The 48,033-nt window shown below is 44.0% G+C and carries 35 protein-coding genes; 16 read left to right on the top strand and 19 right to left on the bottom strand.

The genetic code is table 11. The annotated features are described in order from the left end of the window. From I3255_RS12635 to I3255_RS12625, 3 genes are all read right to left on the bottom strand, one after another. Positions 1-3,136, bottom strand: a 3,136-nt coding sequence (locus I3255_RS12635) for an ESPR-type extended signal peptide-containing protein (protein ID WP_269117325.1), incomplete at its 3' end; no start/stop codon positions are given. Positions 3,137-3,589: 453 nt separating this feature from the next. Continuing rightward, on the bottom strand, positions 3,590-5,188 hold the full coding sequence (locus I3255_RS12630; RefSeq protein ID WP_238039135.1) for an ATP-binding protein: 1,599 nt from the start codon (positions 5,186-5,188) through the stop codon (positions 3,590-3,592). Continuing rightward, the gene (locus I3255_RS12625) at positions 5,188-5,874 is read right to left on the bottom strand and encodes a response regulator transcription factor (RefSeq protein ID WP_238039134.1); all 687 of its coding nucleotides are present in this window, start codon (positions 5,872-5,874) and stop codon (positions 5,188-5,190) included. Before I3255_RS12625 ends, I3255_RS12630 begins: the two co-directional genes overlap by 1 nt. A gap of 274 nt (positions 5,875-6,148) precedes the next feature. Here I3255_RS12625 and I3255_RS12620 point away from each other — a divergent pair, with 274 nt between their 5' ends. Beyond that, on the top strand, positions 6,149-6,664 hold the full coding sequence (locus I3255_RS12620; protein ID WP_238039133.1) for a Spy/CpxP family protein refolding chaperone: 516 nt from the start codon (positions 6,149-6,151) through the stop codon (positions 6,662-6,664). Between the two features lie 110 nt (positions 6,665-6,774). Here the strand turns inward: I3255_RS12620 and I3255_RS12615 are convergent, their stop codons facing one another. Continuing rightward, positions 6,775-8,424: a hypothetical protein gene (locus I3255_RS12615; protein ID WP_238039132.1), complete on the bottom strand. Its 1,650-nt coding sequence runs from the start codon at positions 8,422-8,424 to the stop codon at positions 6,775-6,777. A gap of 70 nt (positions 8,425-8,494) precedes the next feature. Then, positions 8,495-10,522 carry a hypothetical protein gene (locus I3255_RS12610; RefSeq protein ID WP_238039131.1) on the bottom strand — a complete coding sequence of 676 codons (2,028 nt, stop codon included), beginning with the start codon at positions 10,520-10,522 and terminating at the stop codon, positions 8,495-8,497. 403 nt (positions 10,523-10,925) lie between these two features. Here I3255_RS12610 and ggt point away from each other — a divergent pair, with 403 nt between their 5' ends. The 5 genes from ggt (at position 10,926) to cysE (ending at position 19,284) form a co-directional block, all read left to right on the top strand. Beyond that, complete coding sequence (ggt, locus tag I3255_RS12605) at positions 10,926-12,833, top strand: gamma-glutamyltransferase (RefSeq protein ID WP_238039130.1); 1,908 nt, start codon at positions 10,926-10,928, stop codon at positions 12,831-12,833. 297 nt (positions 12,834-13,130) lie between these two features. Further along, positions 13,131-16,850 (top strand): DNA polymerase III subunit alpha, encoded by a 3,720-nt coding sequence (dnaE, locus tag I3255_RS12600; RefSeq protein WP_238039129.1) that lies wholly within the window; start codon positions 13,131-13,133, stop codon positions 16,848-16,850. 71 nt (positions 16,851-16,921) lie between these two features. Then, positions 16,922-17,302: an Hpt domain-containing protein gene (locus I3255_RS12595; RefSeq protein WP_238039128.1), complete on the top strand. Its 381-nt coding sequence runs from the start codon at positions 16,922-16,924 to the stop codon at positions 17,300-17,302. Continuing rightward, a complete protein-coding gene (locus I3255_RS12590) occupies positions 17,302-18,180 on the top strand; it encodes a TrmH family RNA methyltransferase (protein WP_238039127.1) in 879 nt (292 codons plus the stop codon). The genes I3255_RS12595 and I3255_RS12590 overlap by 1 nt, the downstream gene beginning before the upstream one ends. A gap of 189 nt (positions 18,181-18,369) precedes the next feature. Then, positions 18,370-19,284: a serine O-acetyltransferase gene (cysE, locus tag I3255_RS12585; RefSeq protein ID WP_238039126.1), complete on the top strand. Its 915-nt coding sequence runs from the start codon at positions 18,370-18,372 to the stop codon at positions 19,282-19,284. A gap of 282 nt (positions 19,285-19,566) precedes the next feature. On the opposite strand, the gene I3255_RS12580 is transcribed toward cysE, so the two are convergent. From I3255_RS12580 to pheA, 8 genes are all read right to left on the bottom strand, one after another. Further along, complete coding sequence (locus I3255_RS12580; protein WP_238039125.1) at positions 19,567-20,844, bottom strand: hypothetical protein; 1,278 nt, start codon at positions 20,842-20,844, stop codon at positions 19,567-19,569. A gap of 148 nt (positions 20,845-20,992) precedes the next feature. After that, positions 20,993-22,273 carry a hypothetical protein gene (locus I3255_RS12575; protein ID WP_238039124.1) on the bottom strand — a complete coding sequence of 427 codons (1,281 nt, stop codon included), beginning with the start codon at positions 22,271-22,273 and terminating at the stop codon, positions 20,993-20,995. A gap of 182 nt (positions 22,274-22,455) precedes the next feature. Beyond that, positions 22,456-22,959, bottom strand: a complete 504-nt coding sequence (locus tag I3255_RS12570; RefSeq protein ID WP_238039123.1) for a 2-amino-4-hydroxy-6-hydroxymethyldihydropteridine diphosphokinase — start codon at positions 22,957-22,959, stop codon at positions 22,456-22,458. A gap of 19 nt (positions 22,960-22,978) precedes the next feature. Further along, on the bottom strand, positions 22,979-23,416 hold the full coding sequence (gene folB, locus I3255_RS12565; protein ID WP_238039122.1) for a dihydroneopterin aldolase: 438 nt from the start codon (positions 23,414-23,416) through the stop codon (positions 22,979-22,981). 57 nt (positions 23,417-23,473) lie between these two features. Beyond that, on the bottom strand, positions 23,474-24,424 hold the full coding sequence (gene rarD / locus I3255_RS12560; RefSeq protein ID WP_238039121.1) for an EamA family transporter RarD: 951 nt from the start codon (positions 24,422-24,424) through the stop codon (positions 23,474-23,476). A 226-nt stretch (positions 24,425-24,650) separates the two neighbouring features. Then, on the bottom strand, positions 24,651-26,996 hold the full coding sequence (locus I3255_RS12555; protein ID WP_238039120.1) for a bifunctional prephenate dehydrogenase/3-phosphoshikimate 1-carboxyvinyltransferase: 2,346 nt from the start codon (positions 26,994-26,996) through the stop codon (positions 24,651-24,653). A gap of 97 nt (positions 26,997-27,093) precedes the next feature. Then, a complete protein-coding gene (gene hisC / locus I3255_RS12550) occupies positions 27,094-28,236 on the bottom strand; it encodes a histidinol-phosphate transaminase (RefSeq protein WP_238039119.1) in 1,143 nt (380 codons plus the stop codon). A gap of 95 nt (positions 28,237-28,331) precedes the next feature. Continuing rightward, a complete protein-coding gene (gene pheA / locus I3255_RS12545) occupies positions 28,332-29,504 on the bottom strand; it encodes a prephenate dehydratase (RefSeq protein WP_238039118.1) in 1,173 nt (390 codons plus the stop codon). Between the two features lie 499 nt (positions 29,505-30,003). On the opposite strand from pheA, the gene I3255_RS12540 reads away from it, so the two are divergent. Together I3255_RS12540 and I3255_RS12535 are read left to right on the top strand one after the other, a co-directional pair. Then, positions 30,004-30,948 (top strand): transaldolase, encoded by a 945-nt coding sequence (locus I3255_RS12540; protein WP_238039117.1) that lies wholly within the window; start codon positions 30,004-30,006, stop codon positions 30,946-30,948. A gap of 102 nt (positions 30,949-31,050) precedes the next feature. Then, on the top strand, positions 31,051-31,503 hold the full coding sequence (locus I3255_RS12535; RefSeq protein ID WP_238039116.1) for a hypothetical protein: 453 nt from the start codon (positions 31,051-31,053) through the stop codon (positions 31,501-31,503). Between the two features lie 86 nt (positions 31,504-31,589). Here I3255_RS12535 and I3255_RS12530 read toward each other — a convergent pair whose 3' ends face one another. Next, complete coding sequence (locus tag I3255_RS12530) at positions 31,590-32,105, bottom strand: adenine phosphoribosyltransferase (RefSeq protein ID WP_201601684.1); 516 nt, start codon at positions 32,103-32,105, stop codon at positions 31,590-31,592. 398 nt (positions 32,106-32,503) lie between these two features. On the opposite strand from I3255_RS12530, the gene I3255_RS12525 reads away from it, so the two are divergent. Both I3255_RS12525 and I3255_RS12520 read left to right on the top strand, forming a co-directional pair. Continuing rightward, positions 32,504-32,668, top strand: coding sequence for a rubredoxin (locus I3255_RS12525; RefSeq protein ID WP_057759803.1), 165 nt, complete (start codon positions 32,504-32,506; stop codon positions 32,666-32,668). Between the two features lie 27 nt (positions 32,669-32,695). Next, a complete protein-coding gene (locus I3255_RS12520; RefSeq protein WP_238039115.1) occupies positions 32,696-33,745 on the top strand; it encodes an alpha/beta hydrolase in 1,050 nt (349 codons plus the stop codon). A gap of 104 nt (positions 33,746-33,849) precedes the next feature. Here I3255_RS12520 and I3255_RS12515 read toward each other — a convergent pair whose 3' ends face one another. Continuing rightward, positions 33,850-34,860, bottom strand: coding sequence for a WG repeat-containing protein (locus I3255_RS12515; RefSeq protein WP_238039114.1), 1,011 nt, complete (start codon positions 34,858-34,860; stop codon positions 33,850-33,852). Between the two features lie 370 nt (positions 34,861-35,230). Between I3255_RS12515 and I3255_RS12510 the strand changes: the two genes are divergently transcribed. Next, the gene (locus tag I3255_RS12510; protein WP_238039113.1) at positions 35,231-36,163 is read left to right on the top strand and encodes a DMT family transporter; all 933 of its coding nucleotides are present in this window, start codon (positions 35,231-35,233) and stop codon (positions 36,161-36,163) included. Between the two features lie 145 nt (positions 36,164-36,308). Here I3255_RS12510 and I3255_RS12505 read toward each other — a convergent pair whose 3' ends face one another. Beyond that, positions 36,309-37,733 carry a solute carrier family 23 protein gene (locus I3255_RS12505; protein ID WP_238039112.1) on the bottom strand — a complete coding sequence of 475 codons (1,425 nt, stop codon included), beginning with the start codon at positions 37,731-37,733 and terminating at the stop codon, positions 36,309-36,311. A 535-nt stretch (positions 37,734-38,268) separates the two neighbouring features. On the opposite strand from I3255_RS12505, the gene I3255_RS12500 reads away from it, so the two are divergent. Continuing rightward, complete coding sequence (locus tag I3255_RS12500; protein WP_238039111.1) at positions 38,269-39,702, top strand: L-serine ammonia-lyase; 1,434 nt, start codon at positions 38,269-38,271, stop codon at positions 39,700-39,702. A 120-nt stretch (positions 39,703-39,822) separates the two neighbouring features. On the opposite strand, the gene I3255_RS12495 is transcribed toward I3255_RS12500, so the two are convergent. The 3 genes from I3255_RS12495 to xthA all read right to left on the bottom strand — a co-directional run bounded on the left by I3255_RS12495 (position 39,823) and on the right by xthA (position 42,837). Beyond that, a complete protein-coding gene (locus I3255_RS12495) occupies positions 39,823-40,221 on the bottom strand; it encodes a DUF4377 domain-containing protein (protein WP_058024290.1) in 399 nt (132 codons plus the stop codon). A gap of 396 nt (positions 40,222-40,617) precedes the next feature. After that, positions 40,618-41,841, bottom strand: coding sequence for a bifunctional glutamate N-acetyltransferase/amino-acid acetyltransferase ArgJ (argJ, locus tag I3255_RS12490; RefSeq protein WP_238039110.1), 1,224 nt, complete (start codon positions 41,839-41,841; stop codon positions 40,618-40,620). Between the two features lie 171 nt (positions 41,842-42,012). Beyond that, positions 42,013-42,837 carry an exodeoxyribonuclease III gene (gene xthA, locus I3255_RS12485; RefSeq protein WP_238039109.1) on the bottom strand — a complete coding sequence of 275 codons (825 nt, stop codon included), beginning with the start codon at positions 42,835-42,837 and terminating at the stop codon, positions 42,013-42,015. 232 nt (positions 42,838-43,069) lie between these two features. Between xthA and I3255_RS12480 the strand changes: the two genes are divergently transcribed. The 4 genes from I3255_RS12480 (at position 43,070) to I3255_RS12465 (ending at position 47,640) form a co-directional block, all read left to right on the top strand. Next, positions 43,070-43,657, top strand: a complete 588-nt coding sequence (locus I3255_RS12480) for a thioesterase family protein (RefSeq protein ID WP_238039108.1) — start codon at positions 43,070-43,072, stop codon at positions 43,655-43,657. A gap of 6 nt (positions 43,658-43,663) precedes the next feature. Then, positions 43,664-44,500, top strand: a complete 837-nt coding sequence (locus I3255_RS12475; protein WP_238039107.1) for an ATP-binding cassette domain-containing protein — start codon at positions 43,664-43,666, stop codon at positions 44,498-44,500. A gap of 94 nt (positions 44,501-44,594) precedes the next feature. Beyond that, positions 44,595-45,371 (top strand): iron export ABC transporter permease subunit FetB, encoded by a 777-nt coding sequence (gene fetB, locus I3255_RS12470; RefSeq protein ID WP_238039106.1) that lies wholly within the window; start codon positions 44,595-44,597, stop codon positions 45,369-45,371. Positions 45,372-45,942: 571 nt separating this feature from the next. Further along, positions 45,943-47,640 carry an AMP-binding protein gene (locus I3255_RS12465; protein ID WP_238039105.1) on the top strand — a complete coding sequence of 566 codons (1,698 nt, stop codon included), beginning with the start codon at positions 45,943-45,945 and terminating at the stop codon, positions 47,638-47,640. Positions 47,641-48,033: the final 393 nt, after the last annotated feature.

The raw sequence follows: 48,033 nt of genomic DNA, 5'->3' as shown, positions 1-48,033 counted from the left end.
TGCCAAAGCGATTAACCTGAGTTCCGCCAAAGATATTACCTGTGCTGACGCTACCATTACTACCTAGATCGAGGTCGTTATTAAGCTTGACTTCGATTTTACCATTTCTCACTCTTGTGTCGATATTTTCATTAGAGCCGACGACTTCTACTGCTTGACCCAATGACTTTTGTACGGTATTACCATCAGCAGCTTTCAGAGCGAAGCCTTTATCGACCTTAGTATTAGTTTCAAATAGCTGGCTTCCATTCACTGCATCGGAGCTATCTTCGCTTATTTCGCCTGCAGCGACGTTAGTCAGTGTAACGGGGGTAGTTGAACCTATGTTACCTAGTGTCACACTAGTTTTGGCTAAGTTATCATACTGCACTGAATTATCTGCTTTTATTAGACTGTCTTTAGTGCCTTGGCTTAGGTCAACTGTGTAATCAGTCAAATTACTGGCATCCGTCGTAGCACTTACGTCTATAGCTGTAGAACCTGCTGAGGTTTTAGAAGCATTAGCATTAACGGTATACACATCTTGCCCTGTAATACTGTCAGTTGAAAAGTCAACGCTGGCGACATTGGTGCCTTTGACTACTTTTGTTCTAGCAGCGGCAGATGCGCTATTAAGCTGACTGACATTGACGGCATCTTTAGCTGAGACACCATCTGCGACGTTGACTACTTTTTTATTACCGGCATTGATACCATTAGATTTAGTAATACTTGGACCATTGATCAAGCTTAGACCATCACTGGTCAATGTTGCATTAGATAATGGGTTTGTACCCGTTACCGTCACACCAACTCCGCTAACCGTCGTTACGCCACCCATTGCTAGACCGCCTGTGGCCATGCCAAAGCGATTAACCTGAGTTCCGCCAAAGATATTACCTGTGCTGACGCTACCGTTATTTCCTAGATCAAGATCGTTGTTGAGTTCAAATGAGACATCATTACTGTTTGCTGTTTTGGAGACAGTAATGTTGCTGTTTTTGCTATTGAAGTCAACTGAGTCGCTAGGTTCTACCGTACTTGCGGTAGCACTGTCACCTTGTGCACTGATATCCCAGCCTCTATTAGCTGTTTCTGTGACCACTTTTAGCTGAGATACGTTTACTGCATCAGTATCTGCTGAACCACCTGCAACGTTAACGATACGACGTTCGCTTCCAACAGCTCCTACCGAGACTGTGCCATTATCAGCATCAGCAGCAACGTTGGTTAAGAATGAAGCGCCACTTTGTACAACTGCAATAGAGTTTTGACCTAAAGCCACGCTATTTAGAGCATTTGCTCTAGAGCCTTTACCGAGTGCAACGCCGCCTACAGCCGGCGCTTGCGCATCAAGACCAAGTGCAACGGTGTCATTGGCAGTTGCTTTAGCTTCGTAGCCGATAGCAACCGCACGACTTGCGGTTCCGTTTGTGGCTCGTTGCCCTATCGCAACTGAATTAACACCTGCTTTTGCATCTTGACCACCAGCAAATCCGTTGAATGAAGATCGTGCACCTTCACCGATGACGGTTGCATTGGCATTTCCAAATGCATTCTCTCCAACCACGGTTGAGTTACTACCGTTTGCATTGGCATTGGAGCCTACGGCAAGCGCGTCAGCACCTGTTACTGATGTGGTGTATGGCTGTGCATTGCTAGAGCGGATAGGGAAATCAATACCAGCAACGACAGTATCTAACGCTTTTAGCTGAGATACGTTCACTGCATCGCTGTCATTTGTACCAGCAGCGACATTGACAATCTGACGAGTACCGCCCTCAATACTGCTTCCTATTGATACAGCACCAGAATTTGCACCACTTTGAGTGTTTGTGATTACCATCGCACCTGCTGTACTCACGCCTGTTGGGACGTAACCCGCCACACCGCCTGCAACATTAGCCACTGAACCTGCACCAAGTGCGACTGATCCTTTTTCACTTGCTGATGCACCTATACCGAAGGCAGAAGACGCAACACCAGATGAAGAGGACTGCACGCCAATTGCGGTAGATAATGCACCTTCAGATAGCGCTTTTGCCCCAATAGCTATGGAAGCGGCACCACCTGACTCAGTGTTTATCTTGTAGCGCGGCGTTTCAACCAGATCACGACCTGTATAGGAAAAGAAAGTAGTATTGACATCGCCGCCATTGAGTGTGGATACTGAGGTCCCATCGATATTGGCTTTTGAGGCATCATCTAGATCATCGCCACCAACGGCAATAGAAGAATGCCCTTTTGACACGACGTTTGCACCGATGGCAATAGACTGCTGTCCACTAGCTACGGTGTTCTGTCCACTTTGACCACTACCAATGGCAATGGCTTGCCCGCCAGTAGCACTAGCATTGCCACCCATCGCCATAGCATTGGGTCCGGTTGCGCCATCATTATTAGCATTGCCAACAGCAGTTGAGTTGACGCTATAGTACTTGGTTTTGTTAGCGGCGACTGCATTGTTCAGATCACCGATGTTTGCAGCATTGGAGTCATTACCTACACCACTTGCGACGTTTGTAATTTGATTGCCGCCATTATTTAGACCACTACTACTAAGCGTCACATTATTAGCTGCACTGCTAGCCGTGATCTTGATACCTGAATTATCAACCAAAGTATCACCCATTTTGAGGCTACCATCAGTACCCAGATCGATTTTTTGAGCGAGTTTGACGGTTAAAGTATCGCCTATGCCAAACACACCGATGTTACCATTCGTTAGCGTTCCAGTTGCCCCGCCCAAGATATTAAGTGTCTCGCCATTAGTACGTGTAATGGTCGTAGCATTATCCCCTTCAAATTTTAGTGCGATTGAACTACTGGGGTTACCCTGACCAGAACTATTGTGGCTATTGTTACCAGAGGTGTGGGTATGGACGCCATGACTACCATGGCTGTGACTATAGTCACCATCATGGTGATTCTCTGAACCTGTTGCATTTGCCTGCATACCAAAGCCAGCAGCCAATAGCCCAAGCCCCATGGCACTTAAGCGTAATGTCTTGATAGCAGATACATTGGATGTGGTATTGATAGTAGCGTTAGAGCTAACACTAGATTTGGAAGATTTGCCACGCCCTTTTGCGTATTCACCGACTGCGGTAAAACAATTTAAGGCTTCATTCCAGATGACTTTATAGATGCGGTTCATGATGTGTACTCCCTTACAGATTTGTCAGATTTAAAAAATCAGAGATAAAATCCATCTTGCAAGAGAGTCGATATGACCAAATAAAACGAGTTATGAATCTATAATAATGAAACCTTGTTAAATGTTACTGGTGTTAATGTTCGATAAATTAGACGTTTTGTTTTGTAAGTTCTGTATCACACTCTCTATATATTAGTATTACCGAATATATAGAGAGTAACAATGCCGTTCATCTGGGATTTAATACCGTTCATCTATTATATTCGCATAAACAAATATATTTATGTTAATAAATGAATATTAATATTTCTATATTGATTTACGATCAATATTCTAATAATTTCTTTTGATGTTTCTTTTAATATCGCTGTCTTAATGTTTATAAAATATGGAACATCAATCCATGAGAAGTATCTACTGATACGTTGAGCTTTTTCCTCATGATAAATTTCACTATTTAATCGGTAATACTATCTGCACCACCAATCCTAGTACACTATCTCGTCGATTATGGGCGTTAATATATCCCTTATGCGCCATCACTACAGCATGAACAATGGCCAGCCCCAACCCATAACCGCCCGTATCACGATGACGAGCCGTATCGAGACGGACAAATGGTTGAAAAATACGTTCTAGATCTTCATCCGCGACACCGCCACCCTCATCCGTGATGGTGATCTGAATCGCAGGCATTTTATTATCTATCTGCACTGCTTTCATGTCAGCAATGACTGTCGAGCCCGCTGCCGTGTGCATAAAAGCATTGCGAACGACATTCTCAAGTGCACTATGCAGCTGCTCTTGATTGCCTTGTACTGTCCAAGCGCTTTTTAAGTCATTGGCAAATAAATATTCAGGTGGTTGCCACTGCCATCTAACCTCTTTATGCTGAAACTCAAAACACACATCCTGCCCGATGTCACTGATGATCTCGGACAAATCGACAGCTTCGCTCTCCAAATTATCAATCGTATATTGCTGCATTTGTAGGGACTGAATATGGATGATTTGCTCAATTAACTCATTCATCCGCGCAGACTCTTTGTCAATACGGTCTAAATAACGATGGGCATTGGGTGCAAAATCACGAGTCAGCTCAGTTGCAACATCGAGACGCGCGAGCGGTGAGCGCAACTCATGCGAGATATCACTGAGCATCTGCTTACGCGCCAGCTCACTATCAGCCAGTCTCGTTGACAAATGAGCCACGTCTTTGGCCAGTAGCCCCAGCTCATCATCACCCATTTTTGACAGCGCTGGATTGGCTTGATAATCCCCATCAATCATACGATGAACGGTACTCTGCACACGTCCAATACGCTGAGTCAACGTACGGCTGAGCCAGACACAAACCAACACACTAAAGGCTATAATCAATAGTAAACGTATGGGAAAATTACCATGCTGTAGCTCCACCACATCTGCAAAACGTAGATGCGGGCGCAACTGTATGATGACTGACTGTCCATCAGGCAGTTCAACCGAGATGTCTGCCAGTTCAGGGCGAGTATCGATGTCCGCTATCGCAGCACTGCTCGACATTATTGGTTTTAGGATTTCGTGCAAAACAGAAGGCTGTTTTGTGGGCATCTCATCATTCGGATTGCTTGGTTTATTGTTATCGTAAGCTCTAGGTAGTGACGGCAGTGGTTGCTGCATAGCACGTTCCATCGACTGCTGCCCGCTCTGCCCACGTCCTTGCGTGCGCTCGTCTCTGTCCCGATAACGCGGAAATATAATAGCGCCTTGCTCATCGTAGACTCTTATTTGACTCATGAGGCGTCGATCTTGACGATACATCTGCCTGACAGCTATCAAATCACCCACTCGCAGCGCATCGACCATCTCTTGACGCTGAATTAATAGACTCTCAATTTGTATGTCCATACGAGCCGTCAGCTCTTTTTCAGCCAGCCAGCGCTCCACCATAATGGATAATAGTGAGGTAATTAGTATCGTCAGTAATAGACTCAGGAATAAACGCCAAAACAGCGTGATTCGCACTTTGAATTTCGGTGATTTGACGGGGTTACTGGAAGTTTTTATCATTAGAGCACCAGTTGATAGCCTTTACCGCGTACCGCTTTTATTGGTTCGTCATGAAAAGGCTGAAGTTTTTTGCGCAGGCGAGACACGTGCACATCAAGGCTACGATCAAAAGGCTGCAACTCACGCTGCAAGACATTCTCTGACAGCCATGCTTTGCTAACCACCTCTCCTTTTTGCTTGAGCAGCGCCACGAGTAAGTCAAACTCTGTTCCCGTCACTTGTAGTGCTACACCATCTATTTCACAAATACGCTGGTTTTGATCAAGATGCAAGCGGCTCTCTGGTAGCGGCGTATGCTCAGACGTGGTCGTATTGGTACGCTTAATCACAGCATTGATACGTGCCAGTAGCTCGCGGGGGTTACAGGGCTTGGTGATATAATCGTCAGCGCCCAGCTCTAAACCAATAATACGATCAATCTCCTCACCCTTTGCCGTCAGCATAATCACAGGGATATCACTGATATTTGGCAGTTGCCGCAGCACACTTAGCCCATCTATTTTTGGCATCATGATATCGAGAACGAGCAAATCATAAGCAGAATCATCATGCGCCACCGCCTTCAATCGTTGTATAACCGCCGCCCCATCGTGGACACAGTCGCAATGAATACCATGGTTGTGCAAATACTCTTGTAGTAACTGAGTCAATTCTTCATCATCATCGCCTATCAATATATTTGGCACACTTACCTCCTTTCCATGATTTTGATTGGCTTTCATTCGTTTACTTGCCCATATTATCAGGCAAGCGCGTATCAATTCGCCATAAACGTTACCTTTCTTAATACTTCATAAATGTTCGTAACCTTTAACTGCCGTAAGATAGCTTCTATCAACCGCAAGACCTGCACTTTTAAGACGATTCATCACAACGATCAATAGCGCTTAAAACGCGATGCTTGCAAGATAAGACTTTAGTGTTTACTTAACCAAACTCTACTTCGTAAAGGATGTCATCATGAAAAAATTATTATTGGGCTCAGTATTAGCAGCTTCTAGCGTATTTACTGTGACAGCATGTTCTAGTGTCAATGCAGCTTCTGATACCGCGCCAACAACCCAAATGCAAAAAAACCATAAAGATGGCGCGATGAGAGGTCCTATGTCAAAGCTGGATCTAACAGCGACGCAGCAAGCGCAAATCAAAGCCATCATGCAAGAAAAGCATGGCAATCGTACTGCTGACCGTGCAAAAAACCAAGCAGAACGTGCACAAATGGAACAACAAATACAAGCATTGACCAATGCGAGTACATTGAACAACGCGGCGGTAAATCGTTTGGCCGATCAGCAAGCGGCAAAAGCAAAACAGCGCTTTATTGAGCGCGTCCAAACGCAGCATGCCATCTCTCAGGTGTTGACCGCTGAGCAGCGTGCAAAAATGGAACAGCTCAAATCAGAAAGACAAGAAAAAGGTCGTAAGCACTCAAAAGATCGTAAAGGCCATGGCAAACCACATCATCAAGGTATGTAAAAAGTCTGTCACAACATAAATGATGGCCATATTAAAAAAAGCGCACCGTTTATACGATGCGCTTTTTTACGACAGTATCCTACTTAACACTCAATGATGCTATCTTCCAGTTAGTCTGTCGCCCCAAAACGCGCTTTCGCCATTGGCAGCATGTTAAATATCATTTTACCCACTGCTGTGCCATGACCGTCGCGGTAATATTCCGTCAGCACTTGGCTATAGTCTTTGAGATCGACACTGTTTTGGGCAGACGGTATCTGCATGTTACTTGGTAGGTTTGGAAACACACTATCTTGCTCGCGTATCGGTGCATATTGGTTCAAGACATCAATCACCACTTGTTCCGTTGATGCTTGCTTGCTACTAGCGATGGATGATAACGGCAGGCGCTGATGCTGCCATAACAGCTTTCCTTGACTGTCAAGCCCGCTTAGATCCTGCACAAATACTTTTACTTGAGCATTGCTACTATCTGTAGCGTCGGCATCGTCTGGCTCCTCAAACATGTTTTTCATCATCGCCAAACCTTGCTGCACGATAACTTTACTGGTCAGTGCTTTTTTATCATCATCCGCTACGGTGTTGTCTGCTTCTTTGATCAGCTCAGGGTACTGCTGACCAATCAATGAGTATAGCGTACTATAATACTGGCGCTGCGCTTGCTCATAGCTGATCTCATCTTGCAGGCGGCGAATGATTTGGCTGCTTTTTTGCATTGCTTGTAGTTGGTGCGCAGGCAGCTTGGGTGACATGTTATTCAGACTTTGTGCGGTGACAAACTCAAACTGACGCGTGTCTGCTTGCGCGTAGACGTCATCCATGGCCTTAAAGTGACTTTTGACCAGCGCCATACCAAACCCTTTGGGTAAGCTACCATCATTCATCGCAATCTTTAGCCATTTATTTTTCCATGTCGTGCCCAATTTATCGTCCAAATATGAGGCGTTAAACATGGCAAAATTGTCCGCCCACAAGTAGATATTACCTGATTTTGCATCCACATAAATGGGCTGACTAATACTGCTGTGATGATTGCGCGCGCTGTACTGTGCGCTTGGTAACATGGTGAATCTACCTGCTAATGGCTGGTATACGCCTTGTACATCAATGGACAGCGGCTTTAATAAATAGGCATCAAGCAGCTGTTGTTTTTTGACCGATAGCTTGGTTGGCTGAGTGTCATACTCGCTAAATAGCTTTTCATAATAAGGTGAAACAGATGCTGTTTCGGTGTTCTCGTCGCTACTGGTGTTATCATACGCTTCTGAATAACGCTCTAAATAGTCGTCAGCATAGTCGTTTTGATTCTCACGCCAAGCGCGATAGTTACTCGTGCAGGCAAGATACGTATTCTTTAGAGCGTTGCGCTTTTCATCATAAATGGCATCTGATAGGTCTTTATCTTGTGCCGCCGCCTCAGTGGTTAGTGCAATATAATCTTGGTCGTGCTTGTCTTCACAGTAGCTGTCCACATCATCGCCTGTTGCCATCAGCTTATCTGTATTAATACCCATGAATTTCTTATCGTTGTTGATTTCAATATTGCTGTGATAAGCCAATGACTGACGGCGCTGCTGTTGCTGTGCATTTATGATCATGGTTTTGGCGGCAGCTGGTGTCTGCGCGGTACTAAGCGCAGTTGGGCTAGACGGTTGAACAGACGGCATGGACTGACAGCCCACCAATAGTAAGGTGCTGAGTAGGCAGGTGCTGATGGCTAGAGGTTTGACAGAGAACGGCGACTTCGTGCTGAATTTCATATTATTTATCCTAAAAAACGTGATGGTCTATTCGATACTGGCGCGATTTTTGGCAGGCATACTTATTGACTCAAGGAGTCATGCCAGTGCTGTCATCCATTTCGTATGCCTCATTATCGTAGCTATCATTATCATAGTCATCACTGCTGTATTCATCGGTATCGGTGCGGCTAGTATCTTCATAGCCATAACGGGCGTAGCGTGCCTCATCAAGCTGCGATTTTTTCTGACGCATCTGCATGATCCGCTCACTGCCATCGATAGCGGGCGGCGCATCCGATGCAAAAGTCTGTTGCAATAGCGGAGTCAGTCGGCTTTGCTGGACACTTGCAGCATCATAGCGAGTTTGATTGACCACACTGGTCGTTGAGCCGAGTAAATCACTGCCTAGGTTCACGCGCTGCTGCTTGGCAAGTAGCTGATTTGAGCGATCAAGATAATAGTAGTTGGTATAATGAAAGGAGAATGGGCTGACCGCTTCTACCAGTTGCAATAATGCACCGACATCCGCACTTTGATAGCCTTTGTTATATTGCTGGATTTTATCAATAGCCAGTTTGAGTGCTGCGCCATCAGGGTATTGATCAGGATTGCTATCGACATGACGTTGGAGTGATTGACTCATATATTTGATCATTTTACCCACCATCTCGCCACTTTGCTGACTACCAAAGTAGACCTTGATGGCTTTGTCCGCGCCAACTTGCTGGGCAAATGAATCGTCGGCTATCGTGACGCTACTAAAGTAATCTGGCGCAAGCTCTGAGATACTGTCTTGTAGCGCCGCCATGAAGGCATCGTATAAAACCGCTGATGATATTTGTGAAGTGACACTTTCAGGCAGACCAAAGTCTACCGTGTGCGTGGCCATTGTATCTGGTAGCGCCGTGTCTTCAGGATCTGCTAGTGCCATTAGCGGCATAAAGGCAGAGGGATCAATGGTCAAGCGGCTGTTTTTAAAATCTAGTCCCAGCGGTATCTGTACCGATGCCTGTATGGTTGGCGCGATATAGTCGTAGCTGTACACGCTCTGTAATTGTTTTTGCGTAGGCTGATAGTGACTGACGCTGTTGATGGTCAGATACTGATATTGATAAGCATTGAGCGCTTCTGTCTGTTCAGGGGTTTTGTGTATACCACCAAGCAACATGCCGATTATGCCAGTATTATCACCCGATAATGATGAGGTGTACTCGCCTGCTGCTTTGGCAACTTGCATGGCTTCGTAGCTGCTTAATAACTCCTTTGGTTGTACCTTTGAGAGAAAAGAGAACCGGCTATCATTGGCGGATTCATTGTCACTATTGTAGTTATTGTCATAGTCATTATCTTCATCATCATAGTTGTCGTCATCATCATGATTATAATCATCACGGTGGTAGCCATCCTTATCATAGCCGTATCCATTAAATCCATCTTCGCCAAACGCTAAATCTTCATCCGCTTCCATATTATCTATTAATTCTGTAGAAGACTGCTTCACCATCTCCGCAACCGCTCTTCTTTGTTCTTCAGAAAGGTCATATTCTGAAGCATCTTCATCACTATCCAAATCATAGCCATCTAGGTCATAGTCAGCGCTGCCATCATCTATTTGCGATTGCTGATACAGATAGGTTTCGATAGCGGTTCTCAGTAGACCACTTGCGCCTGTATCTATGCTGCTGGCGTCTGTGTAGGGTTTGACATGATAACTGGCTTTAGAAACGGCTAAGTGCTCCGTTGCCAAATGCTGGCGGATAGCCGTGAGCAACTGATTTTTGGCTTGCTGCTCTGCACTAGAGTGGCCATCTTGATCAAAAATCTGCGCATACTGACCACCATCTGCCTGCATGCGTTTGATAAATGCTTGGCTTTGTGCCGCGCGCTGGGTGGCATCTACCGTATTAAAATCAATCAATGCCCCTGATGCAGGCGTTGCTTTTTTGGCCATCGGCGCAGACTGGCAACCTACCAATGTCAGACTGACGCCGCTGAGCAGTAAGGCACTGCTCGCTAATGATAGCCACTTATGCTTATTGTCTCTTGATGTAGGCAGGCTGACAACAGGCTTCGCTCCATCTTGAGTCTGACATTGGTCGGCGCTTGGCATGGACATAAAAACCTCACAGAGTATAAACAAATAGTAGAAATGATAGCGTATGAAAAGAAATTACTTATAACACAAAAAGTTACAAATTAGTAGATATAAGCAATCATTTGTTTGGGATAAATCAAATATCTCGCGTATATCAATGATTTTAAAGCCGCTTCATTAGATTGACTGGATCAAATCTAAATTTAACGACCTATAATTAGGCGCAATAATAATCTGGCTTTGCTAATAACAGCCGTATTAAGAGATCGCTTTTTTATTTTGCAATGTGCTACCTTAGTGTTTTTGGCAAACAAACTATTAGTATTATCTATTGGTACTATTAATTATGCGGAATCTTTATCACGCGCTTAAATGATTTTGCTTGCTTTAATATTGACAGTTACTCATAAAAAAGGATTTTTTGATGCTTGATTTTTCTGCGAAACCTCGGCGCTCACCTATACTCATATTCGGTAGTACGCTTCTACTGTCTGTCTCAGCCCATGCGCTAGAGCCAACCGTTTCAGCCAACAGCCCCACAGTCAATAACACATCCATTGATACCAATGCGCTAAATTTAGCCATTATGACGGACAATCCAACTGTCCTATCTGAAACCAAACGCATCACACGGGCAAAAACCAGTACTCTAAAAACCACATCAAACAATGCCAATAGCGACCAAGCTATCTACTCTGAAGATGCAATTCATCATCCAGTATGGGCAAAAAATGGCATGGTCGCCACCCAAGAAGCGCTTGCTTCTGACATCGGTTTGCAGATTTTGAAAGACGGTGGTAATGCGGTAGATGCTGGGGTTGCGGTTGGCTTTGCCCTTGCTGTGACCTTGCCACGTGCTGGTAATATCGGTGGTGGCGGTTTTATGATGATTTATGATGCCAAGCAAGGCAAAACTGTAGCACTCGATTATCGCGAAAAAGCACCAAGTAGCGCCTCTCGTGATATGTATCTCGACGATGAGGGCAACGCAGTCAGTGACTTATCTCGTTATCATGGCTTAGCCGTTGGTGTGCCAGGGACAGTCGCAGGACTACTAAAAGCACTAGAAGAGCATGGCACCATGAGCCGCGAGCAAGTCATGGCACCAGCGATCGCATTGGCAGAAGACGGCATAACAGTCACCGCAGGCTTGTCCGAGTCGCTTACTGCTTTGAGTGATCGCTTACAAAAGTGGCCAAGCACCAAAAAGGTATTTTTTAAAGCGGACGGTAGCGCTTATCAGCCGGGTGAGCGGTTAAAGCAGCCTGAGCTTGCCCGCTCGCTAAAGCGCATTGCAACACAAGGTGCAGACGGGTTTTATAAAGGGGAAACCGCGCGTGACATCGTAAAAGCCGTCAATGCTGCGGGCGGTAGCATGAGCTTACAGGATTTAGCCGATTACGAAGCCATCGCCCGCGTGCCTGTCAAAGGCGATTACCGTGGCTATGAGATTGTCTCAATGCCGCCACCCTCCTCTGGTGGTATTCATATTATTGAAATATTAAATATCTTAGAAGGCTATCCCCTCAAGGACTATGGTCAAAATAGCGCACAGACCATTCATTTGATGGCGGAGGCTATGCAACTAGCGTATGCAGATCGTGCTGAGTATCTCGGTGATTCGGATTTTATTGACGTACCTGCTAGCGGCCTAACGTCACAAGCCTATGCGGATAAACTGCGCACCTTGATTGATCCAAATAAAGCCACGCCAGCCTCGACCATCAAAGCAAACAATCCGCTCCCTTATGAAAGCGACCAAACCACGCATTTCTCTATCGTTGATAAAGACGGCAATGCCATCGCCAACACCTATACGTTGAATTTCTCTTATGGCACTGGTCTCGTGGCTGATGGCACAGGTATCTTGTTAAACAACGAAATGGATGATTTTTCTGCCAAGCCAGGTGTACCCAATGGCTATGGACTGATTGGTGGTGACGCCAATGCTGTTGAAGCCAATAAGCGTCCGCTATCCTCAATGAGTCCAACGCTGGTATTTAAAGACAACAAACCGTATATCGTTACGGGCAGCCCAGGCGGTAGTCGTATCATCACGACCGTCACCCAAATCATCTCTAACGTCATCGACCATGATATGAACATCGCTGAGGCAACTCACGCGCCGCGTATTCATGACCAATGGCTACCTGATGAGATTCGAGTTGAAAAAGCACTAAATATTGATACGGTCAAAAAACTAGAATCTATGGGGCACACGGTCAGTCCAAAATCAGTCATGGGCTCTACGCAGTCGATTATGCTCACACCAAACGGCGTCTATGGCTCTTCTGATCCCCGTATTGTTGATGCGGCGGTGGTTGGATACTAAGTAAAATTATCTTTAATTATTAATAATATAGCCCTCCACACCTTATCGTGTTGAGGGTTTTTTTATACGATTTCTTACTTAATTACATTAGCATGATAACTTACATCGCTCAGATTAAACCCCTGCAATCAGTGGCTGTTGGTAGCAAATAATGCTATTATTAACGACCCCATTTAAAACGTATCAACATGGCTACCGAGGTCTCAATCACCTCTTGATAACATTACAAATGATTGATAAACATCCTGTATTTTATCAGTAGCTTATTTCTTTTGATCGTACTAGTAAGAGTCCTCTATGGCATTTGTACACCTTGGCATCCACAGCGAATATTCCATCACCGATTCTATCGTGCGCATCAAGCCGCTCGTGAAAGCGGCGGCGGCTGACAATCAGCGGGCGCTAGCTTTGACCGATTTGTCCAATTTATATGCCACGGTGAAGTTTTACCGTGCTTGCCTAGGTGCGGGTATCAAGCCCATTATCGGCAGCGAAATCATCATGGATAATGAAGACACGCGCCTTACCCTACTTGCGATGAATAATGAGGGCTATCAAAACATTACCCGCATCGTATCGCTTGGGTTTACCGAAGGTCGTGCTAATCCTATGAATCATGGCACGCCAGTTATCAAGCGCAGTCATATATTAGAGCATGCGGCAGGTGTGATTGTACTGCTCACAGAGAAGTCAGACGTGGGTCAAGCATTGGTCGGCTCGATGCCAGAAAAGGCCGATGAACTACTTACTGAGTGGCAGACACAGTTTGACGATCGTTTGTACTTTGCGATCAAGCGTACCAATCGTTCAGGCGAAGATGCCTTTATTAGAGCAGCCATCCATTCAGGTGCCAAACACAACATCCCCATCATTGCGCATAATGACGTGCGTTTCTTAGAGCAAGAGGATTTTGATGCGCATGAAGCCCGTGTGTGTATCGCAGGCTCTTATGTCCTTGCTGATCCCAGTCGTCCGCAAACCTACTCAGATGAGCAATATCTCAAAACTCAAGATCAAATGGCGCAGCTGTTTGCTGATATTCCGCAAGTAGTTGATAACACCTTACGCTTGGCAACTCGCTGTAATGTCACTTTGACGCTAGGCATTAATGTACTGCCTGACTTCCCTGTCCCTGAAGGCGAGACCATTGAGTCGTTTTTTCGTGCCGAGTCGCAGCGCGGTCTTGAGCAGCGCTTAGATAAGCTTTTTCCTGTTGAAGCACGTACGGACAATTGGAGCGATTTCCGTCAAAGATATGACGAGCGCCTCGCCTACGAGCTAGATATTATTTTATCCATGGGCTTCCCTGGTTACTTTCTTATCGTCATGGACTTTATCCGCTGGGCGAAAGCCAATGGCGTGCCAGTAGGCCCTGGACGTGGTTCTGGTGCAGGTTCATTGGTCGCCTACGCGCTCAATATTACCGACCTTGATCCGATTCATTACGACCTGTTATTCGAGCGCTTCTTGAACCCTGAGCGGGTATCGATGCCCGATTTCGATATCGACTTTTGTATCGAAGGTCGTGACCGCGTGATTGATTATGTCGCGCAGACCTATGGTCGTGACGCGGTCTCACAGATTATTACCTTTGGTACGATGGCCGCAAAAGCGGTGGTACGCGATGTGGCGCGTGTACAGAGCAAATCGTACTTTTTGGCCAATAAAATATCTAAGCTCATTCCCAAAACACCCGGTATCACCCTCAGCCAAGCGCTTGAGCAAGAGCCGCAGCTTAAAGACTTAATCTCTAACCCTGATAACATGGATTATGAAGATGCCATTGAAATCTGGGAGATGGCGATTAAGCTTGAAGGCGTCTGTCGAAACGTCGGTAAACATGCTGGTGGCGTACTGATTGCGCCGCATAAAATCACGGACTTTAGTGCGATTTATTGTGATGACGATGGGCACCGTGTCAGCCAGTTTGATAAAGATGATGTCGAAGCTGTCGGACTAGTGAAGTTTGACTTTTTGGGTCTACGTAACTTAACGGTCATCAACGCAGCAGTTGAGAATATCAACTTACGCCGTGCCAAAGAAAACGTGCCCGCATTGGTATTGGAAGACTTGCCGTTAGATGATGTTAAAGCCTATAAACTGCTACAAGATGCCAAAACAACCGCCGTCTTTCAGCTAGAAAGTATGGGTATGAAAAAGTATTTGGCCAAACTGCAGCCAACCAACATCGAAGATGTGATCGCCATGTGTGCGCTCTATCGTCCCGGCCCGCTTGATGCAGGCATGGTAGAGATGTATATCGACCGTAAGCACGGCCGTGAGGAAGTCATTTATGATCATCCCAATCTCGAACCGATTTTAGAAAATACTAACGGCGTTATTGTCTATCAAGAACAGGTCATGCAAATCTCGCAGGTCATGGCAGGTTATAGTCTGGGCGGTGCTGATATGCTGCGCCGCGCGATGGGTAAAAAGAAACCAGAAGAAATGGCAAAGCAGCGCGATATCTTTGTCACTGGCGCAACCTCGCAAGGCATCGATGAGGTCACATCAGGCGGCGTGTTTGATTTGATGGAAAAGTTTGCAGGTTATGGCTTTAACCGCTCGCATTCTGCCGCTTACGGGGTACTTGCCTATCAGACGGCTTATCTAAAACAGTACTACCCTGCTGAATTCATGGCGGCAGTATTAACGTCCGATATGAACAACACCGACAACGTCGTGTTCTTTATCAATGACTGCCGCGAAAACTTTGATTTGACTGTGGTCAATCCATCAGTCAATCGCAGTGAATGGCATTTCGTTGCCGATACTCCGACCAATATCATTTACGGTCTTGGGGCGATCAAAGGTGTTGGTGAAGGGGCTGTCGAGTCCATCGTTAATGCTCGCCGAACGGATGGACCTTTTAAAGACTTATATGATTTTTGCCGCCGTGTGGACATCAAGAAAGTTAATAAGCGTACACTAGAAGCATTGGTTAGCGCAGGCTGTTTTGATGACTTTGCTGCGACGCTACGACCCGACTTACCAGCAGACGAAGCTTACGAGATTCGCGGTGCATTGATGAGCCAACTGCCAAGCGCGGTGCAAGCAGCTGAGCAAGATCGGCAGAACAATGAGCTTGGCATGATGGATCTGTTTGGCGAAATGGACGGTGTTGTTGCAGCACCGCCACTCGTGATGACGCCAGAGTTAATCTGGGGTGACAAGCATCGCCTAAAAGCGGAAAAGAACACGTTAGGATTATATTTAACCGGTCATCCAATTAATGAATACTTGGATGAGTTAAAACGCTACACCTCAGGCGCTCGTCTTAATAAACTGGCAGATACTGGTTATAACGGTAGCTGCTATTTTGCAGGACTCATTATAGATATTGCCAATTTTGGCAATCGTAATGTGATTACTTTAGATGATGGCACGTCGAGATTGGAGGTCAGCTGCTATGCTGAGCGTTTCAACCGCGTCAAAGAGCAATTGAAAATTGATGAAGTTGTCATTGTCAAAGGCAGTATTCGTGAGCGTGATGGGCGCTTGTTTGCGCGTCTTGATAGTGCCATGAGCATGGTCGATGCCCGCCTGCGTTGGCTCAAAAAAATCAGTATCAAAGTCCATGGTAACGATATCGACCTTCTTACACGCTTGCAACCATTACTCAAATCCGCACAGGCTGACATCATTCCTGAGCCACGCTTGGCTTATAATCAAGAGCAAGATGAGCAAGGCAATAGTGGTAGTAGCGCCTATGACCCTGCTATGGGCGGCAGTTTGTATGATGAAAATGGCAATGACTTACTGGCTCTAGAGAACGATATGAACCATGGCGCAATGAACCAAAACGGCATGCCCCAAAGTTATGCAAACAATGCGCTCAGTAATACGGATGCTTCTATCAATGATAACTGCTTGCCACTTGGCTTGAGCGTGTATGACGTTTATGGTATCGCAAATGTGGGGCTATCTGAACATTGGCGGGTTCACCCAAACGATGATAATTTGCAACAGCTGAAGACTTTAGTTAGTGAAGATAACTTACACTTTCATTACAGCTAAAATGCACAATCCTACCAAAAATCTACTATAGTAACTTAACTGCTTTAACTTTTAACAATTGGATAAAAGCCATGACTGACATGACGAATAATAATATGACTGGTCAGACTGATGAAGAGATTATCAATCACGAACAGTTCGAAGATATGCGTGACTTGCTAGAAGAAGACTTTGTCGAGCTGATACAAGTGTACCTCAATGACAGTCGAAAACGCGTTGCAGCACTGCGAATTGCTCAGCAAGAAGATGGTAACGCCAATGGCTTTGAGACCGCGCATGCTCTAAAAGGCGCAAGTGCCAATTTGGGTACGACTCAGCTGGTTCGTCTTAGCAGCCAGCTACAAGAATGCTGCCGTGAGCGACGCATTAGTGAACAAGCTGATCTGATTGAAGAGATTGCCGCCGCGTTACAACGTGCTGAACAAGAAATCAATCAAAGATTGGGGCAATAATGAGTAACGACTCTTTATCATCTACTGAGCAAGTCCGTACAGTGAATGACTACCTCGACTGCTTACAAGTCATCATGGTCAATACGACTTTGCCTGCCAATATCGGCTCAGCCGCACGCGCCATGCATACAATGGGCTTGTCCCGTTTGACCGTTGTCGACCCCAAATTGCCAATTGATGAGACCAGTGTCTCTCATGCGGCAGGTGGTAGTGAGCTGCTGTCATCTGCTGTGATTGCACCTACTTTAGAGTCTGCTATTGCCGACTGTCAGCTGGTATTTGCAGCCAGCAGCCGCAGTCGTCATATGCCGCGCCCTGTTGTGACACCCACGCAAGCCGCTAAGATTATGTTTGATTTTATCGATACACAGTCGGCTTTAAGTGCAAATGATAATAACGTTGACACCTCATCAGACGCTGTTTCTAGCAAACCAAATATCGCTATCTTATTTGGGCGTGAAGATCGTGGATTGACCAATGAAGAGTTGGCTTATGCTGATTATCACATTCAAATCGACGCCAATCCTGCTTATCCTGTATTAAATGTCGCCTCAGCAGTGCAGGTCATTGCAAGCTTTATCTTTGCTTATGCTCAAACGCATACTCAGACAGCGGACAGTTTAGACGAGAATACTGCTTCCCAATCAGCAATCAATGTGAATTTACGTCAACAATGGGATGAGCCTGCTATCAATCAGCAGCAGTTGCAACAGCTTACTCAGCGTACTACTGACCTTATGGTACAGCGCGGTCTGGCAAATAGCGAACATCTAAAGTCATTACCATCACGCCTATCCAGACTGGGATCACGCTTACAGCTTGATCAAAAAGAGTATCAGCTATTAAGCGCTTTGATTGCAAAATTATCCAAAGATTAAAAGAAATCACTGTTTATCAGCTCGCCTTCATTTGACAGCTTTTTACTATATTTTGCGGTACAAAGCTGCTATAACTTAGAAAAAATGAGCAAACATATACTCTCATTATTATTTAACCATCATGACCATAAAATAAAGACATTGCTACTTTAGCAACGCTACTTTACCGACGAATAGATAGGACGCTTTATGTCATTGCCATCCAAATTGTTCAGATCGCTTGTCAGCATCAAAAAAGATCTGAAAGAAGATATCGATGCGGTATTTAACCGCGATCCTGCAGCGCGCAATAGTTTGGAAGTCATCCTAACCTACCCAGGTATCCATGCGCTCATTCTACATCGCGGTGCGCACTGTCTGTGGAATCATGAACAGAAACTGGCGGCTCGCGTCATCTCATACGGCTCGCGTATTATTACAGGTATTGAGATTCACCCTGCTGCCAAGATTGGTAAGCGTTTCTTTATCGATCATGGTGTTGGGGTCGTCATCGGTGAGACTGCTGAGATTGGCAACGACGTGACGTTGTATCACGGTGTTACTCTAGGCGGTGTGTCTTGGAATAATGGCAAACGCCACCCAACGCTAGAAGACGGTGTAACCGTTGGTGCTGGTGCAAAAGTCTTAGGGCCATTTACGGTCGGTAAAAATGCTAAAATTGGCTCGAATGCAGTGGTAGTCAAACCAGTACCAGCAGGTGCTACGATGGTCGGTAGTGCCGCTCGTATGATCTCAGATCATCACGATGAAAAAGGCAATCCCATCGCGACAAAAGTACAAGACGCCAAGCAACAAGAGAAAGTCGCGCAAGCTGGCGAGAGCATCAAGGATCAAGCAGCTGACACCACTTCTACTGCAAAACGCACTAATACCTTCCGTGCCTATGGTATCGACCCTTATTCGCAAGACCCTGTCGCAGAAGCGTTTGCTAAAATGCTCGAACACATTCAACAATCAGAGAATCGCCTAGATCAGTTGCAGTCAGCGATGTGTGATATCGATCCTAATTTTTGCAAAAAGGAATACGATAAGTTGTGCCTAGAGGATTTAGATGTGATTGGTCGTGCTGATGTAGAAGATATCAATGATGAAAAAAATCGCTAAGACAGTCGTTAGAAATAGGCAGTACTATTGCCGTATAGACTGATAACAAATGCTTATATAGGTTTTAGTAAAGAACCAATGAAAACAAAGCGGGATTGGATAGAATCTACCATGTCCGCATACATGGTAGATTCTATCCAATCCTGCTTAACTCTCTAGAAAATGTCAATCTTGCGAATTTCTTCTTTTCATCTCAGAGTAGACAGCACGAGCTAGTAGCGCGTGATAAAAGATATCTTTTATTGACTGTGACATAGTGAGCCTTCTTAATTTTAAAGTTAGTTACTTGTTAGCGTGAATATTGAAGAGTGATTTTCTTGGAATTAGGGTTTTGTCTTTTGAAACATATCTTTCTGTTTGAATGTCGCCAGTACCAAATTGTGCTAAGTAATTTGACCCCCAAAACCAAGTATCACCTAGAGTTGATATAAACTCGTTACCATTGCCTTCAACATACTGAGAAACCCTAATATTACTCATCACTTTAATAGGTCTAGAAATATTGCTTCGATTTGAGGACATCTTTCCTTCAAAGGTATACATACCCCAAATATATAAATCTCCATTATCCGTATTGGCAGAGTATGAATTCATTTTTACCACTTTACTAAGTCCATCAACCTTTTTAGGCTTGAGGCTATTTTGAAGCGTTCCTTGAGCTGTCCATCCACCACTACCATCGCCCCAACTCCATAAAGAACCATCTTCTAGCAGTGCAAAATTTCCGAACCCATATGAGAAATCAACTACTTTTCTAGGAACATTTACCTTCTCAAGTCCAAATAGATCTTTTTTGTGTTTGAAATTTTGATACCCTGAATTATCTTCAAACCGTCCTAAATCTTTTGGATAAAAACCTGTCGTATACATTTCACCTTTGTCATTAAGTGCGAAAATCGTACTAATGCTACCTTGTACTTTCACTATGTTCATATCATTGAACATAGTGATTTTACATATCCTAAACTCGTTACATTCGCTAGGATAATCATTCTTATTTCCTAAAATATAAACGCTTCCATCTTGTGTTAAAAATATCGAAGCAAACTCACTAGCATCTATGTCTACAACATTCTCAATTCCTTGAATCTGTCGTAACTCTTCAATAAATGTATCATCATCACTAGGATCTATCTCTCCATGATAGTTACTACCCCAACCCCACACTGTGCCATCATCTTTCAGTAGTAGCATATGACCCGCACCTGATACGGCTACCGCATCATTCACGCCCTCGACTTGCCTAGGCGTTGGGTCTTGTCCTGTCTTAGTCTCGCGCAGTAGACCATCTGTACCCCATGTCCAAAGCGTACCATCGTCTTTTACCCCTGCGCTCCATGAGCTGGTCATCGCAAGGCGCTTAGGTTCAATGTTAATCTCAAGTGGGGTTTCTAACGGCTCATCTGGCATATTTGCTACAGGATATTTCTCTTCGGTAAGAGACTGTATCTTTTTAATAGGGTTGCTGTCGCAGGAGGTCAGCAACGTTAAAGACAACGCTAAGACAGCTGCCGATACTATAGACAGATGCTTATGAGGGATTGTGTTAGTAGTAAGCATGGCTTTTCTTATTTTTAGTTACGTGGCTTTTCTTCTCTTTCTCTTTGAATATAATCCCGTCGTAGCCATCTACACGAGCTAGTAAGGCATGATAAAAAATATCTTTAACTGACTGTGACATAATAAGCTTTCTTGATTTCAGATATAATTATTTATTAGGATGAGTGTTGAATAATGATTCGTGCAAACTCAGTACGAATTCTTTTGGCATATAATCTTCAGTTATTTTGCCTGTCCCCCATTGTCCTCTGTCGCTTTTATCGCCCCACATCCAAGCATTGCCTTTATCATCTATAAAAGAATAGTCGGCGAAGCCTCCAGTTCCATATTGGTCAACTTTTATATCCTGAGCAATCCGTATAGGTCTTTGAATATAGTCTTTGGTTGAACCAGATCTAGATGAATACACGTAATTACCCCACGTATAAAGGTCACCATTGATAGTATTAGCCGATATACTATTTAATCTGACAACCTTTGATAGACCTTCTACTTTTTTTGGGGACTTAATAAAGATTTCTTTAGATTCTTTCTGAGCAGACCATTCATGCGAACGCCAACTCCAAACACTACCATCTTCTAATAAAGCAAAATTTGCGTACCCTTTAGTAAAATCAACTGCCTGTTTTGGAAGAGAAACAATGACTGGTGAATAATAAATTTTTCCATTGCTAATAGTAGTTTTTTTAGCGCTTGGATTACCTAAAGAGTCTAATGTTGAAGAGGATGAAACAATTGATCCATCCTCATTCAGAGCGACGATAGCACCTGCACTACCTTCGGCTTTGACAATGTGTTCAAAACCTTCGACAAGCACAGGCGAATTAAATTTTTTCTGAATATTACCGTTAACAACACCTGTTTCGTTGTTCCCTAAAAAAAACACCTTTCCTTCACTATTAACAAATATAGAAGCTTGCTGACCTGCATGAATATATACCAAATTCTCAATCCCTTTAATCTGCCTCAACTCCTCAATAAAAGTATCGTCATCATTAGGGTCTATCTCTCCATAACTGTTGCTACCCCATCCCCATACTGTGCCATCTTTACGGAGTAATAACATATGTCCACTACCGCCTGATACGGCTACCGCATCATTCACGCCCTCGACTTGCCTGGGCGTTGGGTCTTGTCCCGTCTTGGTATCACGCAATAAACCGTCTGTACCCCATGTCCAAAGCGTCCCATCGTTTTTTACCCCTGCGCTCCATGAGCTTGTCATGGCTAAGCGCTTGGGTTCGACGTTAATCTCAAGTGGGGTTTCTAACGGCTCATCTGGCATATTTGCCACAGGGTATTTGTCTTCGGTAAAAGATTTAAGGTGCTCGGAAGGGGATTTATCGCAGGCAGGTAAAGTAGATATAATGATTATTGCTACTAAACTCTTGATTATTTTTTTATTCAAAAAGTTCATTGGTTTTTGCATAGGTAGTAGTATCTTGAAGATTACATCGTCACTTATACTAACAATTGCTTATATAATCGCATAGTTTTTATTAGATTTTCGTCTAGGAAACTGATAGGTTAAGGCAGAGTGAGTACTGAACAGCGATGGTTTCAGATAACAAGATATAATGGTGATTAAGATACGGCTACTTATTAGCCAAACTATAGCTTGGTTAAAATCAATTCTTTAACCCCAGCTTCCTCATGCGCTTTAAACGGATAACGATCTGCCATTACTATCCAATCAGACATTGATTTAAACATCAATTTTTTGCTTAGGCTATTTTCTATGTTAGCCAATTTGACCATCAAAATATCAATGTCCATTGTCACTCGCCGTACTTGATTCGGCTTAGTCTGTCGACGTCTATTACAGTTCCCCTCAAGTGTTTTAAAGGTTTGCTGTAGTTGCTGCAGACTCATTGGTGTGGTCAGTACTAGATAGACGCATTGATTGGTATAGTCAGGTTTTGGTAATTGGGTAGTCGCGGTAAAATCAGGGTTTTGAAAAGCAGTAGATAGCTTTACCTCACCCAGCGCTGCCAAACTCTCTCGAGCAAGCGGTAGATACTTCTCGGCTTGATAGTTGCTACCCAGCGCTAACACCATCTCTACCACGGACTGCGCTTGCAGAGTCTCAGGTGCGCATTGTGTTAGCGTTGCCACATTCAACTCCATCGACGTTTTATGCATCATCGGCTTGGCTATCATTAACTTCTTTGGTAACGTCTTTAGTAGCTGGCTCATTGGTTAGCGCTGGCGCATAACGTGTTATTTGTACCCCTACCGCATCTGCTTGGGCAATGGCAGTCGGCTTGGCAATGCTCAACGTGATTTTTTGACAGTCATATTTTGCAAATATATTATCAGAGATCTGACCGGCCAAATGCTCAAGCAGCTTTGCTTGAATCTCTTTACACCACTCGCTCACATCATCACAGACTTCTTTATAACTCAAGGCATCTCTGACATCATCGGACACAGCAGCACGGCTAATGTCGGTCTCAAGCGCGATATCGATCAGTAATGGCTGAGTAATGGCGCGCTCCCAATCAAACACACCAATCACCGCTTCAACTTTTAGACCTTTTATAAATACTACATCAGACTGCGTATGAAACATCCTTTCATCCTTGTTTGCTAATTTTTTGTGCGTATTTTTAATTTTTTACTTAACCGATCACAAAGCCTCTTCACGGAGACGCTCAGCCTTTAACACTTTGCTTGGACGATGTCGCCACAGATCAATGCTAAATAAGAGTAACCCTAACCAAATCAAACCAAATACTGCCAGACGATGTAGATCAAATGGTTCATTGTAATAAAATACCGCTAAGAAGAAAATAAAGGTCGGCGTCAGATAGTTCATAAAGCTTAAGATACTATATGCGACAAGCTTGGTCGATTTATTAAATAACAATAGTGGTATTAAAGTAATCGGGCCTGCAAGCATCAATAACCAAATGTTTGCGCTAAACCAAAAGCTTAGCTGATGGCTGACCACATCAGACTGCCAAAACCACCAAATACATAAAGGGACTAGCATGGCCGTTTCAACAAACATCGCATCAACAGCAGTTAATGGGGTTTGCCGCTGAATGGTGCCGTAAGTACTAAAGCTGAACGCTAAAATCAATGATATCCAAGGCAGACTACCAAGCATCACCACTTGAATGACTACAGACAGTAGTGCAAAGCCAATGGCTACCCATTGTAGCGTGCGCAGGCGCTCTTTGAATAAAATCATCGATAGGCCAACACCCACCAATGGACCAATGAAGTAGCCTAAACTGGCCTCAAGGATACGATCATGATTGACCGCCCATACATAGGTCAGCCAGTTGGTTGCGATAATTAACCCAGAGACGAGTGACAACGCGATCCATCTTGGGTTTTGTTTGAGCGTCTCTATCCACCCCCAACGCTTGGTCGCTACCAATACAATGAGTAGGCAAAAAAACGTCCAAACAATACGGTGTCCTATGATTTCGGTCGCATCGTAATCGGATAATTGCTTAAAGTATAAAGGGAAACCACCCCAGATAAAAAAGGCAATAAGCGCAGTGATAATACCGCGTCTAGTTGTGGTAATCGGGGCAACAGGTTTTTTGACGACATTTTGGGTAGTCATAGTACAGGACAACTTTTTAGAGCAAAGCGCACCCTCACCTAATTCTGATTATTATTATCAATTTAGTGGTGAAAGCGCAGGGTCACTACAGTGAAATTATAAGATATAAAGCAATGTACTCATGCCAATAGTGACATGAGTACATTGCTAACAATATTAGATTGAGCTTTTTATGGATGCTTTACAGTGCGTAATCATAGGAACATGTTGATCCACACTCACTCATTTATTCAGCATCAGTATCCACTTGAATAGACATACCGATTTGGTTGGCAAGCTCAGCAAAACCTGGGAAGCTGGTATTGACCGTCTCTGTACCCTCAATTGTAATTTGCTCAGCAGCACGTAAACTGGCAACAGAGAAACTCATCGCAATACGATGGTCATGATGCGAGACAATGTGACCACCACCAAAGACAGGCTGGCTATTATTTATATCGCCGTTCTCAGTAGCAGTGCCTTTGCCTTCAATAATCAGCCCATCATCAGTGACGGTACAATCAATGCCAAGCGTCTGTAGGCCCTCTGCCATCACCGCAATACGATCCGACTCTTTAACACGCAACTCTTTAGCGCCAGTCAAGACGGTACGCCCTTTGGCACAGCTAGCCGCGACAAACAGTACAGGGAACTCATCAATTGCTAGTGGTACGAGATGCTCTGGTATCTCAATACCGACCAAGTTTGAGCTGCGAATGGTAATATCAGCCACTGGCTCGCCGCCAACGTGCGTTTCATTGCTTAGGCTAATATCTGCATTCATTAATTTTAGAATATCAATAACGCCAGTACGCGTAGGATTGATACCGACTTGCGTCAAGGTCAACTCACTATTTTGGCTAATAGCAGCGGCCACCATAAAAAACGCTGCAGATGAGATATCAGCAGGAACCGCAATATCGCCACCTGTTAGTGTGCCACCGCCAGTGACACTGATGCGATTTCCTTCTACAGTTACCGGGTAACCAAAGGCCGAGAGCATACGCTCAGTATGGTCACGGCTAATCTCAGGCTGTGTGACCGTTGTCGTACCCTCGGCCCATAGACCTGCTAGTAGCAAGCAAGACTTTACCTGCGCTGACGCCACTGGCATATCATATTCAGTGCCCTGCAATGGCTTACCAGCTGTATCGCGACCCGTAATGCTAAGCGGTGCGGTACCACTATGACCTGTGCTCTGGATAACAGCACCCATAGACCGTAACGGTGCAGCCACACGCTCCATCGGACGTTTATTTAGGCTGGTATCACCTGTTAGTACACTATCAAATGATTGCGCGGCTAAAATACCAGACAGCAGACGCATACTAGTGCCTGAGTTGCCCATATACAATGGCGTTTTGCTTGGTTTTAAACCATTCATACCGACACCATGAATGGTCAAGTTGCCATTATCAGGGCCTTCGATAGTCACACCCATATCACGGAATGCTTGTAGCGTTGCTAGCGCATCTTCCCCTTCCAAAAATCCAGTCACATTTGTTACGCCTGTGGCAAGACTGCCCAGCATAATGCTACGATGCGAGATAGATTTGTCACCAGGAATGGCAATGGTGCCAGAGACAGTATTGCTAGGGGTAATATTATAAGAAGCTGACATGGCAGAAGTATCCGTATAAGGGGTGCTGGCTAACATATGGCCAAAATGTCGCCGTGCGGCTTGCGCGCGGCCCAAAAGTCCCATCAGGGCGGTTGAATCTTTATCAATGATGAGCTGGCGCATGGTTTGCAGATAGACACCATACTCATCAAGGGCGCTCACAATGGCGCTTTGGTTGGCAAAAAATATATCATGCCACATTTTAGGGTCGCTTGCGGCGATACGCGTAAAATCGCGGAACCCACCAGCGGCATAACGAAACATATCTAAATTATCATCATGGCTTGCTAACTGCTCAACCAAATTGAAGGCAAGCAAATGCGGCAAATGGCTGGTATGCGCTAATATACGATCATGGTGACCTGCATCCATCGTTATAACATTTGCGCCCACTGATTCCCATAATAATCGCAGCTTAGTAATAGCAATATTACTTGTAGTAGCTAGCTCACAGATAATGACACTATGATTGACAAATAAATTGGCGCGTCTGGCATGATACCCTGAATTTTCAGCCCCAGCAATTGGATGCGCGGGCACTAATCCTACTGGTAACGAACCAAACACCGTTTTGGCCGCGTCAATGATATTGACTTTGGTACTACAGACATCTGTCATGATGCAATCACTGGTAAGCTGTCCGTTATCCATCGCTTGTTTGATATCAATGAACACTGCTTGAACTGCCTGTACTGGCACTGCAATAATAATTAAATCACTACCAGCGATGACGTCTTGTAAGTTTGCACTACCTGCATCTAGCAGACCATGCTCAATAGCTTCTGCAATACTTGGCGCATGTCTATCGACTGCTACCAGACGCGCGCTTAAGTCATTATCTTTAATAGCTTGCGCAAAACTGGCACCAATCAGTCCAAGTCCAATCACACAAACTTGTTTAAATATAGGTGTCGTAGCATTTAGAGACGATTGAAGTTTATTATTTTCCTGACTACTCACGGCTTTTCTCATTGGACACACTAAGACATAGATAAGGATAATCTTAGTGTTATAAATTTTAATGGCTAGTTGAGATCAATTTTTAAGTTAAAAATATTAATGGATGTGCTTAGTCTTCACTCAGAATAGAACGCAAAGTATCAATCAAACGTAAATTGTCCTCGGCCACACCCACCGTAATACGCAACCAGTTTGGCAGCCCATAAGCGCCTAATGGCCGAACAATAACGCCTTGCTCAAGGAGTGCTTGATGGATTGAAGCCGCAGTTATATCTTCCATCTCAACCTGTACCTCAACCATAATAAAATTGGCATGCGACTTCACAAACCCCAATCCTAATGTATCAAACTGCTTTTCTAACCAACGCATTTGCTCATCATTCATCTGGCGCGTTTTTTCGATAAAATCTTGATCAGCAAGTGCCGCAGCGGCAGCAGCTAGGCCTACACGACTGACATTGAATGGCTGACGAATTCGGTTCAATAACTCTGCAACAGCTACTGAGCTTAATGCATAGCCCACACGTAAACCTGCCAGCCCATAAGCTTTAGAAAACGTACGCACGATGATGACATTATCAAACTCATCTAATAATGCACGGTTGTTACTCTCAGGGCTATACTCGATGTAAGCTTCATCTAGTACCACCAAGACTGAGCTTGGCACACTGGCAACGAACTGGCGCAGCTCTTTTTGCTCTAACTGCGTACCCGTTGGATTGTTCGGATTGGCAATAAAGACGATTTTGGTATTCGAGTTATCTTGTACCGCTTGGCTCATGGCTTTTAGATTGTGGCCAAAGCGCTGAGCAGGTACTTCAATTCCTGTAGCACCTTGCATCTTCGCCAGCATAGAGTAGACCACAAACGCATACTGACTATAGACGATAGCATCATCAACGCCCACAAAACTACGTGCTAAAATATCGAGCAAATCATCAGAGCCATTACCAAGCGTAATCTGCTCGACTTTGACATCATTGAAGTCAGCTAACGCTTGCTTCAGATAATAGCCATTGCCATCAGGATAACGTGACAATTGACCCAACTGCTCAGTGACCGCTAGCGTCACTCGCGGTGAACACCCCATCGGGTTCTCATTGCTGGCCAGTTTCACCACATCTGAGACACCATATTCGCGCGTCAGCTCTTCAATTGGTTTACCTGTCTGATAAGGTGCCAACGCCAAAATACTGTCATAAGCTGGCGTTAATGGCGATAGGTTTGATGCTGTCAATTGATCAGGCTGCATGATTTATCCTTAAGTATTATCACTAAATGCGATCGCCCATCTATTAAGTGTCAATCTCGGTAGATAAACAAACTAATAGATGACCCGATATATTTCTACAATACTGCTTTTGGATACGAGCCTAAGATGCGCAGATCTTTTACCAATGGGCGAATATCGTTGATAGCGGCGCTGACATTTGGATCATTGATATGACCGTTCATATCAATAAAGAACACATATGCCCACTTATTAGGACGCTCAGGACGTGTCTCGATACTGGTCATCGATACGCCATGATATGACAAAGGTTTCAAGATTTCGATCAATGCACCAGCTCTGTCATGGGCTGAGACAACGATGGAGGTTTTGTCTTGACCAGAAGGCGCAATGGCCTCATGACCGATGATAAGGAAACGGGTAGTATTGCTTGGATTATCTTCAATGTTTGAATAAAGCTTATGTAAGCCGTACTCTGCAACCGCAACGTCACCAGCGATTGCTGCTGAATGCCATTCGTTTTTGAGGCGACGCGCTGCTTCACCATTGCTTGATACCGCAACGCGCTCCACATTAGGAAAATTCACATCTAGCCAATGACGGCACTGAGCCAATGACTGCTGGTGCGAGTAAATACGGCTCAAACCATCAAGCTTAGTATGCTCAGCGACTAAGAAGTTTTGATGAATCGGCAGCTCAACTTCACCAATAATTTTTAGCGTAGAAGATAAGAATCCGTCCAAAGTATGATTGACTACCCCTTCTGAAGAGTTCTCGACAGGGACAACGCCATACATCGCAGTTCCCGCTTCAACTTCACGGAATACATCGGTAATGGTCGTCATTGGCACAGTATCAGCAGCTTTGCCAAAATGCTTCAGTGCAGCGGCATGGGTAAAGGTGCCAACTGGTCCTAAAAAGGCAATACGCTGCGGCGCTTCTAAGTCTAAGCATACCGACATGATTTCACGGAACAAACGTGCCATCTTTTCATCAGCGATTGGACCCGTATTGCGCTCCATGACCGCTTTTAACACCTGTGCTTCACGCTCAGGACGATAAAAGATAGGATTGATATTGCCATCAGCGGCCGTGTGGTTTTTCTTTACCGCTGCCACTTGTTGCGCCAGCTTGGCACGATTATTGATGAGTGTTTGGATTTCACAGTCGACCGCATCAATATTTTGGCGAATATTGTCTAAAAACTCTTTTTCAGTTGCGGTGTCGCTAGCGCCTGCGGCGGTTTGATTTAGATTGTCCATGGTTTGTTCTGGTGACTGCTCGCTCATTACCGCCTATCCTTTTTAGATTTTATCACTGTTAGGTATTACTAATATTTAGATATGAATATCTGCTAAATTTTACTGTTTTTTTTAAATGCTTCGGCTATCTCTACATACCTATAGTGCTTGAGAGTGTCATTATGAAGTCATTGGTAAATAGTGGTCAATGACCGAAACTATTTTAATCGTCATCCAAAAACAGTCTGTTAGAAACATCGCGCGTCATTGGCGTTCTCTGGTATTACTGCTATATTGGTCGCCAAATACAACAGACCAGCGGATGACCGGCTCTACTATAGCAAAAACTCAGGTCAGTGCCCATTCGTAAATAGTGATAAGCCGGCAAATTATTATTAATATTATCACAGTTAAGTGATATGACAGTGGCGCATAGCACAACTATGAGCAAACACACGTAGAAAACTGTGTTACAGTTTCCATTCAGCTCCCTACCCTGCGATATACAAGAGGAGCACCACATCATTAATAAGAAAAAGGATATCTGATGAGCGCATTACAACAATTACGTACCATGACGACCATTGTCGCTGATACTGGCGACCTTGCTGCTATTGCCCGTCTAAAACCCATCGATGCGACCACCAATCCAAGCCTTATCACCAAAGCACTAATCCATCCTGATAACCAAGGCATGCTATCAGAAACAATGAGCCGTCATAATGGCGATGTAGATGCGGTGATTGACGCCCTAACCATTCAAGTTGGTTGTGATATTTTGGCGCTTATTGAAGGGCGCGTTTCTACCGAAGTCGATGCGCGTTTGTCTTATGATACTGGGGCGACGATCGATAAAGCCTTAGCTTTTATGAACGCTTATCAAAAAGCTGGTATCGACTCAGAACGAGTATTGATCAAAATGGCAGCAACTTGGCAGGGCATTGAGGCGGCGCGTTATCTTGAAACCCGAGGCATTCACTGTAATTTGACTCTATTATTTGGTCAGCATCAAGCAATCGCCTGCGCAGATGCGGGCGTGACGCTCATCTCTCCTTTTGTAGGGCGTATTTTAGATTGGCAAAAACGCCAGCAAAGCCGTCAAAACGTACCGGCTTCTGAGGACATGGGCGTACAATCTGTCAAACTTATTTACCAATACTACAAGCAGCATGGCTATCATACGCAAGTCATGGGGGCGAGTTTCCGCTCAACTGAGCAGATATTGGCACTCGCAGGTTGCGATTTGTTGACCATTGCACCCAACCTAATCGATGAGCTGGCAGCCATGGATATCGATGTGCCTCGTCAGTTATCGCCGAGCATGTCCATGGATATGCAAGCGATGAGCCAAGTGAGCTTGACACATGAAGAGTTCAGCGCAGCCTATCAGCAAGACACAGTCACACAAGACCTATTACCAAAAGGTATTGATGGTTTTATTGGGGCACGTGATGAGCTGGCGAAGACGCTAGCGGCCATTCGCGGGCAATAAACGAAGCACGATAAGCACTCATATGGCACAAAAGATATTTGCCTGCCCACAGTAAGTTGGCTATCATGAGCGACTTCAGATAACAAGAAGCAAGGCTTAAGTATGAAACGGCTATCAATGTTATTGGCAGGCAGTGTTTTAATGACCAGCACCCATGCGGTCAATTGGGTCGAGGTGACCGAGAGCGACTCTGGATCGGCGTTTAGCTTAGATGTAGACTCTATCGAACACTCTGACATCAACATCATAGACGAAAAAGACGTCGAAAACATTACTGTCTCTTTGCTAAGAACCTATCCTACGCAAAAAGATAAGAGCACAGTGAAAGAAAAACCCATCCATCATAGCGATCAGCAACTACTGATTTCTTGTAAAGATTTCAGTTACTATAAAAGGGCTTACGTCGATTACAGTGCTGATAATAAAGTCATTAAGTCTTGGCAATCAGACAAGCCTATACTGACCACCAAAGACTTTAAGATCACCACACCAAAGACCGTTGGTCGCACGCTGATCGAATACGCCTGTAAAAGCTATGAGCAAAACAAATCGTAATATCATTAGACTCACCACAAAAAAAGCGCCCTGACTATTTTCAGGGCGCTTTTTTATACTCTATAAATTTTCTTGAACAATCAAACTTACGCTTTTAGTACCGTATAGACAGGTACTGGGAACTCGCCATGTAGATCAACCAAATCTAATAAAACTAATGCACCGACCACAGTATGATCGGCTGACTGGCATAACTCATAAGCGGTCGTCAATGTGCCTCCAGTAGCCAAGATATCATCGACCAGCAGTACGCGTTCAGGTGGCAAGTTGTTTTGCATCTCAAGCGTGTCTTTCCCATACTCAAGCGCATATGCTTTATTAGCGACAGGTGGTGGCAGTTTACCTGGCTTACGGAGCAAAATCATACCCTTACCCAAACGTCCTGCCAGCATACTGGCAAATACAAATCCACGTGCTTCAACAGCCCCTAAGCAATCCACCTCATCCATCAGTCCCTCTGGCAATGCGGCAAGCAGTGCATCGATGACAGCATCAATATGACTGCGCAGTAACGGGGTAATATCATAAAAATCAATGCCGACTTTTGGAAAGTCTGGTACTGTGCGAATAATCTGCCAAAACGGATGGTCTGTATTGAGCATCGTAGTCGTCTCATTTTCGGTAGTGGCAGATGTGGCGGCGTTAATACTCATGAAAACCCTTAGCGTGTGTGTTTATATGGTTTAGATAATAGTTAAATACGAATGTATCAGTGCTAAATAATGGATAACACTGTGAATTTAGCGGCGATTATTATAGCATAATTGACTTTCTTATTGCAGATTGACGCCCGATATTGTATTTGGTCGCAGCAAAATAGTGCGAACTCATACCTTGATAAAAGATAAGTCATCTCAATATACAAGTGTAAACTTAACTATGAAAATAACGGTTATATGCTAAACTACGTGCGCTTTTACCGTCTAATATAATGACTGTAATACGAAATATAAGCGTTTATGACGCACTGTAACACTGGTAATGATCGATAGGACTATTTATGAAACGTTATGAATGTATTGTCTGCGGCTGGATCTACGATGAAGCGCTTGGCTGCCCTGAAGAAGGTATTGCCCCTGGTACCAAATGGGAAGATATCCCTGATGACTGGACCTGCCCTGAGTGCGGTGTCGGCAAGCTTGATTTTGAGATGCTTGAGCTGTAGTAGATGACCCTCTAATTAGGACACTTCATGACAACATCAAATGACATTAATAGTGCCAAGTTGCCGGAAACGTCAGATACCAGTTTAGATAATACTCTGGACTTTTACCCTACTCCTGAATGGCAACGATTTGGGGAACATCAGTGGCGCGACTCTGATCTTAGCAAACACCTTCATCAAGCGATGATTGATATTGGTGACGGTATAGAGCTGTGTGTCGAAGCGGGTGGCAACCCTAATAATCCGCCGCTGCTGATGATCATGGGGCTGGGTTCGCAAATGATATTTTGGCCAGACAATTTTATTAAGCGCTTTATTGATGCTGGTTTTTTTGTGATCCGTTTTGACAATCGTGATATTGGCCTGTCTTCTAAAGTACAGATCGAGGGCCTACCGCGTATCAACCAGCTCAAAATGATGGTACGCCTACAAACAGGTCTATCGAACAAAAGCACTCAGGTTGCTTATAACTTGACTGATATGGCAGAAGATACCGCACGTTTGATCAAGGCACTAAAGCTTGGCAAAACGCATCTGCTTGGCGCCTCTATGGGCGGGATGATTGCACAAATTGTGGCGGCACGTTATCCGAGCTTGGTGCAGCGTATGGCGCTTATGTTTACCACGACCAATCGAGCATTTTTAAAACCGCCAAGACCTAAGCAGTTATACACCCTCATCAATCGCCCAGAGAGCCACTCTGAGCGTGATATCGTACGCCATAGTGTCTGGTTTATGAAAACTGTTGGTACGCCAGGTCACGTCAATGTGCGCATGGTGCGTGAAATTGCCAAAATTCGCTATCAACGCAACTTTCACCCACTCGGCACGGTGCAGCAGCTCAATGCCATCTTGGCATCAGGCTCTATCAGCCGCTTTAGTAAGCAAGTCAAAGCACCAACGATTGTCTTACATGGTAGCGCTGACGGACTACTACCAGCGTCACAAGGTCGAGTGGTGGCAAAAACCATTCCTAATGCCAAGTTTCATTTAATCGAAGGTATGGCGCATGATATTCCAGAATATTATCAGCCTTATATGGTCGATTTGATTAGCAATCATTTGTTAGAAAAATAGCTATTTGCCTATAGTAACACCAGCTATAAAAAAGAGTGTAAATCCTATCGATAATGGATAGGGCTTACACTCTTTTTCGTTGTATACCAATTACAGATATAACGCTAATCGCAGCTGACACCTGTGCCTTCTTTATCAATACACATTTTATTGCCGTTTTTTAAATTGCCGATCCATGCCTTACCGCCTGTAAATACAAACGAGGGTTGACCCTTATAATTATCATCAGCCAATACCCCATCATTAGTGAAGCGAAAAGGAATCACTAGCTCACCGCCGAGATTGACAAAGCCCCACTCCTCTCCGATACGAACGCCCGCGAATTCTTCAGAGAATGGACGAACTTCATCAAACGAATAGGTAATCATCGTAACGTCGTTGTCGTCAACGAAGCCCCATTTTCCATCTTGCTGACGTGATTGTAACGTCGTAAAACGTGTGGGTGCAGGTTGTCTTGATTGTGATGATGTATTGTTAGTAGAAGCTGTGGATTTTTTAGCCGACTGACTATCATCCTGAGCATTTGGATCACGCGTCGCATTACCATTTTTATCCAACCAACTTATCGCACTGTTTTTACGGACGCGCGCTCTCCCATTACGATAATCATCGATCTCATCAATCGATGCTGAAAACGAGACAACCGTGCTGTTGGAGGTATTGATAACACCGTAGTTACCATCTTTTTTTACGACGATACGGCCTTCAGATACTGGACGTGCCCACCCTTGATTCCCTGTGAGCATATCGTACATTGCAGGCACGACCTCGCGGCCCTGCATATTGAGATAACCGACTCGACTGTTGCGCAATACGGGTAATAGCCCACCCGATATCTTATTGGCATCGACTTTCTGATAGCGTGATAAATCAACGACCCTTTTACCTTTGCTGTCAATCAGAGCGACTGGCGCACCAAAATCTTTGATTGCCAAAAAATAGCCGCTATTAGAGGTACAAGAGACGTTTTTATAGTAGCTTTTGGGGAGCTTGCAACTAGCCGCTTGTGCGCTAGGCATTAAAAAAAATGCACTTGAGACGATACCTATCGCAAAGCTAAATTGCAATATTTTTAGAGGCAAACTAGAGGTCATATTTGGTTGTATTTTTGACATAAAATGTCGGAGCATAAGTAAACCTAGGCAAATAATATAGATTGTTTAATATAGCGAATCATGACTGATGACTTTATGAGTACTAGACTAACAAATTGTGATACCAGCGCCAACGTCATTCCTGTAAGGATGTGACTCGATTATATAAGCGCTGTTGTACAAGCACTATTGTATGAGTGATGGTTCTACTGCCCACGAGACTTTTTCGTACTATGTAGTTTAATAGGTCATCCGTAGCAACGACCTATCTAATAACCAGAATAAATTTTGGTTTTACCATTTCATTTTTTGCTTAAAACCACGACAATAGGGCTTGGGCTAACCCTCACATTGGTCTAGTACCATAAAAATAATAATATAAGGACGTTTTATGGCGACTGCTTCTTCACGCGCTGCCCCTATTGGCCTAGTCATCGGTTGCATTATCTTTGGGCTTGGCAGTCTGATTGTCGCTCACGTCGATATCGGTGGCTGGGCGATGTCATTTTGGCGACTGGCCATTTCAGGGGTTGTCTTTGCGATTTTAGCCAAAGTGATGCGCCAACAGATACCACAATCAAAACGTGCTATTTTTTATGGTTTATTGTCAGGTGCATTTTTAGGATTAGACTTGGCGCTTTGGCACGAGAGTATTTATGCTGTGGGTCCTGGTATTTCAACCTTGCTCAATAGCTTACAAATCTTCTTTTTGGCTGCCATTGGTTTTTTATATTTCAATGAGCGCCAATCTATCGTGCAGATCATCAGTTTATTTTTAGCGATGCTGGGCGTTGCAATGATAGGCAGTCCTGAATTTGCACACAATTCAGCGGCCACTTGGGGATTTGTAACGGGTATTGTATCAGGAGCAATGCTAGCCGCGTCGATGACTTTTATTCGCAAGACACATGATACCGAACCGACACCGATATTTATGCTGATGCAGCTAATTAGTATCGGTGGCGTCTTAGCGATGATTGTGCCTATGTTTATATTCGATACAGGTCATATCTTGCCCAACACATGGTCGGAGATTGGTTGGGTGCTTATCTACGGCACAGTGATGCAGTGTTTGGCATGGGGACTTATTGCTTATTCTATTCCCAAGTTGTCTCTGGCTTTGACTGGTTTGTTACTATTAACTGAGCCTGTTGCGGCACTTGTCATTGATTATAGCTGGCTGGACAAACCTATCAACAGCTTACAATGGGGCGGCGCCTTGTTAACCATGTTTGCTATTTATTTAGGGTCACTAAAGCCAAAGCCACGCGCCCTACGCCGCTATCGATTTTTTTCAAGGTTTTATAAGCGAGACTATAAGTAATTAAGTGATATTGATACAGCTACTCAACACCGTCATTCAACAAAAAGCGCCCATGCTACAGATAGCATGGGCGCTTTTTGTTAAAGGATATATGCTTTTACTATCTGTATTCGATAGGCGCAAACTTTAATCTTATTAGCATCACTTATTTAACGTCAGAACTTTGATTAAATAGAGCATTTAATACGATAGCAGCTAAAGTGGCGGTACCGATACCACCCAAATCAAAACCACCTAAGTGCAAGCTAAAATTACCTGTACCCATGATTACGGTTACTGCCGCGATGATCAAATTGCTGTTTTTACTAAAATCGATGTGGCTATCGATCCAGATTTTTATCCCAGCGATCGTGATCAGACCAAAAACAACGATAGAAGCGCCGCCTAATAAAGCCGCTGGTATCGTTTGGATAATGGCACCAAATTTTGGTGATAGTCCTAATATGATAGCGACCACACCTGCGACGACAAATATCGTCGTGCTATATACTTTGGTGACCGCCATCACCCCAATGTTTTCAGCATAAGTAGTCACACCTGTACCGCCAAATCCTGCTGAGAAAGTCGTTGCCAAGCCATCGGCAAAAAATGCTCGGCCCATATAAGGGGTCACGCGAGACTTGGTCATGCCTTCCACTGCCTTAAAATGACCTAAGTTTTCAGCGACCAAAATAAAGGCGACAGGCGCAATGAGAATAATAGCGCTCATCTCAAAGCGCGGGGTATGAATGCTTGGCAAGCCAAACCATGAAGCCGCAGCGACTGCGCTAAAATCAATTGCCGCACCAAAACCTAGGATATTGGTCATCACGAAATAAGCAATGTATGATAATACCAAACCCACGAGTAGTAGCAAACGACGCAACATGCCACGGGTAAACACCGCCACCCCACTGATGAGTAATACAGTCAACGTAGCCATCCAAGCATCAAACTGATTGGCAGATACGCCCTGAATAGTGACTGGCGCCAAATTAAGACCAATAATCATGACAATGGCACCGGTGACGATAGGCGGCATTAAGCGCTCAATCCAGCCAGTGCCGGTTTTCATCACCAACAGGCCAATCAACGCATAAATGATACCGCAGGCCATGATACCGCCTAACGCGACATTTAAATTATCATTGAACCCTGCCCCTGCATACGCAGTCACCGCAATCACCGGACCGATAAAAGCAAAGCTTGACCCCAAGTAGCTTGGCATACGTCCACCAGTGATCATAAAGAACATCACCGTACAGATACCAGACATCAAAATGGCTAAGTTAGGGTCAAATCCCATCAATAATGGCGCAAGGACGGTCGCACCAAACATGGCAAACGTATGTTGTATACCAAGTAATACACTCTTCGATGGTGGCAGATAATCATTGATACCCACTGGATCACGATCCAAATCGCCTTTGTAAGGTCGCCATGTCGGAAACCAGCGACCATTTTCAAAATCTGGATTGTGCGGATAACTGATGGCTACTGAATCAATACTTGCAGCCTCTAGTGAGTTTTGAGCTAACTGATCTTGAGCGCTGTTGTCTGAAGCTGATGATGGGTCTTTTTGAGATGGCATGCGCGCGTGTCCTATGTGAGCTGAGGTAATAGGCTAAAATAACTGATAAAGTAAAAACTGAGCTGAATTGAAAGGCTGGTAGACAGGGCTATATAGATAGCAGGTCATATAAGTAGAAAAACGCTATAATCCTCTACCTATAATATGTCATCCCAATTCATTCATTTATGTTGTAATATGACAAACCAAAAGTGTTATTTGGTATGATAGCCAAGTCTTGCTAGTTGTATGAGAGTAATATGTACTATTAAAAATACTTTTGGTCTTCTACAAGCTAGCATACTTAATAGCGATACTGACTTACAGGATGTTACATAGTCGTTGACTCCGAGCATGATAGCGGAGTTTCAAAATAAATAAAAGTGATTATTCAGTCACCACTTGTACTCTTTTACAGCACCCTTTCCATAGACAGCCACTTATAAGTACCTTTTAACGGTGCCTGCGAGCGATGACTGCCTATTATCTTTCCAATAAAAGCGCTCAATGCAATCATCACAATTGCTCAAGCTTTTGAATTTTTCGGTAACTCATTATGATTAGTATTTTTGATCTATTTAAAATCGGCATTGGTCCTTCGAGCTCACATACAGTGGGACCAATGGTGGCAGCCAATTTATTTTTAGCCTCATTGACCAAGCAAATGGAACTGACGGCTATCGCAAAGATTGAAATCGAGCTTTATGGCTCTTTGGCGGCGACAGGAAAAGGGCACGCAACAGATACTGCCATATTGTTAGGCTTACTTGGCCATACACCTAGCACCATTGATACACGTATGACCAGTAGCTATCTTTCTCCTATTTTTTCTGGCAAAACATTAGATGTGTCAGGTATTCACACGATTGCATTTGATACAGAGCAGGATATCTATTGGTACGACGATACTGTCCTACCCTATCACCCTAACGCGTTGACGCTTCGTGCTATATCGACTGACGGTACTCGTTATCAGCAGACCTATTATTCTATTGGTGGTGGTTTTGTCATCAATGAAGAAGATGCCACCAATCCGGATGAAGATCATGCCAGCCCAACGATCGATAGCGTGCCTTATCCTTTTAATAATGCAGCAGAACTACTAGAACAATGTCGTCAGTATGATTTGAGCATCAGCGAATTGGTACTGGCCAATGAATGCCACTTCCATGACAAAGAAGAAGTATTTGCCTACCTAGATAGTATTTGGGAGGTCATGCAAGATTGTGTTAAACAAGGCTGTGAAAATGGCGGTATTTTGCCAGGCGGCTTGGATGTCAAACGCCGTGCACAAGATTTGCACATGCAACTGTCTGCGGAAAAAGACCAACCTATCACCAAAACTGATAAATTAGCCGCCATGGATTGGGTAGACTTATACGCACTCGCTGTCAATGAAGAAAATGCCAATGGCGGCAAAGTCGTGACCGCACCTACCAATGGCGCAGCAGGTATCATTCCTGCAGTATTGCACTACTATCGTGATTTTTTACCTAACTATAGCCAAGATGGTGTCCGCAAATTTTTATTGAACGCCACCGCTATCGGTAGCCTAATCAAGCAAAACGCCTCAATCTCTGGTGCTGAAGTCGGCTGCCAAGGCGAAGTTGGATCGGCATGTGCGATGGCAGGTTCTGCATTAGCAGAAATCATGAATGGCACACCAGCTAAATGCTTAAATGCGGCAGAAATCGGTATTGAGCATAATTTAGGTCTAACCTGCGACCCTATTGGTGGTCTAGTGCAGGTGCCTTGCATCGAGCGCAATGCCATGGGGGCGGTCAAAGCTATCAATGCAGCACGTCTAGCCTGTAGAGGAAATGGTCAGCACTTTGTCTCTTTGGATAAGGCTATAGAAACCATGAAGCAGACAGGTGCTGATATGTCTGATAAATATAAAGAGACCGCTCGTGGTGGCCTAGCTGTCTACGCTGATAATAGAATTCCTACTGCGACGCGCGGCGTTAGTGTTAACTACAGTCAATGTTAATGTAATTGATGAATGTTACCTTCAATCACGTTATCTCATCATAGCAGCAGATATCGTATCAATAAAAAGGCCGCTAATAAATTAGCGGCCTTTTTATTGATACGATATTTTCAAGCTATACTATTCAGCAGTTTTTGAAACGACTTCGTTTAGAATCCAAACTGGTTTGACCACATTAGATCCTTCAGCAGTGACTGCTTCTTGGCGTACATCTAATACATAACGGTAGTTTGGCTCATAAGTGAAGCCTTGAATGTTACCACTTAAAGTGGTGTAGTTTTTCTGATAAGTTTGGCGATACTGTAGGCACTGTGATTCAACCATCGTACCGTCTGTTGCAGTCAGGTCACAAACTGCTTTACGCGGTGCGATTTCTACTTCAAAACTTGGAATATTTACCACTTTGACGTTCATAGGCTGTCCTTCTACAACCATTGTACGCTCATTGTCCATGTCCATAGTAGAACAACCAGTAAGAGCAAAAGTTGTCATCAATGCTGCAAGTGCTAATCTTTTCATTATTCAATCCTCAGATAATTGGTAATAATTCTTCATTTTCTATCTAAATTTATTATTTTAAAAACTCTACTGCATTTCTTCATACAACAAAGCTTCTTTCTACCATGATGATATTTAGAGTCACGCTAATTGAAATCTCTAGCCAGCTTTACTAGCGTTGTAGTGAATATCATCTGTTCACCCCAGCAAGTATAGATCGCAACTCACCTTACTCTCTATGACTGCTTTGTAAAGTAACGTCAGCTTTTGCAACTGATGTTAATACTACGTATTGAATAGCGGAGTAATTTGATAACAGCTTAATATTAGACACAAAAAAGCCAGAGCAATAATTACTCTGGCTTTTTATAAATAGATTTAAAAAATCTGTCAAGATTGAAACTTTTAAGACCGTTTCTAACTGCGATAGTCAGCGTTTATTTTGACGTAGTCGTATGACAAATCGCAGGTATACACCGTATCGCTAGCATCACCACGAGCCAAATCAATGTGAATGGTAATCTCAGCGCGGCTCATGACTTTTTTACCTGCTTCTTCTGTATAGCTGGGCGCGACACCGCCATTTTGACAAATCATCACCTCATCTAAATACACATCAACTTGTTCGGTGTCTAGGTCGTCAATACCAGCATAACCGACTGCCGCCAAGATGCGCCCCCAGTTTGCATCACTTGCAAAGAATGCCGTTTTTACCAGCGGCGAATGTGCCACTGCATAAGCCACATCGCAACATTCTTGCGTGTTCTGACCACCAGTCACTTTGACGGTCATGAATTTAGTAGCGCCTTCACCATCACGCACGATAAGCTGCGCCAAACGTACAAATACTTCGGTCAATGCATCAAAAACAGGTTGATAATGCGGATGCGCTGGGCTATCAATCACATCTGAGCTGGCAGCGCCTGTCGCAATCAATACGCAGCAATCATTGGTCGATGTGTCACCATCAACAGTAATACGATTAAAAGACTGCTCATTGATAGCGCTAAGCATCTCTTGCAATAAGTCGGCCGCGATATTGGCATCAGTTGCGACATAACCTAGCATAGTCGCCATATTTGGACGTATCATGCCTGAGCCTTTTGACATACCAGTGATATGATAGCTAATACCTGCAACGTCGACTTTTTGGCTAGCAAGCTTAGGGATAGTATCTGTCGTTCGAATACCATTAGCAGCAGCCAGCCAGCTGTCAGAGGCTAAGTTCATCAGCGCACCGTCTAAACCTGCAATGACCGCGTCACTATTTAATGGCTCGCCAATCACGCCAGTAGAGAATGGCAGTATTGTATTAGCCTCTACGCCAGCTTTCTCAGCCAAGGCTGTACAGATTTCAGTAGCGCGGCGTTTACCATCAGCGCCCGTCCCTGCGTTTGCATTCCCTGTATTGGTTACCAGATAACGCGGACTGGCCTTGGCAAAGTGCTCACGTAATATACGTACAGGCGCGGCGCAAAATGTATTTTTAGTCGTGACAACTGCGGTCGCGGCATGTTCAGCGATTTCAATCACGACCAAATCATCACGATTTTTATAACGTACGCCCGCGGCAGTTGCGCTCAGCTTAATGCCATCAATGGGATAAATAGTATCAGGTATTGCTACGTTTCCAACAGCCATAATAAAATCCTTATTTTTCAATTTTTATCGTTGTTTTTAGGTGATGTAATAAACACTATAGTTGATCCAATTTAAAGGTGGTACAAGGCAACCGCGTGCAGATGTATATGTCATACTTCAAGCGAGGTTAACGCCGTAACGCTTTTATAGTGGATTGACTATATCTGAATATCACGGTTTTTTTAGGTCAAATGCCGACCAGATTGGCGCATGATCTGAAGGTTTTTCCATTGCACGCAGCTCATAGCTGATTCCAGCATCGATACATTCACTAACGAGGTCTGAGGTGCATAGAATATGATCGATACGTAGACCGCGCTTGGGTTCATCATTAAAGCCGCGACTGCGATAATCGAACCAACTGTATAATTCGGTACTCTCTGGATAATGTAAACGGTACGTATCGGTCAACTCACGCGACATCAATGCTGAGTACCATTCGCGTTCCTCTGGCAAAAACGAGGTTTTTCTATTTTTCAACCAGCGCTTGGCATTGACCTCCCCGATACCGATATCGATGTCTTCTGGTGCAATATTCATGTCGCCCATGACAATGATCGAACGACCTTCTGCCTTTAGTGTATCAATATAAGCCATTAAATCTGCATAATACGCACGCTTCATCGGAAACTTGGTCGGATGGTCTTGGGTCTCTCCTTGTGGAAAGTAACCATTGAGCACATCCACTTCACGCCCTTCAAACTCATAGCGTGCATGTATAAAACGCTTTTGTGCTTCAGCATCTTCGCTAGGAAAACCTTTTTGTACAAATATAGGCGCTACTTTCGACAATAATGCCACGCCATAATGTCCTTTTTGCCCGAAATACTCTACGTGATATCCTAGACCTTCTATGTCATCAAGTGGAAATTGATCGTCATGGACTTTGGTCTCTTGTAGACCCATGACATCAGGATCGATTACCTCGCGCACTGCCTCAAGCTGATGCTGGCGCGCGCGGATACCATTGATATTAAAACTGACAAAACGGGTCATAAACTGTCCTATACTGATTGATTAAAATACGGTGCTGATATAGATGTATGCGATGCAAATGTCTATGATAACAGACCTAGGCTGTCCTAGCTGTTGCATGGCCTTATATCTTGAGCTAGAGTAGCGCTTATTATAAATATAATAGAGACTATTTTTTGTTGGGTTTCTTATTTGCCCGCATATATAAATTACGTTCGCTAAACAACCTTTATCAAAAATACTGAGCACCTTTATGACGACAACTGAGCATAAAAATAAAAATACAGCCGCGAATAATAATATGGAACCACTATTTGCTAAAGATTATAACGTCTACATCAACCATACGGATGCTGGCGGCATAGTTTATCATGCCAACCATCTGGTGTTTTTCGAAAACTGCCGCCGTGATTGGTTTACCAAACTGGGCTTAAACGGTTACTTTTTGCAAACTGATGATGGCGACATACAGCATTTTGTCGTGAGTCAGGCGGATTTACAGTACAAAAGAGCCATTCTCTTAGATGAAGTCATCTCTGTACGTATCGATAAAGTAGAGCTAAAGCCTGCCAGCATCATATTTTATCAAAGCATTCATCGCAGCACATCAGATAATAGCGCCTCAGACAAAGCTAGTAGCCAACTATTAAGTAGCACCAAAATCGTCATTGCCTGTGTGCAAAACCTTGTTAAGCCAGAACCAATGGCCAATAACGAAACAAATAATAATCAATTTGACAACGCAGTGAATACCACACCCATGCGCCCTATCCGTGTGCCAAAAGAATTACGAGATGCCATTGAGCAGGCGATTAGTGAGCAAATGAACGAACGACTGTAGAACGCTATGCACATTGATCCTGATAGACCCTTGCTTGAATTTAATAATCTCTGGGTGCATGGCAGACCAGTAGTCGATAGCAATAATCCTAAGCATAGTAGTGGTGAACAGACAAAAACCTTTGCACCGCATAAACTCTATCAAAGATGGTCAAATAAGCGACAAAAAAATGCGCTATCTGATGGCCTATCGCCTCATAGCCGCATATTAGTAAATGATGCGAGTGGCAAGCTACTATCAGGGCAAGTCACCGTTTTAACTGGTGCTTCTGGTAGTGGTAAGTCAGTACTATTGCGGGTGCTGGCAGGATTATTGCCGATGACCACTGGCGACATCCATCTGCGCAGTGATGCCACGCCAAATCAGAACCATAAAAGCATCCACACCGCTTCACCTACGGACTGGCGTAAGCACGTTGCTCTACTTGCTCAGCATCCACAGTTATTAGAAGGGAGCGTGCTTGAAAACCTAAAAATGCCTTATGACCTGCATGCACATCGGACTCAGAGTTTTGATAGGGCTTGGCATATATCCCAGCTTGAGACGCTCAATAGACATTCAGACTTTTTGCAACAAGAGGCTCATCATTTATCTGGTGGTGAGCGCCAACTGGTGAATACGTTGCGTCTATTACAATTAAACCCACAAGTACTATTGCTAGATGAACCAACCGCTGCGCTAGATATCGATACCTCAGCGCAGCTAGTGCACCTGCTGATGAGGTGGTTACAAGCAGATACTCAGCGCACGTTGTTATGGGTAACTCATGATACCAAAGATATCATGCCGCTGGCTCATAGACATTGGCGTATGCAAGCAGGTGTACTAACTGAGGTATTGTAAAAGTTTTCCCCAAAACCTTGAGTAGATTGCGTTCATTATACTCCCATCTTTTTTCTTCTTTTTATCATGAGCACCCATGAATGGTAGGGTTGATATGCAAGTATTTCTAACTTACGGTGATATTGCCCTCGCCAGTTGTATGATTATCATCGTACTACTCATCTCATGGCAACTGCGCTTAAAACTGACAAAAACGCTGTTGATAGCTGCTATTCGCACCATTGTGCAGCTTAGCTTTATTGGTCTGATACTGGCATGGATTTTTGCCCGTGAGCAGTGGTATGAGGTCCTGCTGATTTTGACCATCATGACTCTGATTGCAGGGAGTGCCGCCAAAAATCGTGTCAAACGCAGCTATAAAGGGTTGCTAACCGATACACTACTAGCCGTCGGCACCTCAGCGACACTAGTCACTGCAATAGCGATGATCGTTATCCTAAGAGTACAGCCTTGGTATACCCCGCAATTCGTTATTCCTATATTGGGGCTGATATTGGGCAATTCTTTGACAGCCATTTCATTAACAAGCAGTCAGCTGATCGAAGCTTTTCATGAGCAGCAAGGGCGTATCGAGATGATGCTGAGTCTTTCTGCTAGACCATTTGAAGCTGTGCATGAGCAGATACGTGCTGCGATTACCAATGGGATGACCCCAACGCTCAACTCCATGTTGGTCGTCGGTATTGTCAGCTTGCCCGGTATGATGACGGGGCAAATATTGGCTGGCGCCGACCCCACACAAGCGGTACGCTATCAGATAGTGACGATGTTTTTGATATGTGTAAGTAGTACGCTTGGCTGTACGATTAGCGCCTTACTGATTTATCGACGCTTTTTTAATAAAAATCAGCAGTTTATTTTACCTCGATAGTTTCTCCTTTGATCTTGTCCCTCAGGTTGACGTTTAAGCATTAACATTCTAAAAAACCAGGCCGTTGTTTATCTACATAAGCTCGTTAACTCATCTAAACAGTCAATTACTTTATTCATTATTGATAAACAATCCCCTCCCTTTTATATTCATTACCAGCTCAAAAATACGCCTAACTGTGGCTCATTTCTTAAACATCATACATGTCTCAAATTTTTCAGCTTTATCTATGTACTGCTCAGTCTTGCTTTCTATTATTGTCTTCAACATTATTCATGCTACTGTATTGCTTAAATGTATCGTTTTTTTGATACCGTAGTTGCAAAAATCAGATAATATCTAATTGAAATACAGGTTATTTCTGTCATTGGATTATCTAATTGTTTGATTCATTTAGCTCACCCATCAGTAGTTAATTAGCATTGAACAACGGCAACAAAAGCAAGCAGACACGGACGTTACTGCATCCAATAGCAGGTTAATCACATTGATGCTGATTTGTGATATTGACATGCATATGACTGCTTTCTTAAAAAACATTCACCTATATCAAACTGCAAGGACGCTGACTATGATGCCAAACAAACCTTGGCTTGACCAATATCCGGCAAGTGTACCAAAGACGATTAATCCTGATACTTATGGCAGCGTGATGGAGTTGTACGAGGAGTGCTTTGAGCGTTTTAGCGGGCATCCAATGAGTATATGCATGGGTGTTACGCATACTTATAATGATGTCAACAACGCTTCTCTTGCCATCGCCGCATGGTTACAAGCGCAAGGTCTACCTAAAGGTAGTATCGTTGCATTGATGATGCCAAACCTACCGCAATATCTACCAACGATGATTGGCATCTTGCGTGCAGGCTATGTCTGTACTCCTATTAACCCACTGTATACAGGTCGTGAGCTACGCCATCAGCTAAATGATTCAGGTGCTCAGGTGATTTTTGTGGTGGACAATTTTGCGCAGGCCCTTGAGCAAGTAGTAGATGAGACTGCCATCAAACGTATCGTCTTATCTAAACTTGGCGATATGATGGGCCTAAAAGGTATGCTAGTAAATACCATTGTCCGTCAAGTCAAACGCTTGATACCCAAATACGAGCTCAACGATCCAAAGCATGAAGTTACCAAATTCCCTGACGTGCTCAAGCAAGGTAAAAATTTACCTTTTCATGCGCCAAAAATGTCTTTAGATCAATTAGCTATCTTGCAATACACAGGCGGTACTACAGGACTGTCTAAGGGCACGATACTGACCCAGCGCAATATTGTCTCCGCTGCATTGATGGCAGAAGCATGGTATCGCCCGGTGACCTCAGATATCAATGAGGTATATATCAATATGGTCATGGCATTGCCGCTCTATCATATTTTTGCTTTTTCGCTGAGCTTACTTGGTATGCGCTCGGGCTATACCTTTATATTGATACCTAACCCGCGTGATATGCCAGGATTTGTCAAAACTTTATCCAAGCAGCCATTTCATATCTTCCCTGCGGTCAATACCCTTTTCAAAGGATTGCTTGATACGCCAACCTTCAAAAACTTGAATTTTGCACCCCTACGCATCTCTCAAGCGGGTGGTATGGCAGCCACCAAACAAACAGCAGAGCGCTGGTTAGAGGTCACAGGCTGCCCTATGGTTGAAGGCTGGGGCATGACTGAGGGCGTCGCTGGTGGTACTGCCAACCTCGTCACCGATGACAAATTCAACGGTACTATCGGCATCCCAGTACCGAACGTCGACATTATCCTCATTGATGAAAATGGCGAGCGTGTGGGTACTCACCAAGCGGGTGAAATGTGTATCAAAGGGCCTAATGTGACATCAGGATACTATAATAGAGACAGTACTAATGACTTCACGAGTGACGGTTATTTCCGCACTGGTGATATCGCGAGTATGGATGAAAAAGGTTACTTTACCTTATTAGACCGCAAAAAAGATATGATATTGGTCTCAGGGTTCAATGTATTCCCAAATGAGGTTGAATCTGTGATGCTAGACTGCGACGGGGTGATTGACTGTGCTGTAATTGGTATTCCTGATGAGCGTCAGGGTGAGGCGGTTAAAATTTATATTGTTCCTGCAGACAATAACGTGACTAAAGAAGTTATTACAGAGTTTGCCCTAGACAATCTGACTGGTTATAAGTGCCCTCGTTATATTGAATTTGTGAGTGACCTACCAAAGAGCAATGTCGGCAAAGTATTACGCCAAAAATTACGTGAAAAACATCACGCGGAACATCCTCAACGATAAGCAAGCCCCCCCCAATAAAAAAGCGCCTTATTTTAGCTATAAGGCGCTTTTTTTATTCTATATATTCTTCTTTAATTATCATTTTTATAACTTTTACCAACGATTATATAAATGATAAATGGCACTCATTAGCGTGAACCGCTTGTCTCTTTTGGCTTTCAACACATATTGTTCAATATATCAAACGTAAATATAAACTATTGAGTTCTTGGATAGCCGTAACGAATTTAGTTGTAGTTATGTTAATGTAATGCCGAAATGTGTCACTAAGTTTTCTATCAATTTAGCTTAATTGAACATTTAATTTAGGGCACTTTATTACTGTTGATTTGAATAAGGATTTTAATTTTAAAAAACAGTAATCAGCCGTTTGATCTACTTAGATGCTTATTT

Source organism: Psychrobacter sp. Ps6 (assembly GCF_022129235.1).
Lineage (GTDB): Bacteria > Pseudomonadota > Gammaproteobacteria > Pseudomonadales > Moraxellaceae > Psychrobacter.
Note: the sequence above shows the minus strand (reverse complement) of the source record. Positions and strands in the feature narration are given on the sequence as shown.

Excerpts from the sequence above, each read along its gene's own strand:
- I3255_RS12620 (WP_238039133.1), top strand. The coding sequence starts at position 6,149 with ATGAAAAAATTATTATTGGGCTCAGTATTAGCAGCTTCTAGCGTATTT.
- I3255_RS12555 (WP_238039120.1), bottom strand. The coding sequence starts at position 26,996 with ATGAGAAAAGCCGTGAGTAGTCAGGAAAATAATAAACTTCAATCGTCT.
- I3255_RS12590 (WP_238039127.1), top strand. The coding sequence starts at position 17,302 with ATGAGTAACGACTCTTTATCATCTACTGAGCAAGTCCGTACAGTGAAT.
- I3255_RS12505 (WP_238039112.1), bottom strand. The coding sequence starts at position 37,733 with ATGCCATCTCAAAAAGACCCATCATCAGCTTCAGACAACAGCGCTCAA.
- cysE (WP_238039126.1), top strand. The coding sequence starts at position 18,370 with ATGTCATTGCCATCCAAATTGTTCAGATCGCTTGTCAGCATCAAAAAA.
- pheA (WP_238039118.1), bottom strand. The coding sequence starts at position 29,504 with ATGAGCGAGCAGTCACCAGAACAAACCATGGACAATCTAAATCAAACC.
- fetB (WP_238039106.1), top strand. The coding sequence starts at position 44,595 with ATGCAAGTATTTCTAACTTACGGTGATATTGCCCTCGCCAGTTGTATG.
- xthA (WP_238039109.1), bottom strand. The coding sequence starts at position 42,837 with ATGACCCGTTTTGTCAGTTTTAATATCAATGGTATCCGCGCGCGCCAG.
- I3255_RS12515 (WP_238039114.1), bottom strand. The coding sequence starts at position 34,860 with ATGTCAAAAATACAACCAAATATGACCTCTAGTTTGCCTCTAAAAATA.
- I3255_RS12595 (WP_238039128.1), top strand. The coding sequence starts at position 16,922 with ATGACTGACATGACGAATAATAATATGACTGGTCAGACTGATGAAGAG.
- I3255_RS12540 (WP_238039117.1), top strand. The coding sequence starts at position 30,004 with ATGAGCGCATTACAACAATTACGTACCATGACGACCATTGTCGCTGAT.
- argJ (WP_238039110.1), bottom strand. The coding sequence starts at position 41,841 with ATGGCTGTTGGAAACGTAGCAATACCTGATACTATTTATCCCATTGAT.
- rarD (WP_238039121.1), bottom strand. The coding sequence starts at position 24,424 with ATGACTACCCAAAATGTCGTCAAAAAACCTGTTGCCCCGATTACCACA.
- I3255_RS12495 (WP_058024290.1), bottom strand. The coding sequence starts at position 40,221 with ATGAAAAGATTAGCACTTGCAGCATTGATGACAACTTTTGCTCTTACT.
- I3255_RS12580 (WP_238039125.1), bottom strand. The coding sequence starts at position 20,844 with ATGCTTACTACTAACACAATCCCTCATAAGCATCTGTCTATAGTATCG.
- I3255_RS12500 (WP_238039111.1), top strand. The coding sequence starts at position 38,269 with ATGATTAGTATTTTTGATCTATTTAAAATCGGCATTGGTCCTTCGAGC.
- I3255_RS12630 (WP_238039135.1), bottom strand. The coding sequence starts at position 5,188 with ATGATAAAAACTTCCAGTAACCCCGTCAAATCACCGAAATTCAAAGTG.
- I3255_RS12510 (WP_238039113.1), top strand. The coding sequence starts at position 35,231 with ATGGCGACTGCTTCTTCACGCGCTGCCCCTATTGGCCTAGTCATCGGT.
- I3255_RS12530 (WP_201601684.1), bottom strand. The coding sequence starts at position 32,105 with ATGCTCAATACAGACCATCCGTTTTGGCAGATTATTCGCACAGTACCA.
- hisC (WP_238039119.1), bottom strand. The coding sequence starts at position 28,236 with ATGCAGCCTGATCAATTGACAGCATCAAACCTATCGCCATTAACGCCA.
- I3255_RS12475 (WP_238039107.1), top strand. The coding sequence starts at position 43,664 with ATGCACATTGATCCTGATAGACCCTTGCTTGAATTTAATAATCTCTGG.
- I3255_RS12615 (WP_238039132.1), bottom strand. The coding sequence starts at position 8,424 with ATGAAATTCAGCACGAAGTCGCCGTTCTCTGTCAAACCTCTAGCCATC.
- dnaE (WP_238039129.1), top strand. The coding sequence starts at position 13,131 with ATGGCATTTGTACACCTTGGCATCCACAGCGAATATTCCATCACCGAT.
- I3255_RS12465 (WP_238039105.1), top strand. The coding sequence starts at position 45,943 with ATGATGCCAAACAAACCTTGGCTTGACCAATATCCGGCAAGTGTACCA.
- I3255_RS12525 (WP_057759803.1), top strand. The coding sequence starts at position 32,504 with ATGAAACGTTATGAATGTATTGTCTGCGGCTGGATCTACGATGAAGCG.
- I3255_RS12610 (WP_238039131.1), bottom strand. The coding sequence starts at position 10,522 with ATGTCCATGCCAAGCGCCGACCAATGTCAGACTCAAGATGGAGCGAAG.
- ggt (WP_238039130.1), top strand. The coding sequence starts at position 10,926 with ATGCTTGATTTTTCTGCGAAACCTCGGCGCTCACCTATACTCATATTC.
- I3255_RS12520 (WP_238039115.1), top strand. The coding sequence starts at position 32,696 with ATGACAACATCAAATGACATTAATAGTGCCAAGTTGCCGGAAACGTCA.
- I3255_RS12480 (WP_238039108.1), top strand. The coding sequence starts at position 43,070 with ATGACGACAACTGAGCATAAAAATAAAAATACAGCCGCGAATAATAAT.
- I3255_RS12575 (WP_238039124.1), bottom strand. The coding sequence starts at position 22,273 with ATGCAAAAACCAATGAACTTTTTGAATAAAAAAATAATCAAGAGTTTA.
- I3255_RS12535 (WP_238039116.1), top strand. The coding sequence starts at position 31,051 with ATGAAACGGCTATCAATGTTATTGGCAGGCAGTGTTTTAATGACCAGC.
- folB (WP_238039122.1), bottom strand. The coding sequence starts at position 23,416 with ATGTTTCATACGCAGTCTGATGTAGTATTTATAAAAGGTCTAAAAGTT.